Here is a 57671-nt window from a genome sequence, read left to right as displayed (position 1 = left end):
TGGGGCAGGTAGGCCTCGCGGCGACGCATAAGCTGACACAGGGGCGCATCAGCTGGATCGAGGGTACGCACTTGTTCCCCTTCGAGAAGCCCGAGGAAACCACGGCGGCCGTGCTCGACTGGATCGCGCGGCTCGATCGAGCGGCAGCGGCCGCCTGAGGCGACGGCGCGGGCACGGCCCCGACCCCGCATGCATCTGTCCCCGCGCCTGGTGCTCCTGCTGATCCTGCCGCCGCTGCTGTGGGCGGGCAATGCCGTGTTCGCCCGGCTGGCGATCAACAGCATCGGCCCGCTCTGGCTCAACGCCCTGCGCTGGGGGCTGGCGCTGCTGATCCTGCTGCCGCTGGGCTGGAAGGTATTGGCGACCGCCGAGGCGCGCGCCAGGATCGGCGCACGCTGGGTCCATCTCGGCACCCTCGGCCTGATCGGCGTCGGCGCCTACAACGGCCTGCAATACGTGGCCCTGCGCACCAGCACGCCGCTCAACGTGACGCTGATCGCCGCCAGCCTGCCGCTGTGGTCGATGATTGTCGGCGCGCTCTTCTACCGCGTGCATCCGACGCGGCCGCAATCGTTCGGTGCCATGCTCTCGCTGGCCGGCGTGCTGACGGTGTTGTCGCGTGGCGACCCGGATGTCCTGCTGCGCATCCAGCCGGTCGAGGGTGACCTGCTGATGGTGCTGGCCATCATCGGCTGGGCGGTCTACAGCTGGATGCTGGCGCGGCCGCCGGCGCACATGAGCGGCGCCGCGCGGCCGGACTGGAACTGGGCCGAGTTCCTGTTCGCGCAATGCCTGTTCGGCGTGGTCATCGGCTTCGCCGCCGCCGGCATCGGCGAAGCCGTCGCACCCTCGATGACGCCCGACTGGAACTGGCGATTGGTCGCCACCATCGTCTTCATCGCCGTCGGTCCATCGGTCATCGCCTACCGCTCATGGGGACTGGCGGTAGCGGAGGCAGGGCCGGCGATGGCGGCGATCTTCTACAACCTGACACCGCTGATCGCCGCCGTGCTCTCGGTTCTGGTCATCGGCGAATGGCCCGAGGCTTACCACGGGCTGGCCTTCCTGCTGATCGTCGCCGGCATCTTCGTCGCCTCGCGGCGGAGCTGAGCAGTACAAGAGTCGGCGCTGGCGACACGGCGAAAAAAAGCCCCGGCCGCATTGCGGCTCCGGGGCTTCGGTGAAACGAAAGCGCTCCGGGTCGCTCAGCCGCAACTTCCCACCGCGCCGCAGGCGGAGCAGAAATCGCAGCCGTCCTTGCGGATGACGGTGTAATTGCCGCACTCGCTGCACAGCGAGCCCTGCATCACCTTGACGCCGCCGCTCTTCTGCTCGGGGACTTCGAGGATGCCCATTTCGCGCGTCGGGTAGCCGTTCTCGTCGAGGATGCCGAGCATGGCGTAGCGGTGCATGATCAGGCGCGCGATGTAGGCCACGGTCGAGGGCCAGTTTTGTTGCTTGCTGGAGCCGGGGACGCGGGCCATGAAATCGCCCAGCGGTTCGGCGTAGTTCAGCAGCTTGCGGAGCTTCATGCCGATCCAGGCCGGATCGAGCACGCGCATGTCGAGCGAGAGCAGGCGCGTCAGGCCATCCAGCGCGCGCGGATAATGGCCGGAGAGCCACACCGAGTAGGGCCGCGTGACGCCGTCGGGCAGGGTGATTTCCTTGAGGCCGAGCACGAATTCCTCGCTGGCCGCCGGATTCACCACGTCCACCGTCCATGACAGCGTGCCGTCGGTGCCGGTCTTGGGTTCGTCGCGGCTGAACATGCAGTCGATCACGGGCGTGGCTTCGGTGCCTTCCAGCGCGCCGAGTTTCTCGCAGCGGTAGCGCACCACCTGGGCTAGCGCGGACACCACGCCGGGGACCAGCTTGCGCTCGCCGTTGGGCGGCATCGGCAGTTCGAAGGAATCGTCGTCAGGGGTGCGGGCCAGCGCGTCGAGCTTGAGCTTGAGCCAGGCCTTGTCGTTGGCGCGCATGTCCATCGACAGGGTCTTGGCCACGGCGCCGATGCCGCGCGGCTGCTCGGCGCCATTGACCCAGACTTCGAAGGGTACGTCGCGGCCCAGGTCGTTCTCGATCTGGCCGACGAAGAGGGCGAACTCGCCGTGCGGCGCCTCGATCATGTAGGTCCAGGCGGCATTGCCGTCCGCCATGCGCGGCCGGCCGGGCCAGCGCAGGGAAGCAAGCACCGGGGCCGGCAGGGCACCGATCGACAGGCGCCGGTTGGCGTGGTCGATGGTGACGTCCTGCGGCTGCTTTTGCGCGGTTTCCGAGGCGGTCGGCGTCACCGACAGCACGCTGCCGAGTACGGAGTTGGGACGGTAGGTGGCAAGACCCTTGAGGCCGGATTTCCAGGCCACCATGTAGAGGTCCTCGAAATCCTCGTAGGGATAGTCGGCGGGAACATTCACCGTCTTCGAGATCGAGGTGTCGACGTAGGGGGCGACCGCGGCGACCATGCGCTCGTGCGCCTGGGCCGAGATTTCCAGCGCGGTGACGAAGTAGTCCGGGAGCTTCGAGATATCGCCACCCTGATGCTTGTAAAGGCGCCAGGCGTAGTCCTCGACCGCATACTCCTTGAAGGTGCCGTCGGCCATGCGCTTCTTGCGCGTGTAGGTCCAGGAGAAGGGCGGCTCGATGCCGTTGCTGGCGTTGTCGGCGAAGGCGAGGCTGATGGTGCCGGTGGGGGCGATCGACAGCAGGTGCGAGTTGCGCAGGCCGTGCTTGCGGATCGCGTCCTTGATCTCCTGCGGCAGGCGCGAGGCGAAGTTGCCGCCGGACAGGTACATGTCGGCGTTGAACAGCGGGAAGGCGCCGCGTTCCTTGGCCAGCTCCACCGAATACAGGTAGGAACGGTCGCGCATGTATTCGGAGATCCGGGTCGCCATGGCGCGCGCGGCGTCGCTGTCGTAGCGCAGCTTGAGCATGATCAGCGCGTCGCCGAGGCCGGTGAAGCCGAGCCCGACGCGGCGCTTGTTCTGCGCCTCCTTGAGTTGCTGTTCGAGCGGCCAGTGCGTGGCGTCGAGCACGTTGTCGAGCATGCGCACCGAGGTGTCGATGACGCGGCCGAAGGCGGCGAAGTCGAAGCTGGGCGTCTTGCCGAAGGCTTCCCTGACGAACAGCGTCAGGTTGATCGAGCCGAGGCAGCAGCAGCCGTAGGGCGGCAGCGGCTGTTCGGCGCAGGGGTTGGTGGCCTCGATGGTCTCGCAGTAGTAGAGGTTGTTGTCCTTGTTCATGCGATCGAGGAACAGGATGCCCGGTTCGGCGTGATCGTAGGTGGAGCGCATGATTTGCTCCCACAGGTCGCGCGCGCGCACCTTGCGATAGACCCACTGGCCGTCGCCGCGCTGGTAGGCGCCGGCGGCCTTGATGTCGGCGGAGGGCGTGGCGCGGTGGGTCAGTTCGATGTCGCCGTCGGCTTCCACGGCCTGCATGAAGGGATCGGTGACGCCGACCGAGATGTTGAAGTTGGTCAGGTCGCCGGCGTCCTTGGCGTGGATGAATTCCTCGATGTCCGGATGGTCGCAGCGCAGTACGCCCATTTGCGCGCCGCGGCGGCTGCCGGCCGATTCGACGGTCTCGCAGGAGCGGTCGAAGACGCGCATGTAGGAGACGGGGCCGGAGGCGCGCGACTGGGTGCCCTTGACGTGGGCGCCGATCGGGCGGATCGAGGAGAAGTCGTAGCCGACGCCGCCGCCGCGGCGCATGGTCTCGGCGGCCTGCAGCAGTGCAGTGTAGATGCCGGGACGGCCGTCGACGACCTCGGAGATCGAATCGCCCACCGGCTGCACGAAGCAGTTGATCAGCGTGGCGCAAAGGTCGGTGCCGGCGGCGGAGTTGATGCGACCGGCGGGGACGAAACCGTTTTCCTGGGCTTCGAGGAAGCGCGCTTCCCATTGCGCGCGCTTGTCTTCGGTTTCGATCGAGGCCAGGGCGCGGGCAACGCGGCTGCGGACATCGCGAACGTCGCGTTCAGTGCCCTTGGCGTACTTCTCGACCAGGACTTCGCCTGAAATTTCTTGCGGCAGGGGCAGGTCCATTTGCCCGGTGTACTCGTAGCTTGATGATTCCTCAGTATTATTTATTGTCGTGGTCATGGTCTCTTCCGAATGGCAGTTCCGATTAAGGTTCCAGTGAGCGCCGAAGCATAACCCCGGCTCTCGTTCGTGAAAAGTGGAAAATTTTTTATCAAACAAAAACAATGAATTACGAAAACGCCTAGTGCGACTGCCGGGTGCGCCCTACTAGATATAGTATGTTTTGTTGGTGTGAAATTGGAAGAAAAACAGCGGGATGGCGCTGCTTTTCAAGGCATGGGCTGAAGCCGGTTTGGGCCGCTTATTGCTTGAGGGCCGGCTGGCATCCCATGAAGGGGGTTGACAGACGCCACAGGCCTGGAAAAACGCGAAAGTACCTGCTCAGCCGATGAGGCCCGCCGTGTGGCGCGCGATTATCCATTCCTCGTTGGTGGGTATCACGCAAGCATCAACCCGGCTGCTTGTCGCCGAAATTTTCGCCGCGTTGGCGGCGTTTGCCGGCCCATCCAGTTCGATTCCGAGCCAGCCGAGGCTGGCGCAGACGCGTTCGCGCACCGGCGCACCGTGTTCGCCGATGCCGCCGGTGAACACCAGCGCATCCAGACCGCCCAGCGCCGCGGCCAGCGAACCGATTTCGCGCACGATGCGATAGCAGAACAGGTCCACCGCCTCGCGCGCCTCCGGCGCCGGGGAATCCAGCAGCACGCGCATGTCCTGGCTGATGCCGGAAACGCCGAGCAGGCCGGATTCCTTGTAGAGCAGCCGGGTCAGCGCGGCGACGTCCATCTTGCGGTAATCCATCAGATAGAGCAGCACGCCGGGATCGAGGTTGCCGGTGCGGGTGCCCATCATCAGGCCATCGACGGCGGTGAAGCCCATGGTCGAGGCCTGGCTGCGGCGTCCCCGCATGGCGCACATCGAGGCGCCGTTGCCGAGGTGGGCGACGACCACGCGACCATCGGCGCGTTCGTCGCCGAGGTGTTGCGGCAGCACGTCGGCGATGTATTCGTAGGACAGGCCATGGAAGCCATAGCGCCTCACGCCTTCGGCGGTGATCGCGCGCGGCAGCGCGAAGAGTTGCGCCACCTCCGGCTGGCTGCGGTGGAAGGCGGTATCGAAGCAGGCCACCTGGGGCAGGCCGGGCGATGCCGAACGCATCGCGTCGATGCCTGCCAGGTTGTGCGGCTGGTGCAGAGGCGCCAGCGGGATGAAGCCGCGCAGCGCGGCGATCATCGCGTCGTCGAGCACCACCGGCCTGGAGAACTGCTGCGCGCCATGCACCACGCGGTGGCCGACGCCGGCGATGCGCCAGCCGGCCTCGTGTCGGTGCAGCCAGCCGACGAGGTGGCGCAACGCCGCCTGGTGCGGCGTCAGGGCCGGGCCGTCGAGGTCGAGGTCGGCGTCGTCCAGGGTCCTGCCCGCGGCATCCTTTGCCTTCAGGTGCGCCGCCTGGCCGGCGGCGCCGATGCCGTCGATCTGGCCGACCAGCACCGGCTGCCGCGGAATGGTGGCTTCCCGCGCGAACAGCGCGAACTTGATCGAGGACGATCCGGCGTTGAGGGTCAGGATTCCATCAGCCATGGTGGGTTGCCGCTAGTCGAGGTGAGGGAAACTGATCGGCGCGCCAAGCCATCATCGAGCGCAGCGAGCCGATCAGTAGCCTCCCCGCGAGGGGAGGATGGGAGGGGCGGGCCCATTTTCTAGCCCGCTGCGTGACGGAAGTGCGATTTGTCATGCAGTTGTGTGGCTCGTCGAAACCATGGGCGTCAAGCCTTCTTGCGCTTGGCGTGGGCCATGACCATCGCCACCGCGGTGGAGGCGGTGCGGGTTTCGGCGGAGTCGGCGCGGCTGGTGAGCACGATCGGCACCCGGGCGCCGAGCACGATGCCCGAGGTCAGCGCATCGGCGAGGTATTCCAGTTGCTTGGCCAGCATGTTGCCCGATTCGATGTCCGGCACCAGCAGGATGTCGGCCTGGCCGGCCACCGCCGACTTGATGCCCTTGGTGCGCGCGGCGACCACCGAGATCGCGTTGTCGAAGGCCAACGGGCCGTCAAGCAGGCCGCCGGTGATCTGGCCGCGGTCGGCCATCTTGCACAGCGCGGCGGCGTCGAGCGTGGCCTGCATCTTGAGGTTGACGGTTTCCACCGCGGCGAGGATCGCCACCTTGGGATCGGCGATCTTCAGCATGCGCGCCAGGTCGATGGCGTTCTGCACGATGTCGACCTTGGTTTCCAGGTCGGGCGCGACGTTGACCGCCGCGTCGGTGATGAACAGCAGGCGCGGATAGGTCGGCACGTCCATCAGGAACACATGGCTGATGCGCCGTTCGGTGCGCAGGCCGGTCGCCTTGTCCACCACTTCGCTCATCAGTTCGTCGGTGTGCAGCGAGCCCTTCATCAGCGCTTCGACCTGGCCTTCGCGTGCCAGCGACACCGCCACTTCGGCGGCCGCATGGCTGTGGGCGACGTTGATCAGGGTGCAGCCGTACAGGTCGAGCGCGTTGGCTTCGGCGATCTGGCGGATTTTCTCCTCGGGCCCGACCAGGGTCGGCACGATCAGGCCGCGATCTCGCGCCAGCAGCGCGCCCCGCAGCGACTCGGTATCGCAGGGGTGGGCCACCGCCATCGAGATCGGCGTCAGGCCGCGCATGATTTCCAGCAGGTGCTCGAAGCGCGCCTTGCGCGTTTCCGACAGCTTGAAATCGGGCAGGTTGGCCTTGAGGCGCTTGACCTTCTCGGTCGGCGCCAGCACTTCCGCCGTGCCGGTGATGACCTTCTGTCCGTCCTGATTGACGCAGAGGCAGTCGAACACCATGTGGTGGTTGCGCGGGAATTTCTTCTCGCAGGTGACGGTCACCGTCAGCGTATCGCCGACCCGCACCGGCTGCGCGAAGTGCAGCGTCTGATCCTTGTAGACCGTGCCCGGGCCGGGAAACTGGGTTCCCAGCACGTTGGAAATCAGCGCGCCACCCCACATGCCGTGGGCGATCACCTCGCGCAGCATCGACGAATTCGCGTATTCCGGATCGACGTGCGAGGGATTGATGTCCCCCGACATGATGGCGTACATCTGGATGTCCTCGTGGCGCAGCGTGCGCACCAGGGTCGCGCTGTCGCCGACGCTGATCTCGTCGAAGGTGCGATTCTCGATGTACTCCGAATTGGCGGGCTGGAACGCGTTCATGGGGGTGCTCCAAAAGCAAACATGAACATCATAGCGCTTGCTTGCTGCGATGCAATAAGTAGTTCTACGGGGGGCGTTCGTGGGTGGGCGTGGCTGCTGGCGGCGAATCCGGCGCTGCGGAATTTGCAACCACGTCCTGCCGCAGGGCGGGCAAGTAGCGGCCGCACTCATACTTGATCCTGCCGAAACAGGGCGAATAGCGCCGTGTCGCCAGCGACCGAAGGAAGTCCCTGTGGGGCGCCGACTATTGAGGGCGGCGGTGCGTCGATGACTTGCGGGTTGGTGGGGTTGAAGCGGAGTCGTGGGTGCTTATGCGGAAGCGGCATTAGCGGACCTCGCCGACGGGCGGGGCGTAGCGTCGAGAAGTAAGCAATGCAGCGCGAGCGGTCATTCAGCTTCGAAGTCCCGCCGAGTACAGTCGGCAAGGACCAGCTGGTGGCGCCGTTTCTCCATTGGTCACTCGTTTGGCTCAATTAATCGGAACCGGTCATCGAATCGGCGGTGCTGAATTCGTTAGCCCGTCGCTCAAATCGACACCACATTCATCGCCTCCAATGGCTCTCCAGATATGGGTTTCCAGGTCGCGGAGTTCGTTTTGACGGGCCACTCCTGAATTAAACTCCGGTGCCATCTCCATATAAACATTTGATGCCGGAATGCTGCATTGCGGTGCTTTCCGCTCAATGCGCCAGAGTACCCGTTCGGCCGTGCATGCTGCTTCGCACAACGAATATCGCTTCTGTCATAGTGTAGTTCTGGGTTCAAGCAGGTCAGCTATTGCTTCGGATTGATCGTGGGCGTACGGTGCGGTTCTGTCGCAAAGTTTACGCGTCGGCGAAAATGACGTATGCACCAGGGTGGAAGGTACTGCCACATGTGGCTTGAATTTCCTATCCTTTGATCTCATGAACAAAGCTTGCCGGCAAGCCATCCTGAGCCCGCTGTGCTTTCCTGTGTTCCTGACGGCCGTGACCATTTCCGGCGCGCTCGGGCAGCAACTGGAACGCGTTATCCCTCGAGAGCACGCACAGGAGCGGGGGCAGAGGGCCCCGGCGGGTCAGATCGATGCCGCCTTCACCTGGCGCCGTCCCGCGCGCTACGGACTCGATCTGAACAACAACGGGATCATCGATCTGCCGAACAGTTTCGAGTACACGCACAACCTGCCCTCGTGGAACCCGCAGGGCTGTTCCTGCGTCGCGGACGACTGCGAGAACGGCGCCCCACAGTTCCGCGTCATTCTGGATACCTCGGCAACCAGCTATCCACCGATCGTGCCGTTGCGTCCCGAGCAGCCCGCCCCTGCCATGCCGGCCTCAGGCGCTTTTGAGCCCGTCACCGACCCGGCGATCGAATATGCTCGGATGCGCGTGCGGATGCGCCAGACCAGCTGGAAGATCGAAGGGGCTGCGCTTGTTCCGCCGCTGGAGCTGCCCCCTACCCTTCACGGGGCGCCCTACACAACGGACGTGTGCCTGCCCGAGGGGGACTACTCGATCACGCTGACCGCCGTGGATAACTACACCGGACAGTCGGATGTCGTACGACGCGTCATATCGGTTGAGGATCTGTTCATTGTGCAGCTCGGCGATTCGTACGGTTCTGGCGAAGGCACACCGGAGCGACGGATCGTTTCGAATCTGGAACTTGTCGCAGGTCGTCAGAATACACATGCCAACCGCGAATGGGCACGCACTCAACTTCGCGACGAACATAGAAGGGGATTCTCGTTCACCCTCTGGGCTGATGACGGTCGACACTACCCAGAGGTCGTGGTCGAAAACAACACGGCGGTCGTCCTCGCCGGTGTTGGCACACCTGTCAAGATGACTGCGCGGCTACCGGACTTCAGTCAGTTCTCGTCGACACATAAGCAGCACTATCGCTCGCATCGGTCGAGTTTCACGGCCAGTTCGCAACTTGCGCTGGAGCTTGAGCAGAGCAGCGACAAGTCCTCCGTCACCTACGTCAACCTCGCGATGTCCGGCGCAAGGCTCAGCAGCGGCCTTCTCGGGCCCTACGGTGGCGTCAAGACCGCTCGCTTCCATGACGCCGCCGACCCCTTGCCCGGCCAGTTGAAGCAGTTGAAGGACATCGCGGGTAAGCGTCGGATCGATGCGCTCATCATCACGGCGGGCGGCAACGATGCAGGGTTCGCCAACGCTGCGGCAGGCCTAGTCATGCGGGACGGGTTCTATCGGTACATTGTGAATTTTGAAAAGATCGAGCATGGCGTGAAGACCGGAGACTGGGCCGAGGTCGAAAACTCGATTTCATTCTTTTCTTGGATAGCCGACTGGAGCGACCTGCTCGGCGGTCTCAACGGCATCGGGAACTCGTACGCCTTGGTCAAGGCCGATCTGGTGGCCAGGCAAATCCAGGCGCCCAACGTCTATCTTGTCGAGTACCCAAACTTCGGCATGATGGACCATCCACCGAGAACGCTGTTGGGTATGACCTTGGGAGGCGGGCTGGCCGAGTGCGAGCAGATCCTCAACTCGATTGCGCCCAACCTCGCGCCGGGCGGCCTGGAGGCGAATGCGGAGGAGTTGCGGTGGGCCGCGCGGAACGTGCTGACGCCGTTGAACAATGCCGTGCAGCAGGCTGCCGCGGCCAACGGCTGGGCCTATATCGGGGGCATCCGCGATGCAATGGAGCCGCATGGAGCCTGTGCCTGGGAGCCCTACGACGCCGATGATTTCGCGCCGGGGCACCCCGTCGCCGAGCGACTGCATGAGCCCAGGATGCGCTGGTTCCGCCGGGAACGGGAAGCTGCGACCATCGAAAACACCGGACCGGACAAGGCGACGGGCACAATCCACCCCAACGAGTTCGGACACAAGGCCGTCAAGAACATCATGGCGATGAATATCGCGTGGCCAGTCGTCAAGGACCACGCGTCACTGGTGGTGCCGCCTCGCCGCGCGGACGAGAGGATGGAGGGCCAACGGCCGCGCTAGCTAACTGAGCGTGCAGCCCCTGCATTTGGTCCCGGGCCACGGGCCGTGTCTTCATCACTGCCTGGGCCGCACTGGCAGGCATCGCCATCGTTGCCGCCGTTCCTCCAGTGGGTGCCTATGCGGGTGTGCAGGGGTGAACGGCAGCTCTACGGCAATGAGATCAGGATGGCGGATGTATCCTCGGGGCACCTAGGCGTCAGTCACCCCGAAATTCTGAGTGTCTCTTCCCAGCCTGAGGGGGAGCGCGACCAGGATCGACGAGTATCGCCCGGGGCGGTTAGCCCGCCATCGCCGCCTCCCGCCGCCATCCCCGCTACCAATCGCCGTATTGCCAGCGCCGACTTTCAAGGGCGCCGTGCCCATGTACCCCGCACGCGTCCCGTAGCTCCTCCGGCCTTGCGGGACAGCTCCCACCCGCAGCCGGCGACCCGGCCGACGCCGCCCGGACCGGCCCCGCCGAAATAATACTTGAAGCTGTAAGGATTCCATTTCCTGCCCGACTCACGGAGCAGCAGGGCGGCTTTCGCGCCTGCACGGAGCAATCCGCATCCCCCAGTCCATCAAGGAGATCATCATGAACAAAACCCTTTCCGCCGCTTCCCTCGCGCTTGCCTTCGGTGCCGCCATGGGCATCGCCGCCGCGCCCGCCATTGCCGCTTCGCATGGCGGCGCCATGAAGGCGGAGACCGAAAAGTGCTACGGCGTGGCATTGAAGGGCAAGAACGACTGCAAGGCGGGCGCCGGCACCACCTGCGCCGGAACCTCGAAGACCGACTATCAGGGCAATGCCTGGTCGATGGTACCCAAGGGTACTTGCGAGAAGACCATGTCCAAGACCTCGCCGACCGGCAACGGGCAACTGGCGGAGTTCAAGGAAAAGAAGGCCTGACCGGTTGCCTCGGGACGCATGCCGTGCGGTCCGCAACGAGCCGTTTGCCGGCGCGCAAGCACCGATCCCTGCCCGCAAGGGCGGGGATCGGGCTCAAGCCCGAGCACTTCCGCGACATCCTCGACACGTTGCCGGACATCGGCTTCTTTGAAATCCATGCCGAGAACTACATGGTGGACGGCGGCCCCTTCCACCATTACCTGACGCGCATCCGCGAGCGCTATCCGTTGTCGATCCACGGCGTCGGGCTTTCGATCGGTGGCGAGGGGCCGCTTGACGAGGCCCACCTCGAACGACTCGCGGCCTTGCTCGATCGCTACCAGCCCGAATCCTTTTCCGAGCACCTGGCCTGGTCCAGCCATGGCGGCAACTTCTACAGCGACCTGCTGCCGGTGGCCTACGACGCCGCCACGCTGGATCGCGTCTGCGCGCACATCGGCCGCGTCCAGGATCGCCTCAAGCGCCACATGCTGCTGGAAAACCCCGCCACCTATGTCGAATTCGCCGCGTCGACGCTGGCCGAAACGGATTTCATCGGCGAGGTGGTGCGCCGCAGCGGCTGCGGCCTGCTGCTCGATGTGAACAATGTCCATATTTCCTGCACCAACCATGGCCGCAATGCGCGCGACTACATCGGCGCCCTGCCGCTAGCTGCGGTGGCGCAGATCCACCTCGCCGGCTTTGCCGAGGACACCGATGCCGCCGGTGCGCCGCTCTTGATCGACAGCCATGGCGCGCCGGTGGCCGAAGTCGTGTGGGCGCTGTATTGCCATGCCCTGGACCTGACCGGGCCGCTGCCGACCCTGATCGAGCGCGACAACGACATACCGGCGCTGCCGGTGCTGCTGGCCGAGGCGCGCCAAGCGGAACGCATCCTGGAGCGGCTGCTTCCTGCCGCGCGCGGGGTCGCGGCGTGAGCGGCCCGGCCGTATTTGCTGAAGCCCTGCTGGCGCCCGCTGCGGCGTGCCCGCCTGGCCTGACGACCTGGAACGGGTCGGCGCCGGACAAGCGCTTCGCGGTGTATCGCAACAATGTCATCGTCGGCCTGGTCGATGCGCTGGCGGACAGTTTCCCGGTGACGCAGGCGATGGTCGGCGAGGACTTCTTCCGTGCCATGGCGCGCGAGTTCGTGCGCGCACAGCCGCCGCGCTCGCCGGTGCTGGCGCTGTATGGCGACGGATTCCCCGGCTTCATCGGGAATTTTCCGCCGGCCGCCGGGCTGCCCTACCTGGCCGACCTCGCGCGCCTCGAATACCTGCGTGTAAGGTCCTGGCACGCGGCCGACGTCGACGCCGTCACCTCGGAACGCATCGCCGCCGTGCTGGCCGAGCCGGAAGGCCTGCCGGATTCGCTGCTTTCGCTGCATCCGGCGCTGTTCGCGCTGCCGTCGGAGCATGCCGTGGTTTCACTGTGGGCCGCGCACCAGGCGGAGTCGCCGGCGCTGGCGCTGGCTGCCGTCGATCCGGCGCGGGCCGAGTCGGCGCTGCTTTGTCGCATCGGACTGGAAGTCGAAATCCGGCGCGTCGGGCACGGCACGGCGCTTTTCATCGGCCTGCTGCAACAGGCCGCCACCTTTGCCGCGGCGACCGCCGAGTCGATGGCTGCGGATGCGGATTTCGACCCGGTGACGACGCTGGCCCTGCTGATCCGCTGCGGCGCGATCACCGGCATCACCACCCCGAGGAGGACCGACGCATGAACACGCTAGCTACAGCCAGCGCCGCCGGAGGCGCCTGCCCCTTGCCGGTCCGCCTGCTACGCGCCGGCATCGCCGCGCTGCAACGCATTCCGGACGACGCGATCGCCTTGCTCGGCCGCTTTTCGATTGCCGCGGTCTTCTGGAAATCCGGCCAGACCAAGGTGCAGGGCTTTGCCATCGACATTGTCAATGGCGAGTTCCAGCTCGGCCTGCCCCAGCTTTCGGATTCCGTGGTGGCGCTGTTCCGCGAGGAATACAAGCTGCCACTGCTGCCGCCCGAACTCGCCGCGCCCATGGCGGCCTTTGCCGAACACCTGTTTCCGCTGCTGATCCTGATCGGCCTGGCCACGCGCTTTTCGGCGCTGGCGCTGCTGGTGATGACGGCGACGATACAACTGCTGGTGTATCCGGATGCCTACCCGACCCATGGCGTCTGGGCGGCGGTGCTGCTGTTCCTCGTCGCCCGGGGGCCGGGGGCCGTATCGATCGACCACCTGATAGCGCGCCGCGACAATGGACATAGAATGCAGTGATCCAGGCGCGATGCCTGCCATGGCGCGCGAGACCGGAGTCCGAATGTCGCTGCTGCGAAAATACCAAAGGCTGCTAGCGGTGCTCCTGTTCCTGGCGATCCTGTACGCGGTCTTCGCGCTGACGGGCCTCAAGGAGCATTTCACCGTGGGCTTCCTGCAGCAGTTGATCCGCGACCACCCGCTGGGTGGCCTGCTGGTTTTCGTCCTGCTGTTTTCGCTGGGCAACCTGATCCAGATACCCGGCTGGCTGTTCCTCGCGGCGGCGGTGCTGGCCCTGGGGCGCGGCTCGGGCGGCCTGGCGACCTACGTCGCCGCCAGCGTTTCCTGCGTGATGACCTTCCTCGTCATCCGCTTGGTCGGCGGCGACGCGCTGCGCCGCATGGACAACCGGGTCGCCAATTACCTGCTGGGCCGGCTCGATCAACGCCCGGTTACCAGCATCGTCGTGCTGCGCATGCTGTTCCAGACGGTGCCGGCGCTCAACTACACGCTGGCGATGTCGGGGGTCCGCTTGCGGCCCTACCTGACGGGCACCTTGCTCGGCTTGCCGCTGCCGATCCTGCTGTATTGTCTGTTCTTCGACTATCTGGCCAAGGTGCTGAAGCTGCTTTAGCCCGGGAAACTCCATGTCACTGCGCAAACTCTCCTTCCTTGCCGCCGTTGCCGCGTTCATCGTGCTGTATTTCGCGCTCGACCTCGGCCGCTTTTTCAGCCTCGACGCGCTGAAGGCGCAGCAGGCGGCGCTGGATGCCTATCGCCAGGCCCATCCCTGGCTGACGGCGGCGATCTTCTTCGTCGTGTATGTCGCCGTCACTGCGCTGTCGCTGCCCGGCGCGGCGATCATGACGCTCGCCGGCGGTGCAGTATTCGGCCTGCTCTGGGGCACGGTGCTGGTGTCCTTCGCCTCCAGCCTGGGCGCGACGCTGGCCTTCCTAGCCGCGCGCTTCCTGTTGCGCGACTGGGTCAAGGCGCGCTTCGGCCCGCGGCTGGCGGCCATCGATCGCGGCGTGGAGAAGGATGGCGGCTTCTACCTGTTCACCCTCCGCCTGGTGCCGGCCTTCCCCTTCTTCATGATCAACCTGGTGATGGGCCTGACGCCGATGCGCACCTGGACCTTCTACTGGGTCAGCCAGGTCGGCATGTTCGCCGGCACCATCGTGTACGTGAACGCCGGCACGCAACTGGCCGGCATCGACAGCCTGCGCGGCATCCTCTCGCCTGCGTTGATCGGCTCCTTCGCCCTGCTCGGCATCTTCCCGCTGATCGCGAAGAAGATCGTCGACGGCGTCAAGGCAAAGAAGGTCTATGCGCGCTGGACCAAGCCGTCCAGGTTCGATCGCAACGTCGTCGTCATCGGCGGCGGCAGCGCCGGTCTTGTCACCGCCTACATCGCCGCGGCGGTCAGGGCCAAGGTGACGCTGATCGAGAAGCACAAGCTGGGCGGCGACTGCCTCAACACCGGCTGCGTGCCCTCGAAGGCGCTGATCCGCTCGGCGAAGTTCCTCTCGCATGTCGCGCGCGCCGAGGAGTTCGGATTTCGCCGTACCGCCAGCGCCGACTTTCAATTCAGCGAGGTAATGGAGCGCGTGCAGCGCGTGGTCAAGACCGTCGAGCCGCACGACTCGGTCGAACGCTACACCGGGCTCGGCGTGGACGTCATCGAAGGCAGCGCGAGAATCGTTTCGCCCTGGGAAGTCGAGTTCGTGCGCCACAACGGCGCCACCGGGAAACTCAGCACGCGCAGCATCGTCATCGCCGCCGGCGCACGCCCCTTCGTGCCGCCGATTCCCGGCATCGAGGAAGTCGGCTACCTGACCTCGGACAATGTCTGGAACCTGCGCGAACTGCCCAAACGCCTGGTGGTGCTGGGCGGCGGGCCGATCGGCTGCGAGCTGACGCAATCCTTCGCCCGCTTCGGAGCCAGGGTGACCCAGGTCGAGATGCTGCCGCGGCTGATGATCCGCGAAGACCCGGAAGTCTCCGAGCTCGTCGCCGCGCGCTTCCGCGAGGAAGGCGTCGATGTGCTGCTCAACCACAAGGCGATGCGCTTCACCACCGAGAACGGCGAGAAGACGCTGATCGCCGAACATGAAGGCAGGGAAGTGCGCATCCCCTTCGATGCCGTGCTGGTCGCGGTGGGGCGCGTCGCCAACCTCAAGGGCTACGGCCTGGAAGAGATCGGCGTGGCGGCGACGCGCACCGTCGACACCAACGAATTCCTGCAGACCACCTACCCCAACATCTACGCCTGCGGCGACGTCGCCGGGCCCTACCAGTTCACCCACACCGCCGCGCACCAGGCCTGGTATGCCGCCGTCAACGCGCTGTTCGACCCCTTCAAGAAATTCCGTACCGACTACTCGGTGATCCCCTGGGCCACCTTCACCGAGCCCGAGGTGGCGCGTGTCGGCCTCAACGAAACCGAAGCCAAGGAGAAGGGAATCGCCTACGAAGTCAGCCGCTACGATATCGACGACCTCGACCGCGCCATCGCCGACAGCGAGGCCCACGGCTTCATCAAGGTGCTGACCGTGCCGGGCAAGGACCGCATCCTCGGCGTGACCATCGTCGGTGAGCACGCCGGTGACCTCATCGCCGAGTACGTGCTGGCCATGAAGCACGGCATCGGCCTCAACAAGATCCTCGGCACCATCCACATCTACCCGACGCTCGCCGAGGCCAACAAGTACGTCGCCGGCGTCTGGAAAAAGGCGCACGCGCCGGAAGGGCTGCTCGCCTGGGTGGCGCGCTTCCATGCCTGGCGGCGGGGAGAATGAGCATGAAACTCGCACGAAACCTGTTTACCATCGCGCTGTCCGTGATGCTTCTCGCCGGCGCCTCGCTGGCGCGCGCGCAAGGCTTCGACCACTCGCACGCGGCCTGGAACGCGCTGCTGGCGAAGCACGTCAAGACTTTCGCCAGCGGCAATGCCAGCGCCGTCGATTACGCCGCGATCAAGGCCGAGCACACGGCGCTCAAGGGCTACCTCGCCGCGCTCTCGGCGGTCGGCGAAGCCGACTACGGCAAGTGGAACAAGGCCCAGCGCCTGGCCTTCCTGATCAATGCCTACAACGCTTTCACCGTCGAGCTGATCCTGAGCAAATACCCGGATATCGAATCGATCAAGGACCTCGGCTCGGTGTTCTCGTCGCCGTGGAAGAAAAAGTTCTTCACCCTGCTGGGGCAGGAGCGACATCTCGACGACATCGAGCACGGCATCATCCGCGCGCCTGGTGCCTTCGACGACCCGCGCATCCACGTCGGCGTGGTCTGCGCTTCGATCGGTTGCCCGATGCTGCGGCCTGACGCCTTCACACCGGAAAAGCTCGATGCCCAACTCGACGACGGCATGAAACGCTTCCTCGCCGACGGCACGCGCAATCGCTTCGATGCCGCCGCGGGCCGCCTGCAGGTGTCGAAGATCTTCGACTGGTACGGCAAGGATTTCGAGAAGGGCCACAAGGGCTATGACTCGCTGAAGACCACCTTCGCCCGCCACGCCGCGCAGCTCGCGGCCACACCCGAGGCGCAGGCAAGGGTGCGCAATGGCGACTACAAGCTGGAGTTCCTCGACTACGACTGGCGCCTCAACGACATCCGGAGGTAGGGAAGCGCCGATCCAGTATCCACCGTTCGGGCTGAGCTTGTCGAAGCCCCTGATCTGGCAGACTTGCGTTTCGACAGGCTCAACGCGAACGGACCAAATCAGGGTTTCCACGGTTTGCTTCGCCGCCGCCGCACGCGCGGCTTCGCGTATGATCGGCGGCCCATCCGGAGAGCATTGAATGCAGGCCAAGGCATCACCTGTTTTGCGCGACATCGTCCTGATCGGCGGCGGCCACAGCCATGTCGGCGTGCTGCACATGTTCGCCATGAAGCCGCTGCCCGGCGTGCGCCTGACGGTGATCTGCACCGATACCGATACGCCATATTCGGGCATGCTGCCGGGCTACATCGCCGGGCATTACGGCTTCGACGAAGTCCACATCGACCTGCGCCGCCTGGCCGAATTCGCCGGTGCGCGCTACTATCGCGACGAGGTGACAGGCATCGACCGCCGCGAACGCAAGGTGATCTGCCGCAATCGACCGCCCGTCGCCTACGACGCGCTGTCGATCAACATCGGCTCGACGCCCAGGCTCGACCGGGTGCCAGGCGCCGCCGACCATGCGGTGCCGGTGAAGCCGATCCGCCGCTTCAACGAACGCTGGCTGGCACTGTTCGAGCGCGTGCGCGCCCATGCCGGGACGACCACCATCGCCGTGGTCGGCGCCGGCGCCGCGGGGGTCGAGCTTACGCTGGCGATGCAATACCGGCTGCGCAACGAACTCGTCGCGCTCGGGCGCAATCCCGACGAACTGCGCTTCCACCTGTTTTCCGCCGAGGCGGCCATCCTGCCCACTCACAACACCTCGGTGCGCCGCGCCTTCGAGTCGGTGCTGGCGACACGGGGCGTGGTGACGCACCGCGCCGCGGAAGTGGTGCGAGTCGATGCCGGGCGCCTGCAAACGCAGGCCGGCGAGACGCTCGAAGCCGACGAGATTGTCTGGGTCACCCAGGCCGGCGGCGCCGGCTGGCTGGCCGACACCGGGCTGGCGCTGGACGAGTCGGGTTTCATTCGCGTCAATGATTTCCTGCAGAGCGAGACCGATCCGCAGATCTTCGCCGCCGGCGATTGCGCTTCGATGCGCGGTCAGCGGCTGGAAAAGGCTGGCGTCTTCGCCGTGCGCATGGGCCGCCCGCTGGCGGAAAACCTGCGCCGCACACTGACCCGCCAGGAACTCGCGCGCTATCGACCGCAACTGCGCTGGCTGGCCCTGATCAGCACCGGCGACCGCCACGCCGTCGCCTCGCGCGGCGCGCTCTACGCGCGCGGCGACTGGATCTGGCGCTGGAAGGACTGGATCGACCGCCGCTTCATGCGCAAGTTCACCGAGTTGACGCCGATGGCAGCCGAGCGCCAGTTCGATCGCGACGACGTGCCGCTGGCGGCCGAGGAGCAGTCGCAGGCCATCTCGGCGGTCGCCATGCGCTGCGGCGGTTGCGGTGCCAAGGTCGGCGCCAGCGTGCTGTCGCGTGCCCTGGCCAGCGTGCAGCCGATCGAACGCGACGACGTATTGATCGGCCTGCACGCGCCGGACGACGCCGCCGTGGTGAAGGTGCCGGTGGGAAAGGCCATGGTGCATACGGTCGATTTCTTCCGCGCCTTCATCGACGACCCCTGGACTTTCGGCCGCATCGCGGCCAACCATGCCCTCGGCGACATCTTCGCCATGGGCGCCGAGGCGCAGTCGGCCACCGCCATCGCCACCGTGCCCCCGGGGCTGGAAGCCAAGGTCGAGGACATCGTGTTCCAGATGATGGCGGGCGCGGTCTCGGTGCTCAACGAGGCCGGCTGCGCGCTGGTCGGCGGCCACACCGGGGAGGGCGGCGAACTGGCGCTGGGCTTCGCCATCAACGGCCTGATCGACGAGCGCCTGGCCGGGGTGCTGACCAAGGGCGGCATGCGCCCCGGCGATGCGCTGATCCTGACCAAACCGATCGGCACCGGCACCCTGTTCGCCGCGCACAAGCTGCTGAAAGCGCGCGGCCGGTGGATCGATGCCGCACTGGAATCGATGCAGGTGTCGAACCGCGCCGCGATGCCGGTGCTGCTGGCCCACGGCGCGACGGCCTGCACCGACCTCACTGGCTTCGGCCTGCTCGGCCACTTGGTCGAGATGACCAAGCCTTCGGGAGTCGATGCGGAACTCGACCTCGCCGCGCTGCCGCTGCTGGCCGGCGCCGCCGAATGCGTCGCAGCGGGTGTCCTCAGTTCGCTGCAGCCAGCCAACCTGCGCCTGCGCCGCGCGCTGAAGAACCAGGAAGAGGCCCTGGGCCACGCCAGCTATCCGCTGCTGTTCGACCCGCAGACTGCCGGCGGCCTGCTGGCCAGCCTGCCGGCGGAGCGCGCCGAGGCCTGCCTCGCGGCACTGCGAGCCGCCGGGTATCCGCAGGCCGTCCGCATCGGCCGTGTCCTGGCGCAGGGCAGGGCGCTGGAGCCGATTTCCTTGCTGGCTTGAGAGTCGGCACCCCGCAGGGGCTTCCTTCGGTCGCTGGCGACACGGTGAGCTGGCGGGGCTGGATCTGGCGGGGCATTTCGGCAACGATGGCATCACGGGCATTCGCGTCGCGGGTGCGCTGAACGAGTGAGGATCGGGGTATATACGGATGGCGCCGGGTTTTCATTCCCGGTACGCTGTCGCATACAATTCAACACACTGCCCACGACTGATTCTATCCATGGACGCCAAGTACCATACCGGCATCGACGAAATCGACGCGCAGCATCTGGAGATCGAACAGGTGGCCACTGCCGTGATCGAGGCGGTCGCGACGAAGGAAGCCTGGCATAGCGTGCACTACCTCATGGTGCGGCTTTACGAATTGCTGCGCTTTCATTTCGCCGTCGAGGAGTCGCTGATGCGCATCATTGCCTTTCCCGAGGTGATCGAGCACAAGCGCGTGCATGACGAAATCCTGCAAACCATCGAACGCATGAAGGTAGCCACGCTCGATCCCAACGGCGACGCGGCGCGGGGACACCCGGCGCTGGATTTTTCCTTCCTGCCGCACGTCGTCGACCACGATCGCAAGCTGGCCGATTTCGTTGTCGGCTTTGGCGGACTTGCGCGCCAGCAAGGCGGCGGCTGAGGCAATACCTCGCGCTCCCGGCTGAAGAACCGACAGCCCATGGACCAGAAACACGCGGCGCCGCCGCTCACCGTTTCCGGCGATTCGCTGGAACTCGACCTGACTCGCGCCATGATCACCCGGGGGACGCTGTTCTGCGCCGTCTCGGCGCTGCTGTTCGCGGCGATCTACGGCCTGCGCGGCCCGGTCGAGTTCGCCATGCCGCATGTGCTTGCGGCCTTGGTGCTGGGTTTGATCGCCGTGGTGCCGGGTCGCGATCCTGGCTTTTCCCTGCTTCTCGCCATCACGCTCGGTATGCTGCTGTTCGGCTACCAGTTGCTGCTGCTGGCCTCGATCAACAACGGCATCGTGATCTGGCTGCTGGTGCCCTTCGTTGCTGTGGTGATGCTCGGCCGTTTCCGCCTGGCGGCGTATTGCATGCTCGTGGCGATCATCGAAACCGTCGGCGTGGTGGTCGCGGCCCGCCAGGGCTGGTTGCAGCCCAAAGTGGTGGTGCCCGAGGCCGAACTGGTCATGGCCATGTCGGTCATCGCGGTCCTGACCATCAGCGGATTCTTTGCCTACATCGCGCTCGATGCGCGTCGCAGGCTGACGCGGGAGTTGGCGCTACGCAACGAGGCCTTGCGCCGCGCCCTCGAGGAAACTTCGCAAGCGCGGAACGTGGCGGTCGAGGCGTCGCAGGCCAAGGAGCGGTTCTTCGCCAACCTGACGCACGAAATACGCACGCCATTGACCGGCATCGCCGGCACCGTGGAACTGATGCGCCAGTCCACGCTTTCCCCCGAGCAGGCACCGCTGGTCAAGGCCCTGTGGAGCAGCACCAGCAATCTCGTCGACCTGGTGAATGCCATCCTCGACCATGCCCGGATGCGCGCTGGACATGTCAGCGTCGAACCGGCGCCCTTCGATCTGAACGCCATGGCCAGCGACCTGCGTGCGCTGTTCGGTGCGCGCGCCGGCGACAAGGGACTGGCGTTCGAGGTCGACCTGGCGCCGGACCTGCCGCAATGGATCGAGACCGATGGCGTCAAGCTGCGGCAGATCGCCGCCAACCTGATTTCCAATGCGCTCAAGTTCACCGCCAGCGGTACGGTCGGCGTTCGCCTGTCGGCCGCCGATGGCGGCCGCAAGCTGCACCTCGCGGTGAGCGACAGCGGCATCGGCATCGGCGCCGACAAATTGCGCGCCGTGTTCGAGCCCTTCGTCCAGGCCGACGAATCCATCGCCCGCAGCTATGGCGGCACGGGTCTCGGCCTGGCGATTGCGCGTCAGCTGGCGCAACTTCTTGGCGGCACGCTGGAAGCCACTAGCCGCCCCGGCAGCGGATCTATCTTCAGCCTCGTGATGCCGCTGCGCGTGGCGCAGGCGCCGATCGCCCCCGCGCCTGTCGCCGTTGCAGTCGCTGCGCCGGCCGGTGCCGGCCTGCGCGTGCTGCTGGCGGAAGACAACCCGGTCAACCAGTTGGTGGCCTGCGCGATGCTCCAGAGGCTGCAGGCGGTTGTCGATGTCGCCGCCGATGGTGAGCAGGCGGTGGCGATGGCCGAGGCGGGCGGCTACCACGCGATCCTGATGGACCTGCAGATGCCGGGCATGGACGGCATCTCCGCGACGCGCGCGATCCGCGCCCGCGAACGCGACCGCGGCAGGCCGCCGCTGCCCATCATCGCCATGACCGGAAATTCGGCCGAGGATTACGGCGTGGCCTGCACTGCGGCCGGCATGAACGGATTCATCACCAAGCCGGTCAAGCTGGAGCAGCTGCGCGAAGCGCTGGCGGTGCTGCTTGCGCCGCAGACGGCGCCCGTTCAACGCGCGCCGTAGCGGATGCGATAGATCGCGCCGGCCTGGTCGTCGGCCACCAGCAGCGATCCGTCAGGCAGCACCAGCACGTCGGCCGGCCGGCCCCAGGCCGATTCGCCCTGCAGCCAGCCGCTCGCGAAAGTTTCATAACTCACGGCGCGGCCATCCTTCACGCGCACCAGCGAAACCCTGTAGCCGATCTTCTTCGAGCGGTTCCACGAGCCGTGCTCGGCGATGAAGATCTGGTTGCGGTACTCAGCGGGGAACATCGTGCCGGAGTAGAAGCGCATGCCGAGTCCCGCCACGTGCGGGTCGAGTTTCCGCGCCGGCGGTTCGAAGTCGGCGCACTTGCGCCGCACGCCGTATTCGGGGTCGGCGATCTCGCCGCCGTGGCAATACGGGTAGCCGAAATGCATGCCGGCGCGTGGTGCGCGATTCAGTTCATCGGGCGGGACATCGTCGCCCATCAGGTCGCGGCCGTTGTCGGTGAACCACAGCGTGCCGTCGACAGGGCTCCAGTCGAAGCCGACGCTGTTGCGCACGCCGCGCGCGAATACCTCGCGCCCCGAGCCGTCGGCGTTCATGCGCAATATGGATGCGTAGGGCTCGCCGGGTTCGCAGATGTTGCAGGGCGCGCCGACTGGCACGTAAAGCTTGCCGTCGGGGCCGAAGGCAATGAACTTCCAGCCGTGGTGGGTGTCATGCGGCAGGCTGTCGGTGACCACCACCGGCGCTGGCGGATTGTCGAGGCGATTGTCGATGTCATCGTAGCGCAGGACGCGGTTCACCGCGCCGACATACAGCGCGCCATTGCGCCAGGCCAGGCCGCTGGGCATGTTCAGTCCGGCGGCGACGCGGATCGCGGCGCCGGCGCGATAGGCGGCGTCGAAGCGCACCGCGTGCACGGTGCCGGCCCGGCGCGAGCCGACGTAGAGCACGCCACCCCGGGTGTCGGTCGCGCCCAGCGCCATCTGGCGCGCGTTGTCTACCTTCGCCCAATGCTCGATCGAAAAGCCGGGAGGCAGCTTGATGCTGCCCAGCGATTGCGCGACGGTGAGCGGCGGAAAGATCATCAAGGCAAGCATGATGAGTTGGCGCATGGCGTTGTCTCCGGGACGGGGGTGCTGCAATTCAGGTCGAGGGTGGTGCGTGGCGGGCACGCCAAGCGGACGGCGTGGTGTCGAACCAGTGGCGGAAGGCGCGGGTGAACGAGCTTTGCTCGGCATAGCCCAGCAGCAGGGCGACATCCAGAGCCGACAAGGCGGCATCGCGCAGATACACCTGCGCCAGTTCGCGGCGCGTGTCGTCGAGCAGCCCCTGAAACGAACAGTCGGCGCTGGCGAGACGGCGTTGCAGGGTGCGCGGCGTGATGCCCATGGCGCCGGCGACGTGCGCCAGGGTCGCCTCGCACTTCGGCATCAGCGGTGCCAGCACCCGGCGGACCTGGGCGGCGATGCCGGTGTCGCCGTGGCGGCGCTCGATGAAACGGCGCGCTTCGTCGCACATTGCCAGGTTGAGTTCGGCATCGGCCTGGACCAGCGGTTGCTCCAGCAGTTCGGCGGCGAACAGCAGCGCGTTCTCGCCAGCGTCAAAGCGCACGGGGCAGGCAAAAAAATTGGCGAAGGGCAGGCTGTCTTCCGGCGCGGCATGGCGGAACCGTGCTTCGCGCAGGGGCAGATCGGCGCCGGCGATCCAGCGCCCGAGGCCATACCAGCTGGCGATCAGGGATTCCGCCAGGACGTCGCTGTAGGGCAGGCCGGCTTCGCTGGCCTCGGGCAGGATGACCCAGGAGAACTTGAGGGCATCGCCTTCGCGGGCAAGTCGGGTTTCGCTGTAGCCGGCGTCGAAAACGACGTGGCGATAGCGGGGTACCAGGCTGATGGCCTCGCCGAGGTTGCGGCAAGTCATCAGCGCGTAGCCGAGTACCTCGAAGGTGTCCGGCCGGGCGTGGCGGCCGAATTCGAGGCCGAGGTCGCGCCGGCCGGTGAGGACCAGCGCCGAACGAAACAGCGCGAGCAGTGCCGGGAGCGGGATGCGCGCCTGCGCCGGATCCCAACCGGCGAGATCGGCGCCGGCGTGGCGCAGCAGCCCCTGACGCGGCAGGCCGAAGCGCTCGACCAGTTCGCACAGGCGGCGCGCATAGCCGGCGCCGACGCCGGGCGCGGCGGCCGGGTCGGGCTCGGGCTGGGGATCGGTTCGTCGCATGCTGTCGTGAAATGACAAAGTGGGTGGCATTCTGCGACAAGCGATGTTTTGCGGCAAGCGACTAATCTTGCGCAAAAGCGTCGCTCGCGGGCGATGACAAGAATTCTTTGCAAGGAGGCAATCATGGCTGAAATCAGTGGCGGCGAAATCCTCGCCCGCATGTTGCAGAAGGAAGGCGTCGAGAAGGTCTTCGGCATCATCGACGGCACCTATTTCGGTTTCTATTCGGCGCTGCACCGGCTCGGCATCGAGATCGTCACGCCGCGCCACGAAACCTGCGCCGCGCACATGGCCGGCACCTATGCCCGGCTGACCGGCAAGCTCGGCGTCTGCATGGCCAGCAACGGCCCCGGCGTCGCCAACCTGCTGCCCGGCCTGGTGGTCGAGCAGGCCGACGGCAACCGCGTGCTGGCGATCACCAGCGCGCGCCGGCCGACCATCATGTATCCCGATCGCGGCGGCAGCTACCAGTGCTTCGACCAGAGCGGGGTCATCGGCAAGATCGGCAAGTGGAGCGCGGCCGTGTCCTCCTTCGACCGGGTGCCGGAACTGATGCGCAAGGCCTTGCGCAAGAGCTGGGAAGGCCGGCCCGGCGTGGTGCATCTGGACGTGCCGGAAACCATCATGAACGGCAAGGTCAAGGCCGAGGTGGCGTTCTGGGCGCCGCACCAGTACCGCAACGCCGTGCCGTCAGCGCCGACTCTTGAACAGGTGAAGCAGGCGGCCGACTGGCTGATCGCGGCGGGCGCTCCGATGATCCACGCCGGCAGCGGCATCATCCATTGCCACGCCTACGACGCCCTGCGCCGCGTCGCCGAACTGCTGCACGCGCCGGTGACCACGAGCTGGGCGGCGCGTGGCATGTTGAGCGAGGATTCGCCGCTGGCCATCACCATGCCCCACGTCAAGCTCAACCACAAGGTGCGCAACGACGCCGACGTGGTGCTGATCCTCGGTTCGCGCATCGGCGAGACCGACTGGTGGGGCAAGCCGCCCTACTGGCGCCATCCATCCGAGCAGAAGACCATACAGGTCGACATCGATGCCGACATCATCGGGCTGAACAAGCCCGCCGACCTCGGTGTGGTGGCCGATGCCAAACGCTTCCTCGAAAGCCTGGGCGACGAACTGGAGAAGCGCCAGGGCGAGATCAAGCTTGATGCCCGCCGCGCCCGCGTCGCCGGCTACGCGAAGACCATGCAGGAGGATCGCGCCGGCTGGGACAAGGCGCTTTCCGACATGGCGGTGCCGATGCATCCGGCGCACATCGGCGCTGTCTGCCAGGAAGTATTCCCCGCGGATTCGGTGCTGGTCGCCGACGGCGGCAACGCGACGATCTGGGCCATGTTCTACCACCGCGTCACGGTGCCCAACACGGTGGTCTCCACTTTCAAGTTCGGCATGCTCGGCGCCGGCACCTCGCAGGCCGTGGCCGCCGCGCTGGCGCGGCCGGGCAAGCCGGTGTGCTGCATCATCGGCGACGGCGCCATGGGCTTCCATTCGCAGGAAGTCGAGACGGCGGTGCGCAACAAGGCGCAGGTGATCTACATCGTTCTTGCCGACAAGCAGTGGGGCATGGTCAAGATGAACCAGCAGTTCATGCTGCGGCCGATCAAGACCATGATCTTCAAGCACCTCGATCCCGACGAAACGATCAAGGCCGACCTCGGCGAAATCAAGTTCGACAAGCTGGGCGAGAGCATGGGCGCCTACGGCGAGCGCGTCTCCGATCCGGCGGCTTTGAAACCCGCGCTGCAACGCGCGCTGGCGACCGGCGGCTGCGCCGTGATCCACGTCGATGTCGATCCGGTGAAGCACATGTGGGCGCCGGGTTTGATACATTTCAAGAAGATGCACGAGGAACCGAAGGCTTAATCCAGACGCGGGCGGAGGCGATGCCATGAACGAGATGGACCTGGTCCGGCTGAATTTCAATCCGGGTTCGCTGTGGCTGCTCAACGCCATCATCGGCCTGGTGATGTTCGGCGTCGCGCTCGACCTCAAGGTGGCGGACTTCAAGGCCGTGCTGACCATGCCCAAGCCGGTGATCATCGGCATAGTCGGGCAGTTCCTGCTGCTGCCCGCCTTCACCTTCCTGCTGATCATGGTGATCAAGCCCTCGGCCAGCATCGCGCTGGGCATGATGCTGGTGGCCGCCTGTCCGGGCGGCAACATCTCGAACTTCCTGACGCACTACGCCAAGGGGAACACCGCGCTGTCGATCACCATGACGGCCTTGTCCACCGCCGTGGCCATCGTCATGACGCCGCTCAACCTGTCGCTGTGGGGCGGGCTGAACCCGGAAACGGCAAAGATCCTCAAGGTGGTTGCCCTCGATCCGCTGGACATGCTGCTCGCCGTGTTCCTCCTGCTGGGTCTGCCGATGATCGTCGGTATGTGGGCCGGCCATCGCTTTCCCGTGTTCGTCGAACGCGCCCACAAGCCGGTGAAGATTTTTTCCATCGGCGTCTTCGGGCTCTTCGTCATCGGCGCGCTGGCGGCCAACTGGCGCTACTTCCTCGACTATGTCGGATTCGTGGTGATCGCGGTATTCCTCCACAATGCACTCGCACTGAGCACCGGCTATTTCGCGGCGAAGTTCAGCGGCCTGCCCGAGCGCGACCGGCGCGCGGTGTCGATTGAAGTCGGCATCCAGAACTCGGCGCTGGGCCTGATCCTGATTTTCAATTTCTTCGACGGCCTCGGCGGCATGGCCATCGTCACCGCCTGGTGGGGCATCTGGCACATCGTTTCCGGCCTCACGGTGTCGACCTACTGGAGCCGCCGGCCGCCGCCATGAACCCGGCCTGCGTCCTCGTCACCGGCAGTTCCGGCTACCTCGGCAGCCAGGTGGTGGCGGCGCTGGCGGCGCGCGGCGACATCGAGGTGATCGCGCTCGACCTGCGCGACCCGGCGCAACGCCTGCCGGGCGTGATCTACGAAAGTGCCGACATCCGCGCCGCCGAGGTCGATGCCATCGTCGGCCGCCACCGGCCGCGCGTCGTGGTGCATCTGGCCTCGATCGTAACGCCGGGGAAAAAGAGCAATCGCGAGTTCGAGTTCAGCGTCGATGTCGGCGGCACCCGCAATCTGCTCGAAGCCTGCCTGGCGCATGGCGTCAGGCGCATCATCGTTTCGTCCAGCGGCGCCGCCTACGGCTACCACGCCGACAACCCGGAGTGGCTGAGCGAGGCCGACCCGGTGCGCGGCAACCAGAGCTTCGCCTATTCCTGGCACAAGCGCCTGGTCGAGGAAATGCTTGCCGAGTACCGCGCCAGCCAGCCGCAACTGGAGCAGATCGTGTTCCGCATCGGCACCATCCTCGGCGCGACGGTGCATAACCAGATCACCGACCTCTTCGAAAAGCCGCGCCTGATCGCGATCAAAGGCTCCGATAGCCCCTTCGTCTTCATCCACGACCAGGACGTGGTCGGCGCCATCGTGCAAGGTGTCGATTCGACCGTGACCGGCATTTTCAACGTCGCCGGCGACGGCAAGCTTTCGATTTTCGAGATCGCCGAGCGCCTCGGCAAGCGTTGCGTAGTGCTTCAGCCCGGCCTGCTGCAGGCGGCATTGTGGCTGCTGAAGAAGCTGGGCATGACCCGGTACGGCCCCGAGCAGATCGATTTCCTGCGCTACCGCCCGGTGCTGGCCAACCGGTGCCTCAAGGAGGAGTTCGGCTACGTGCCGAAACTGACCTCCGCCGAGGTCTTCGACCTGTGGCGCCGCTCGCGTCAAGGCAAGGCCCGATGACAATTGAGCCGGTGAAACCACCGTTCGGGCTGAGCCTGTCGAAGCCCCGTGTGCAATGACTAGCCGCGAATTCAAGGGCAAGGTCGTTCTCATCACCGGCGCCGCCGGCGGCCTTGGCGCCGCCCTGTGCCGGACTTATGCCGCCGCCGGCGCACGCATCGCCGCCCTGGATTTCGATGCGCGGAAACTCGATGCCCTGGTTTCCGAATTGCGCGCCGGCGGAGCAGAGGCCCTGGGCATCCCCGGCGACATCACCGAATCCTCCGCCTGCGTCTCGGCGGTGGCCGCCACGCTGGCGCATTTCGGCGCGCTCGACGGCCTGATCAACAACGCCGGCATCAGCGCCCGCAGCCTCTTGCAGGACACCGATCCGGCGGTGATCCGCCGCGTCATGGAAGTGAATTTCTTCGGCGCGGCGAACCTGACGCGCGCGGCGCTGGGATCCATCGTCGCACGCCGCGGCTTCGTCGTCGCCATCTCCAGCGTCGCCGGCTTCGCGCCGCTGACCGGCCGCACCGGTTATGCCGCCAGCAAGCATGCGCTGCATGGCTTTTTCGACAGCCTGCGCAGTGAAGTGGAAGGCGCCGGTGTAGGCGTCACCGTGGTCTGCCCGTCGTTCATCCGCACCGGCATCGGCGCCGCCGCCACCGACGGCAGCGGCGCGCCGGTCAGCGGTCCGCGCATCACCACCGGCGGCGAATCCTCGCCCGAGGAAATCGCCGGGCGCATTTTCTCGGCCGTGGCGGAAGGCCGCGCGCTACTGCTGCCCGACAGCACCTCGCGCATGGCCTGGTGGCTTTCCCGGCTGGCGCCGGGGCTCTACGCCCGAATCATGAAGCGCCGGGTGGGTGGCGAATTCGCCAGTCGTTCGCGGCCGGCGTGACCGGCATCGCTCGGAGGTGGATCGCCGCCCCGCCAGCGACCGAAGGAAGTCCCTGTGGGGCGCCGACTTTTCGTGGCGTCCCGCCAAGGACGTCGCGTCATCGCGCCCGGTGATCCAGCCACTCGGCCACCAGCGGCCATAACGCGGCCTCGCTCGGCGGCTTGAAGAAGCCGAAGTGGCCGATGCGCGCGAGGCCATGCTGCGCGGGTTCGACCAGGCGGAAATCGACGGCGCGCCGCCGGTAGGCGCCGTGCAGCAGGCGCGAGCCCTCTTCGAGCAGCAGTTCGTCGTCGGCGAAGGTCAGGGCCAGTACCGGGTAGTCGGCCGTGGCATAGGCTTCGCGGGCGCCGGGTTCGCCCGTGAGCAGGTAGTCCGGCGTCAGGCACCAGCGCCGCCACTGGTACAAGGCACCGGTGGGCAGGTCGCCGACGACGCCGATGCGGGAGCCGGGAAAGTAGCCGAACAGCGGGCACAGTGCGGGCGCCAGCACGTGCCACAGCAGGGGCGCGGAACGTTTCAGGCGCGGCGTCAGGTGGCGCGTCGCGCCGCTGCCGACGGCGATGTTGACCAGCCCCGCGAGGCGCTCGCGTGAAGGCAGCAGCGGCGCCACCTGGCCGCCGAAGCTGTGACCGACGACGAACAGCGGATCGTCGGGCGTGGCGGCGACGATCGTCCGCAGCAGGGCGTCGTAATCCTTGCGCAGCCAGTCGTTGAGGTCGGCCTTCAGCTTGCGGCGCGGACCGCTCAGCGAGTCGCCGATGCCGCGATAGTCGAAGGTCCAGGTGGTATAGCCGCGTCGCGCCAGGAAGCGCGCGAAGTTGGCATAGAAGGCCTGCGGCACGGCCATCGCCGCCGCGATGACGACCTGGCCGCGGACGGGGCCGTGCGGATCGAAGCGGCAGGCCGCGAGGCGGTGGCCGTCGCTGGCGGGGAAATGGATGGGTGTCATGCTCGCCCGACGCGAACCGATGCCTGGAACGGGTGGCTCAAGCCATCTGCCGCCGCGGTTTGCCGGTTCGCCCGTGCGCGTCGCCCGGCTTGTTCTTGACCACGGGCATGGGCGATTTCCAGTAGCAGGCGACGTCGAATCTGCAGGCTCCGGAATCGAGGTGAAGAAGGCTGATCGTGACCATCGTCGAGTCTCCTGGGGTTGGCCGGCATCGGTGCCGTGGTTTCGCGACCGCCGTGTCGCCGCCGAATGACTATATACCCGACGACGTCGACACTGCTCGGGACGTGGCGTCGCAATAGTCGGCGCCGGTGGTACGGCGATGGTGGTGCCGAATCGTCGCCACCCGCGCGACCAGGCCGACGCAGTTGCAGCATGCCCAAGCTGGCGAAGCGCCGTGACGTGGCGCAGGTCGGGATGGACGGCCGCGTGGATCGCGAACGATGCGTGACTCCGCTGATGGGGCAAGGCCGGGTGACGTCCTGCGGCGCGCCGGTCGGGCCGCGCCACACCCAGCGCACGCAGGCAACGAAGGCCAGCGCCGAAGCGCCGAAGACCAGCAACTGCATGGCGTCCGAGCAGGAAGGCCAGCGCCGCACCGACGATCCAGCCCGACAGCAGCATGCCCGCCGTCCACCACGGACCCCAGGCCAGCACGGTTGCCGGCACCAGGGGCAAGTTGCCGAGCAGCGGCAGCAGCGCCGCCATTACCGAACTGGCGAGGAATATGCCGATTCCCACGGCCGCGTAGCCGGCCAGCACTTGCTCGATCTGCGCCGCGTATTGCCGCGCGACGAAAACTCCGGCGGCAAACAGCGCCATGACCCAAAGGCCGTTGCCAACCGATGGCCGGGCTTCCGGCCAGGTCAGCGCGTGGCGCAGCGGAATGGTCGGGATTTTCATGGGAGGAGATGGCCGGGGTCGGTAGGCGGCACTTTACGTCTTTGGCGTGCAACGGAGCAGGAGGCTGTGGTCGATCGCAGCCTCCGACCTGATTCAGCACAACTATTTCGCTACTTGGATTCCGGTAGTTGGACTACCGAGAACCCTGTATTGACCAGTTATCGTGGGTTGGTATATTAGGCATATGTCATCGTTGTCGGGCGTGTTTGGCCGATTTTGAGTTAGTTTTTCTTGGAGAAATCATGTCAATAAGAGTCTTGGTATCGGCATCAGTGTTTGCAGTGTTCTTGTCGAGTTCTGGTGCTGCGTGGGCTGAGAAAGAGGCCCAGATATCTGGCGGCGTCTGCTCCTTCAGCGAGTTTGCGACGGGGGGGTTATTGATGCTTTATAGATGCAAGAACACGAGGGGTGTCATAGCTACCGATCTGCACCTGGAAATCTCGTACCTGGGCGATGACGGCAAGCCAATCGCAAGACTGACCAAGGGACGGGATTTCCCACCGCCTGACGGTACTTTCCCGGTCAAAGATGGCGATCTCTATACGCCAAATGGAGTTATCGGCGCAACGATCTGGAAAAACGGTGAGTTAATGAATGGCGGCGTGGCCGATCCGGAGTGGAAGAACGTCAGAGTGACGGGACACTGGACTCCGACCGCCATCCCCGAGCCCGAAACCTACGCGATGCTGCTCGTAGGCCTCGGAGTGCTCGGCGTGATCCGGCGTCGCCGGACGCGCCTCGGTTGATCGCGGCCTCGGCAACGACGAAAAGCGGGAGGCGTCGCTCCCGCTTTTCTGTTTCGAAACGCGCCGCTCGCCCTGCCGCGACGACGAATCAATGCATTTTTCGCGACCCCCTTGCCGCTTAAGGCAGTACCGCCAGCTTGCCGTGAACGCCGCCCGTCTCCGAAATGCGCAACGCTTCCGGCGCCTGCGCCAGCGGCAACTCCCGGTCGATCTTGACCCGCAGTTCGCCGCGCGCGATCTTGTCCAGGAGCAGCGCCAGCTGCGCGCCGTCCTCGCGCATGAACCAGTAGCGATAGGCCACTCCCTGCGCACGAGCCGCCGCCCGCGGCTTGCGCGAGAGCAGCCAGAACACCGGCGCCAGCCAGGGCTTGGCAAACTCGGCGGCGATTTCCGGCGTTGGCAGGTCACCGATGCTGACCACGCGGCCGCCGCGCCTCGTGTGGGTGATCGAGCGCAGCAGGGTTTCGCCTCCCATCGTGTCGAGCACCGCGTCGAAGGGCGCGCACTCGTTCCTGAAGTCGGCTTGGCGGTAATCCACGCACACATCGGCACCGAGTTCTCGCAGCCAGTCGTGGCTGGCCGCCGAGGCGGTGGTAGTGACTTGCGCGCCCAGGCCCTTCGCCAACTGGATCGCCAGGTGGCCGACGCCACCACCACCGGCGTGGATCAGCACGCGCTCGCCGGGGGCGACCTGCAATACCTCGGTCAGGCATTGCCAGGCCGTCAGCCCGGCCAATGCCACCGCCGCGGCGGGCGCGAAATCCACGCCCGCGGGAATCTTCGCCAGGTCTTGCTGGCGTGCCGGCACGAACTCGGCAAACGCCCCCATGCGCGCCTTGTCCAGCCGCGCCGCGACGCGGTCGCCAACTGCGAAGCCCTCTACCCCGGGACCAAGTGCAGTCACCACGCCGGCCGCATCGTTGCCGAGGATCGCCGGCATGCGGTAGGACTGCAGCGCGCGCAGCATGCCGTTGCGTGTCTTGAAGTCGACCGGGTTCACGCTCGCCGCTTCCATGCGGAATACCAGTTCGCCGGCGCCGGGAGTCGGCGCCGGCAGCACGCCGACCTGAACTACCTCCGGGCCGCCGTAGCGTTGGATGTAACAGGCTTGCATTTCCTCTCCTTTCAACCCGTCATCAGCGACACCAGCAAGGGCAGCAGCAGCGCCGTGGCCAGGCCATTCAAACCCATCGCCAGCGCGGCGAAGGCGCCGGCCTGTTCACTTTCCTGGAAGGCACGCGCCGTGCCGATGCCGTGCGAGGCGATCCCCAGTGCGAAGCCGCGCACCGCCTCGTCCTTGATGGCCAGCAGGCGATACACGTAGCGCGCGCCGATGGCGCCGAGGATGCCGGTCATGATCACCAGCACCGCAGTGAGCGAGGGCAGGCCGCCGATGCGCTCGGCGATGCCCATGGCGATCGGCGTCGTCACCGACTTCGGCGCCAATGACAACTGCGTCACCCGGCTGCCGCCCAGGGCCGCCGCCACCGCCACCGCCGACACTGCCGCCGTGACCGAGCCCGCCACCAGCGTCAGCAGCAGCGGCAGCGCCAGGCGCCTGAGGCGCGCCAGTTGGGCGTAGAGCGGGATCGCCAGGGCCACCGTGGCCGGGCCGAGCAGGAAATGCACGAACTGCGCGCCCTCGAAATACGTGGCATAGGGCGTGCCCGTCGCCCACAGGATCGCCACCAGCGCCAGCACCGAAAGCAGCACCGGGTTGGCCGCCGGGTGGCCGTTGCAGCGCTTGTGTAGCCAGAAGGCCGCCTGGTAGGCCAACAGCGTCAGCGTCAGGCCCAGCAGCGGCGAGGCCGAGAGATAGACCCAAATCTCGCCCAGGCGCGGCGTCACCGGGTTCATGATTCCCGCCCTGCGTCGGCGCCGCCACGCGCCATCAGTGCGCGCATGAGTGCACGCAAAAGCAGCGCACTCACCGCGATGGTGACCACCGTGCTGATCAGCAATGACGCCACGAGCGCCAGCCATTCGTCCGCCAGTCGGCCGAAATGCAGCATAACCCCGGTCCCCGCCGGAACGAACAGCAGCGACAGGTGCTGCAGCAACCCGTTGGCCGTGCCGCGCAATTCGTCCGATACCGCCCCACGCACCGCCAGCGTGGCGAACAGCAGGCCCATGCCGATCACTGGCCCGGGCACGGGCAGGGCGAAGAACTGGGCGATGACTTCACCGAGCAGTTGGTAGACGAGGAGCAGGGTGAGGGCGAGGAGCATGGGCGTTCGGCAGATGTAGACGCCCTGGATGATATCGCCAGAGCCGTCCCGCCAGCGCCGACTTTTCCGGTGTTCAGCGATTCCGCGATAGCCGACGCCTCGCCGATCTGTGCGATGATTCGCCCCTAGTCGAACGGCATTTGGCGGGCACCCTGAACCGCTTGCCGCTGGCCCTTCTCTCCGGACTGCGCACCATGGACGACAAGCAGCAACAATTCCTCAACGACCTCGACAAGCGCCTGTGGACCGCCGCCGACAAGCTGCGCGCCAACCTCAACCCCGGCGACTACATGCACGTCGTCCTCGGCCTGGTCTTCCTCAAGTACGTCTCCGACGCCTTCAAGGAACGCCGCGAGGAACTCAAGGCCGCCTTCGCCGACCCGGCCAACGATTACTATCTCGGCGAAGACGGCACCGAGCTGATCGAGCAGGAACTCGAAGCCCGCGACTACTACACCGAGAAGAACGTGTTCTGGGTGCCGTCCCTGGCCCGCTGGGATTTCCTCAAGGCCAGCGCCAAGGTCGCCATCGGCACGAAGCTCGAAGTCAGGAATGGCAAGACCTTCGAATACAAATTCACCGGCATCGGCCGCCTTCTCGACGACGCCCTCGAAGCCGTCGAGAAGGAGAACCCCAGGCTCAAGAACGTACTCGACAAGAGCTACGCCCGCTGGCGTATCGACAGCGCGCTGCCCGGCCTGATCGACCTGCTGGCCACCGTGCCCTTCAAGCACGAAAGCCTGCACGCCAAGGACATCCTTGGCCACGTTTACGAATACTTCCTCGGCGAATTCTCGATTGCCGCCGGCAAGCGCGGCGGCGAGTTCTACACGCCCAAGAGCATCGTCGGCCTGATCGTCGAAATGCTCGAACCCTTCCAGGGCCGGGTGTACGACCCCTGCTGCGGCTCCGGCGGCTTCTTCGTCCAGAGCGAGCGCTTCGTGCTGGAGCACGGCGGGCGCATCGGCCAGCTCTCCATCTACGGCCAGGAAGCCAACCCCACCACCTGGCGCCTAGCCTCGATGAACATGGCCATCCGCGGCATGGACTTCGACTTCGGCAAGGAGCCGGCCAGCACCTACAACAAACCCCAGCACCCGGATTTGCGCGCCGACTTCATCATGGCCAATCCGCCCTTCAACATGAAGGAGTGGAACGAAGGCGTGAAGGACGACGACGTGCGCTGGAAGTACGGCGTGCCGCCGCCCAACAACGCCAACTTCGCCTGGATGCAGCACATGATTCACCACCTGGCGCCGCACGGCAGCATGGCGCTGCTGTTGGCCAATGGCTCGATGAGCAGCAACACCAACAACGAAGGCGAAATTCGCAAGGCCCTGATCGAAGCCGACCTGGTCGAATGCATGGTCGCGCTGCCCGGCCAGCTCTTCACCAACACCCAGATACCCGCCTGCATCTGGTTCCTCACCCGCAGCAAGGCCGAACGCAATGGGGTGCGCGCTCGCCGTGGCGAAACCCTGTTCATCGACGCCCGCAACCTCGGCTACATGAAAGACCGTGTCCTGCGCGACTTCAAGCCCGAGGACATCGCCAAGGTGGCCGACACATTCCACGCCTGGAAATCCATCCCGCGTCATTCCCGCGAAAGCGGGAATCCAGCGGCATATCAAGACATCCCCGGCTTCTGCAAGGCGGCCGAACTCATCGACATCCGCAAGAGCGACTACGTCCTCACCCCCGGCCGCTACGTAGGCGCCGCCGCGCAAGTGGCGGACGGCGAAGCCTTCGAAGACAAGATGGCCCGCCTCACCGCCACGCTGCGCGATCAATTCGCCGAGAGCGCCCGACTGGAGGCTGAAATCCGCAAGAACCTGGCGGGGCTGGGTTATGAGCTTTGATGCTCGCACTTGTGCAATGACCCCTTGCACAAGCTCGACGCGGTCCCGGCCATGAGTTCCAAGACCCTCAATTTCGCCGGCCTCGTCACCGCCATCCGCGAGGCGGATGCCGCCCTGGCCGAGCAGGCCAGCCGCGCTGTCAACGTCAGCCTTACCCTGCGCAACTGGTTCATCGGCTACCACATCGCCGAATTCGAACTGCAAGGCGCCGACCGCGCCACCTACGGCGACAAACTGCTGCCCGAACTATCCAAGGCCCTGCGCGACCAGTCGGTCAGCAACAGCGGCCGGCGCCAGCTCTACGGCTACCTGGCCTTCTACCGCGCCTATCCCCAGATAGTGCGGACAGCGTCCGCACTATCTGCCCAGGTTGTATCCCGCCCGCTGCTGGAAGAAAAAGTGCGGACACTGTCCGCACAATCGCCGACCGCTCCCGCGCCAGACCCGGAAACCCTCATCGGCCGTCTTTCCTACAGCCATTTCGAGCAACTGGTGGAGCTGCAAGACCCGCTCCAGCGCCGCTTCTACGAAGTCGAAGCCCTGCGCGGCAACTGGTCGGTGCGCGAACTCAAGCGCCAGATCGCCAGCCAGTATTTCCAGCGCAGCGGCCTTTCCACCGACAAGGAGGCCCTGGCCCGCCTCGCCCACGCGCAGGCCGAGCCGCAGCACAGCCGCCAGGTGATCCGCGATCCCTACGTCTTCGAATTCCTCGGCCTCAAGCCGCAAGAGGTCATGGGCGAAAGCCAGCTCGAAGACGCTCTGCTCGACAAGCTGCAAGAATTTCTGCTCGAACTCGGCCACGGCTTCTGCTTCGAAGCCCGGCAGAAGCGTTTGCTGATCGGCGGCGAACACTTCTTCGTAGACCTGGTCTTCTACCACCGCATCCTCAAGTGCCATGTGCTGATCGAGCTGAAGAACGACGCCTTCAAGCACGAACACCTGGGCCAGCTCAACAGCTACGTCGGCTACTACGCCAAGAACGAAGTGGCCGAAGGCGACCAGCCGCCCGTCGGCATCCTGCTATGCACGCGCAAGAACGAGGAGCTCGTCGAATACGCCCTGGCCGGCATGAGCAACCAACTATTTGTTTCACGCTACCAGGTGCAATTACCAGGCAAGGAGGAGATCGCAGCCTTCCTGCATAAGGCGGCGGCGGAGTTGGGGGGCGGGAATGGCACTTGACCTTCGTCCATTCGGGCAATTATTTGCCGAACCAACACGGAATGGACTGACACGGCCCAAAGCAGTACGAGGCGCCGGTACGAAGATGGTCAACATGGGTGAGCTGTTTGCGAATCCTCGAATCCAAAACATCGAAATGGATCGTGTCCCGCTGAGCGAGGATGAGTCGCACCGTTATCTATTGGAGGCTGGAGATCTATTGTTCGCGAGGCAATCCCTTGTTCTGGAAGGTGCCGGGAAATGCTCCATTTTCTTGGGAGACCACGAGCCAGTTACGTTTGAGTCGCATGTAACTCGTGTTCGGCTGAACAAGGAAGAAGCGGACCCACGCTTCTACTACTACTGGCTTCAGTCGCATGACGGCCGTGCTGCCATCAAGAGCATTGTTGAGCAGGGAGCAGGAGCAGCAGGTATTCGAGGCAGTGATTTACAAACACTGGATGTAGCTTGGTGTCCTGTTAAGCGACAGACTTCCATAGCCGACATCCTCGGCACCCTCGATGACAAGATCGAACTGAACCGCCGCATGAACGAAACCCTCGAGGCCATGGCGCGGGCAATCTTCAAGTCATGGTTCGTCGACTTCGACCCCGTTCGCGCCAAGGCCAGCGAATTGATCGCAGAAGGCACTCTGCAAATCGGCGACGGTTATCGCGCGAAGAACGAAGAACTTGGAACCTATGGTGTTCCATTCATTCGCGCCGGTGAACTCAACAACGGATTTGACACTGTCAATGCCGAGCGATTGAAACCGGACCGCCTGCTGGCAGCCAAGGGCAAGCTCTCAATCGTCGGTGATGTTGCGTTTACGTCGAAAGGCACGATCGGTCGTTTCGCACGAGTTGCCGAGCATACCGAGCCATTTGTTTATTCTCCACAAGTCTGTTTCTGGCGCAGCCTTCGTCCGGAAATCATTCATCCGGCAGTTCTTTATTGCTGGATGCAGTCAGGCGAGTTCGTGTCCCAGATCGATGGTGTTGCAGGACAAACGGATATGGCCCCGTATGTTTCGCTGCGCGACCAGAAAGCAATGGAAGTTCCTAGATTCCATGAATCACAAGGACAAGTGGGTGAAAGCATCGTGCCTTTGCTTCGCCTGATCTCTGAAAAACAGGCCGAGAGCCTTAACTTGGCCAACCTGCGAGACACGATGCTCCCCAAGTTGCTTTCCGGCGGGTTGCCTACGAAAACCAACAGGAGTCACTGATGGCCGAGATACATTTGACCCAATCCGAAGCCGAAGCGTTGATCGCAATGGAGAAACACAGGCTCGACGAAGAACGCCATAACTACCCCACGTCGGGATCGCTGGTCGTTCCGCTGCAATCGCCAGACAAGCGAGAACAATTCATGCTCGACATCCGTCGTGGGCGCATCGATCTGCTCAAGGGGAAATACCAGACGCGGGCACGGCAAGTCGTGGCGCTGGTACGGCTGGATTTCGGCGGCGCGCCGCACCGGAACCCGGATGGGCAGGAGGTCGGATCGCCCCATCTCCATATCTACCGCGAGGGCTTTGGCGACAAGTGGGCGGCACCAATTCCCATAGAGCACTTCCCCCGCATCGATGACTTGTGGGGCACGCTGGATGACTTCATGAAATACTGCCGAGTAACGATTCCGCCCCATATCGAACGAGGGCTGTTCACATGATCCAGGACATCCAGAAACTTCTCGACGACTACACCGCCTGGCTGAGGGACAAGACCTCGCTGCGGGAAGTCGCGGATTGGGTCGAGATCACGACGCCGTATCTCGACCGTCACAACGACTACATCCAGATTTACGCAAAGCGAGCCAACGGATCATTCGTGCTGACCGACGACGGTTACACCATCGGCGATCTGGAGCAGAGCGGCTGCAAGTTGAATAGCCCGAAGCGACAAGACCTGCTGAAGATGACGCTGAATGGTTTCGGCGTCCAACTGCACGGCGAAGCTCTCGAAGTGCATGCAACACCCGACAACTTCGCCCTGCGCAAGCACAATCTGGTGCAGGCGATGCTGGCCGTGAACGACATGTTCTATTTGGCCGTACCTATGGTGGCGAGCCTGTTTTACGAGGACGTCGTGTCGTGGCTCGACCTGCACGACGTGCGCTACACGCCGAAAGTGAAGTTCTCCGGCAAGACTGGCTACGACCATCTGTTTGATTTCGTGATTCCGAAGTCCCGGCAACAACCGGAGCGGATCATCCAGACGATCAATCGCCCCAACCGCGATACCGCACAGGCTGTGGCATTTTCATGGATCGACACCAAAGAAGTTCGCCCGCCGGAGTCGAAAGCCTTTGCGTTGCTTAACGATGCGGACATCGTAATTTCCTCCGCTGTTACTGACGCGCTTCAGAATTACGACGTGCGTCCGATCCCTTGGAGCAAACGTGAGGAGGTTTGGCAGGAGTTGGCGGCGTGACCGAGGGCGACCTCGAACAGCTCGCCCTCACCTGGTTCCAGGACTCCGGCTGGGATTACCTCCACGGCCCGGACATCGCCCCCGACAGCGACACGCCCGAACGCGGCGACTACCGCCAGGTGCTGCTGCCCGGCCATCTCCACGCCGCGCTCCATCGCCTTAATCCGACTATCCCCGAAGCCGTCCTCGACGAGGTCGCCCACCAACTCGCCAAGCCCGACCATCCATCGCTGATTCTCTCCAACCGCGCCTTCCACGAAGCCCTGATCGCCGGGGTGCCGGTCGAGGTGGAAATTGCCGGCGAGAAGCGCGGCGACCGGGTGCAGGTGATCGACTTCGAGCACCCGGAGCGCAACCGCTTCGTGGTCGTCAATCAATTCACCATTCAAGGCAGCAAGCAGCCGCGCCGGCCCGATCTGGTCTGCTTCATCAACGGCCTGCCGGTGGCGGTGATCGAGCTCAAGAACCCGGCCAACCAGCAGGCGGACATCTGGGCCGCCTACAACCAGTTGCAGACCTACAAGGAGGAGATCGCCGACCTCTTCGTCAGCAACGAGGCGCTGGTGATTTCCGACGGCCTGCATGCGCGCATCGGTTCGCTGACTGCCAGCCGCGAACGCTTCCTGCCTTGGCGCACGGTGAAGAACGAGAACGACCGGCCGCTCTTGGAATTCGAACTGGAAAAAGTGGTGCGCGGCTTTTTTGCGCCGGAACTGCTGCTCGATTACCTGCGCTACTTCGTGCTGTTCGAGACGGCGGACGGTCAGGTGGTGAAGAAGATCGCCGGCTACCACCAGTTCCACGCGGTGCGCGCGGCCGTCAAGGCGGCGGTGATCGCGGCGATGCAGCCGGCGCCGAATACGGCACAGGACCAATGGGCCACCTACGCCGAGCGGGTGAAGCCCGGCTCGCGCATGGGAGGCATCGTCTGGCACACCCAGGGCTCGGGCAAGAGCATTTCCATGGTCTGCTTTGCCGCCAAGCTGATGCAGCAGAAGGAAATGCAGAACCCGACACTGGTGGTGGTCACTGACCGCAACGACCTCGACGGCCAGTTGTTCCAGACTTTCGTCGGCGCCCGCTCGCTGCTGCGCGAGACGCCGCAGCAGGCCACCAATCGCGACGAACTGCGCGCGCTGCTGGCGGATCGCCCTTCCGGCGGCATCATTTTCACCACAGTGCAGAAGTTTACGCCGGAGCCGGGCGAGGCGGTGTTCCCGCTGCTGTCGGCGCGCACCAACATCGTCGTCATCGCCGACGAGGCGCATCGCTCGCAATACGGCTTTCGCGCCGTGCTAGACAAGAAGACCGGCCGCTACAAATACGGTTTCGCCAAGCACCTGCGCGACGCGCTGAAGAACGCCACCTTTGTCGGTTTCACCGGCACGCCGGTGGAAGGCGCGGACAAGGACACCCGCGCCGTCTTTGGTGACTACGTCAGCATCTACGACATCCAGGACGCGGTGGACGACGGCGCCACGGTGCCGATCTTCTACGAGAGCCGCCTGGCCAAGCTGGACCTCAACCCGGCCGAGATGGAGCAGCTCAACGCCGACGTGGAAGAGGTGTTCGAGGACGAGGAAGACGCGGCGCTCAAGGAGGCGGCCAAGACCCGATGGGCGGCGCTGGAAAAGCTGGTCGGTGCCCAGCCACGCATCGATCAGGTGGCGGCGGACATCGTGCAGCACTTCGAGGCGCGCAACGGCGCGGTGGAAGGCAAGGCGATGATCGTCGCCATGAGCCGCGAAATCTGCGCCAGGCTCTACGCGGCCATCGTCGCCCTGCGGCCGGCCTGGCACAGCGACGACCCGGCGCAGGGCGCGATCAAGGTGGTGATGACCGGCTCGGCGGCGGACAGTGCGCTGTTGCAGCCCCACATCTACAACGCCACGACCAGGAAGCTGCTGGAGAAGCGCTTCAAGGACGCCGCCGATCCGCTGAAAATCGTGATCGTGCGCGACATGTGGCTCACCGGCTTCGACGTGCCCTGCCTGCACACCATGTACGTGGACAAACCGATGCGCGACCACAACCTGATGCAGGCCATCGCCCGGGTGAACCGCGTCTTCCACGACAAGGAAGGCGGCCTGGTGGTGGATTACATCGGCATTGCCGCCGAACTGCGCAGCGCCTTGCGCACCTACACCGAGAGCAAGGGCAAGGGCCAGCCGGCGCTGGATGCCGCCGAGGCACTGGCCAAGCTCAAGGAATTGATGGATGTGGCGCGCGGCCTGCTGCACGGCTTCGACTTCGGCGCATACCGGACGACGGCCGCGGCCCTGCTGCTGCCGGCAGCCAACTTCGTGCTCGGGCTGGAAGAGGGCAAGAAGCGCTGGGCCGACGCGGTGCTGGCTATCACCAAGGCCTTCTCGCTGTGCGGCACGCTGGATGAGGCGATTGTCCTGCGCGAGGAAATCGCCTTCTTCCAGGCTATCAAGGCGGTGATTGCCAAGGCCACCGAGTCGGACAAGAAGCTCTCGGAAGATCGCCAGAATGCGGTGCTCAAGCAAATCCTCGACAACGCCGTGGTGGCCCAGGGCGTGGAAGACATCTTCAAGCTGGCGGGGCTGGACCGGCCGGACATCGGCATTTTGTCGGATGCCTTCCTCGAAGAAGTGCGCCAGTTGCCGCAGCGCAACTTTGCCATCGAGTTGCTACAGAAACTGCTCAACGATCAGGTCAAGTCCCGCGCCCGGACCAACGTGGTGCTGGAGCGCAAGTTCAGCGAACGCCTGCTGGCGGCGCTGAACCGCTACCGCAGTCGCGCCATCGAAAGCGCCCAGGTGATCGAAGAACTGATCGAGATGGCCAAGGAGTTCCGCGCCGCTGCCCAGCGTGGCGATGCGCTGGGCCTCAACGAATCGGAGTTGGCCTTCTATGACGCGCTGACCGACAACGAAAGTGCGGTGCGCGAGCTGGGCGATCAGACCCTGAAGCAGATCGCCGTCGAAATCACCGAGAAGCTGCGCAACAGCACCACAGTGGATTGGCAGAAGCGCGACAGCATCCGCGCCCGGCTGCGCAATCTGGTGCGCATTACGCTGCGCCGCTACAAGTACCCGCCGGACCAGCAGGAGGAAGCGATTCGCCTTGTGCTGGATCAGGCTGAGCGCCTGTCGGACCAGTGGTCAACGGGCTGAGTCGCCGTCCCCCCAGCGCCGACTCTTGAGCCTCCGCTACCTCAATACGTTTCCACGTGATACCGCCCCTGCTGCAGCATCTGCGGGCGCAGTCCGTTCCAGTCCAGTCCGTTGGCCTGGCATAGCGCGGTGAAGGCTTCCTCGACGCCTTTTTCCATGCCCTTCAGGCCGCAGATATAGACGTAGGTGTTCTCGTCCTTCAGCAGGCGCGCAACGTCCTCGCCGCGCTCGCGAAGCAGGTCCTGCACGTAGCGCTTGGGTTCGCCGGGAACGCGCGAGAAGCCGAAATTGATGTCGATGAACTCCTTGGGCAACTTGGTCAAGGGCCCGAAGTAAGGCAGTTCGCCGGAGCTGCGGGCGCCGAAGAAGAGCATCTGCTTGCCCAGGCTCTCGCCGGAGCTGAACTTGCGGCGGCGTCTCTCGGTCATCGCGCGCATGGGCGCCGAGCCGGTGCCGGTGCAGATCATCAGCAGGTGGCTGCCGGGGTGGTTGGGCATCAGGAAGCTGGTGCCGTAGGGGCCGACGACATTGACCTTGTCGCCCTTCTTCAGGTCGCACAGGTAGTTCGAGCCGATGCCGTGCGCGGCCTTGCCTTCGTGGTCCTCGGTGACGCGCTTCACGGTCAGCGAGAGGTTGTTGTACTTGGGGCGCTCGCCTTCGCGCGGGCTGGCCACCGAATACAGGCGCACGTGGTGGGGTTTGCCATTCGCGTCGAGGCCGGGCGGCAGGATGCCAATGGTCTGGCCTTCGAGCACGGGGAAGGAGGCGTTGCCGAAGTCGAGGACGATGTGGCGGATGTCGCTCGATGCGTCCTCGGCGGTGAGGCGGAAGTTGCCGCTGACGGTGGCCACGGCCGGCTGGTGGATGCCGTAGAGGTTCACGTAAGGGTGGGCGGCGGACCACGGCGGCGGCGCCGTGCCGCCCTGGCCGGCGGTGGAGGCCGCGGCGATCTGTGCGACATCCTCTGGCGTTTCGCCCGCCGTGTTGCCAGCGCCGACTTCCGTGCCCGCGCCGGCCGTGCCGCCTTGGTCGAGGGCGATCTGTCCGGGCAGGCTGTCCCACAGCAACTGTTCCGCGATCGGGTAGGCCCGGTCGGCCGGCATGTTGCGCCAACTGTCGATGGCGCCGGTGGGGCAGGGCGAGATGCAGTTGTAGCAGAGCTTGCACTTGGCCGCGTCGATCACGTAGTTGCGCGAGTCGTGGCTGATCGCATCGACCGGGCAGGTCTCCTCGCAGGTGTTGCAGCGGATGCAGATCTCGGGGTCGATCAGGTGTTGGCGCAGGATGGTCGCTGGGGCGGCGGTCATGTTGTTTTCCTTGGCTTTATGGGCGTGCCAATGGTAGCGGAGAATCAGGCCGATGCAGCCCCGTCATTCCGGCGAACGCCGGAATCCAGCGATATTCCACTGGATTCCGGGTCAAGCCCGGAATGACGGGGCTGATGCTTAGTTGAATCGCACGTAGGCGAAGTCCACCGGCTGGTTGTTGATGCCGCGCGCCGGCGGGGCGATCCAGTTGGCGAACTTGCCCGGCTCGGCAACACGGCCCATCAGCGAGGCGACGAAGGCGCGGTCCTCGGCCGAGGGCAGCCAGTGCAGGTGCTGGTGCGTCCATTCGCCTTCCGAGACCACTTGCCCGGTGGGCGAGATCCTGGCGGCGGAGAGCGGCCCGATCTTGCGGTTGAAGGCCTTGTGCGGCGCGGAGAGCGTGAAGGGGATGCCCGCCTTCTGGATGATCTTGTTCCAGCGCTCGATGCCGGCCTTGGCATCGACCACGTAGTCGTCGCGCAGCTTTTCGTTGATGGCGTTGAGATACGGTGCCTGGATGGTGACCAGCTTGCCGTCGTCGACTTCCAGCACGCCGTAGCTGGCGTCGTTGAGCAGGTGGTCGTCGGTCTGCTTGGTCTCTTCGTAGCGGCCCTTGAGGCCGGTGGTGTAGAAGGTCGCCGCATTCGACGAGACATCGGCGCCGAACAGATCCATGGTCACGCTGAAATGGAAGTTCAGGTAGCGCTGGATGGTGGGCAGGTCGATCACGCCGGCGGCGCGGATCTTCGCCACGTCGTCGGTCTTGAGCTGGTTCATCACGTCGCAGGTGCGCTGGATGACGCGGCCGACGCCGGATTCGCCGACGAACATGTGGTGCGCCTCTTCGGTCAGCATGAACTTGCAGGTGCGCGCCAGCGGGTCGAAGCCGGATTCGGCCAGCGAGCAGAGCTGGTACTTGCCGTCGCGGTCGGTGAAGTAGGTGAACATGAAGAAGCTGAGCCAGTCCGGCGTGCGCTCGTTGAAGGCGCCGAGGATGCGGGGATTGTCGGCATCGCCCGAGCGACGCTCGAGCAGGGCCTCGGCTTCCTCGCGGCCGTCGCGGCCGAAGTAGGCGTGCAGCAGGTAGACCATGGCCCAGAGGTGGCGGCCTTCCTCGACGTTGACCTGGAACAGGTTGCGCATGTCGTAGAGCGAAGGGCAGGTCAGGCCCAGGTGGCGCTGCTGCTCGACCGAGGCGGGCTCGGTGTCGCCTTGCGTCACGATCAGGCGGCGCAGGTTGCTGCGGTATTCGCCGGGGACTTCCTGCCAGGCGGCTTCGCCCTTGTGCGCGCCGAAGTTCACCTTGCGGTCGGCTTCGGCCGGGTTGAGGAAAATGCCCCAGCGGTAGTCGGGCATCTTGACGTAGTCGAAGTGCGCCCAGCCGGACGGGTCGACGCTGACCGCCGTACGCAGGTAGACGTCGAAGTTCTGCGAGCCGTCGGGGCCCATGTCCTTCCACCAGTTGATGAACTCGGGCTGCCAGTGCTCGAGCGCGCGTTGCAGGGTCTTGTTGTCGTTGAGGTGGACGTTGTTGGGGATCTTCTGGCTGTAATCGATGCTCATTTTCTGCTCCTGTTTGGGATTGGGGTGTTGTTCTTGTCATTCCGGCGCAAGCCGGAATGACGGTTGTCTTGCGTCAGACGCGGTTCCAGTCGAACTTGGCCTTGTTGCCGCTGCCGAAGACTTTCAGCGCGCCGCCTTCGCCGACGGCGTTGGGGCGGATGAAAATCCAGTTCTGCCAGGCCGACAGCCGCCCGAAGACGCGGGTCTCCATGGTCTCGCCGGGGCCGAAGCGCAGGTTGGCTTCCATGCCGGTCAGGGCATCGGGCGAAAGGCTGGCGCGTTCTTCGAGCACGATGCGGATTTCATCTTCCCAGTCCAGGTCGTCCGGCGTGGCGGTGACCAGGCCCAGCGCCAGCGCGGCATCGGCACCTTGCGGCTGACCGATGGCGGCCCTCACGGCGCCGAGCGGACCTTCTTCGCCGTAGAAACGTGCCTGAAGGCGGTACTGCGCGTTGACCATCGGGTAGTCGCCGAAATTCATCGCCGAGAGCGTGACCTTGCCTTCCTCGGCCGGCGCGTCGGGCAGGGCCAGCATGTAGCCGCGGTCGGCGGCGAACAGCAGCTCGGCCAGGGTGCCGGCGAAGCAGGAGCCGCGCTCGACCAGGGCGATCAGGGTGCGCGAGGTGACGTCCAGGCGCGCCAGGGTCCGCCGCAGCATGCCGATGGTTTCGCGCACGAACCAGTGTTTGCGGTTGGCGTCGAGCACGGCATCGGCGCCCAGGGCCAGGGTGGCGTCGCCCGTGGTCTTGAGCACCCAGGTGCCGATGTCGAGGTCGTTGGTGCGCAGCATCAGGATGGCGTCGTCGAGTTCGCGCGCCATTTGCAGCGGCCACCAGGCGGCGCCGGCGGCGACGATGTCGTCGATCTTCGATTGCACGGCGGCGGCGGGGGCCTTGACGGTCAGCGTGGCGCGGCGCGCAGCGCGGTCGATCGTCACATCCACCGTCTCGTAGTGGTAGCCGGCTTCGTCGATCGTGCGCTTGAGCGGTGTCAGGGCGATGCCCTTGGCGTCTGACGGGCGGTCGCTTTGCGCGGCGAGTTCGGTGGCGCGGGCCTTGACCTTCTCGGCGAAGGCCTGCGGCTTGGCGTAGTCGTCGATCAGGCGCCATTCCTTGGCACGCTGGGAGCGGATGCCTTCGGTCAGGGTGCAGAAGATGTCGGCGTGGTCGCGACGCACGCGGCGCTTGTCGATGACGCGGGTGAGGCCGCCGGTGCCGGGCAGCACGCCGAGCAGCGGCACTTCGGGCAGGCTGACGGCGGAGGAGCGGTCATCGACCAGGATGATCTCGTCGCAGGCCAGGGCCAGCTCGTAGCCGCCGCCGGCGGTGGTGCCGTTGCAGGCGGCGAGGAACTTGAGGCCGGAGTAACGGCTGGAATCCTCGATGCCGTTCCTTGTCTCGTTGGTGAATTTGCAGAAGTTGACCTTCCAGGCGTGGGTCGACAGGCCGAGCATGAAGATGTTGGCGCCGGAACAGAAGATGCGGTCCTTGCCGCTGGTGACGACCACGGTTTTCACTTCGGGATGCTCGAAGCGCACGCGCTGCAGGGCGTCGTGCAGCTCCATGTCCACGCCGAGGTCGTAGGAGTTGAGCTTGAGCTTGTAGCCGGGCTTGATGCCGCCGTCTTCGTTGATGTTCAGCGTCAGCGTGGCGATGGCGCCATCGCAGGCGAGGCTCCAGTGCTTGTACTGCGCGGGGCTGGTGTCGTAGGTGATCACGGGCTTGACGGCTTCGGGGCTGTTCATGGGGTTCTCCGTTGTGGTTGCTCTGTAGGTGTTAGGTTGGATTTGCATCATTGGTTGCTGGTGATATCGAGCGCAGCGAGCTGTTTGGTAACCCCCCGTGAGGGGGGCGAAGAGGGGTGGGCCGAGTTTGCTGGCCCATGGTCAGGGAAAGGTTCGAGCGTTTCATGATTTGCGGGTGCTAATCGAAGCCATGGATGTTCGGCTGTTTCAGGGGTGGGCGGTGACGGTTTGACGCAATTGGGTGAGGCATTCCTCCGGCGTGCGGCCGGTGGTATCCAGCGTGAAATCGGCCTTGCTGTAAAGCGATTCGCGGGCGACGAGGATGCGGCGCATGTCCTCCATGGCCTCGGCGCTGCCTTCCATCGGCCGCAGGTCGCCCTGGGCGACGACGCGCGCCATGTGTTCTTCGGGGCTGGCCTTGACCCAGACCGTGTAGCAGTTCATCAGCAGCAGGTTGAAGGTCTCGGCTTCGGAGACGATGCCGCCGCCGACGGTGATCACCGCCGCTTCGTGCCGGGCGACGATGTTCTCCAGGCAACGGCGTTCGAGGCGGCGGAAGCCGGGCTGGCCGTAGAGCATGAAGATTTCGTTGAGGCTGACGCCGGCCTCGGCCTCGATCGCGCCGTTGAGTTCGACGAAGGGTATTGCCAGTTCGGCGGCAAGCGAGCGGCCCAGCGTGGACTTGCCGGCCCCGCGCAGGCCGACCAGGGCAATGCGGCGACGGCGCGCTGCATCCTCGCTGCCGAAGTCGCGCATCAGGCGCAGCATGGCGTCTTCCAGTCGGCTGGGCGAAAGCTGCTCGAGGAAGTGCGCGATCAGGCGGTATTCGTTGGAGCCCTGTTGCGGCTCGATCAGTTCCAGCAGGGAAATGCCGAGTGCATGGGTGACATGGCGCAGCACCATGATGGAAGGATTGGTCTCGCCGCTTTCGACCTGGGCCAGATAGCGTTCGGACACCGCCGAACTGAGGGCCAGCGCCTTGCGCGACATGCCGCGCCGAGCGCGCGCTTCGCGCACGCGATTCCCCACCGCCCGGATGAATTCGGCATCGGCGGCCTCGTCGTGGAAGGCCTGGTTGGCAGTGATAGAGTCTTTAGTCGTGGTGTCCATTTGTTTTTCCTTCCCTGATCGTGCAGGGACGGTACAGGTACTATAGTGCATGTTTTTGATAAATGTCAACTGTTTTTAACGTTAGCAAATGCTTATTTAGTATAAAAAGATAGTAAAAACACAATAAAACAAAGTGCTAGCGTGTTTGCGGCACTGCGGCACAATAATTCATGATGGTATTGACAGGGTGGTTTTTGATCTCCATACTTCGCCGCAGTTGTGCAGTATGGTTCAGACAAGGAACAATAGTTCCGCTCTTATCAGGAAGCACCGATTCGCAGCGACCCTCGCGGCGAATGGACAACAAAGGAGGCAGCAATGGCTGATGGATTGTTCGACCAGTTCAAGGACTGGTATGAGAAGCGCCACGACTACGCCCGCGACTGGAAGGCCCGCACCGGCGGCCAGGTGGTGGCGACCATGTGTACCTACACCGCGGAAGAACTGCTGATCGCCGCCGGCATGCTGCCGGTGCGCGTGCTCGGCGCCCACGAACCGCAGAACGTCACCGAGCCGCACATCTTCGGCATGTTCTGTCCCTTCTGCCGCGATTCGCTGGCGCAAGGCCTGCTCGGCCGCTTCGACTATGCCGAGGGCGTGACCCTGACCCAGTCCTGCATCCAGTATCGGCAGACCTTCAGCTCCTGGCGCAGCAACGTCCCCAGCGTCAAGTGGGACTACTACGTGCCGATGCCCAACGACGTGCAGAGCCCGCACGCGAGGAAGGCGCACTACGCCGAAATCCAGTCCTTCCGCACCTTTCTTTCCGCGCTGACCGGCAAGGAACTGACGGATGCGATGTTGCACGAGGCCACCGACGTGGTCGACGAGAACCGTCGCCTGTTGCGCCAGCTCTTCGACTATCGCAAGGAAGCCAATCCCAAGGTCACCGGCGTCGAAGCCCTCTACGCCTCGCTCACCGCCCAGTTCATCGACAAGCGCGAGCACAACGAGATGCTGAAAAAGGTGCTCGCCGCCCTGCCGTCGCGCCAGATGGACCGCAAGGAAGGCGTGCGCTTCATGACCATCGGCTCCGAAAACGACGACATCGCCTTCATGGCCATGGTCGAGTCGGTGGGTTCCACCATCGTCATCGACGACCAGTGCTCCGGCACCCGTTACTTCTGGAACGAGTCGAAGAAGGACGCCGACCCGATCAAGCGCATCGCCGAGCGCTACTGCGATCGTCCGGCCTGCCCGACCAAGGATTACCCCAGCCACACGCGCTTCGACCACGTGCTGGGCCTGGCCAAGGAATACAACGCGCGCGCCGCGATCTTCCTGCAGCAGAAGTTCTGCGATCCGCACGAGGGCGATTATCCGGACCTCAAGGAGCACCTGGAGAAGAACGGCATCCCGACGCTGTTCCTCGAATTCGACATCACCAACCCCATCGGCCCCTTCCGCATCCGTATCGAAGCCATGCTCGAGACGCTGAGCGAAGAAGAGCTGTTCTGACCAGAAGGGAGAGCAAGATGAATGCACCTAACAAGTATCCGACCGAGTCCCTCAAGCTGTGGGGCAAGGCCAAGCAGCTGCGCGAGCAGTACTACCAGAACTACGCCAAGGCCAAGGAGAACGGCGGCCTGCGCTGGTCCGGCTCGGCCTGGGCGCTGGATGCCCTGCCGGCCGGCCTCGGCGACGACGTCTATTCGCTGACCGGCGAGCCGTATGCCGCTGCTGTCGCACACGACAAGAAGTTCGCCAAGGAATGCATGGACGCCGCCGAGTCGGTCGGCTTCGCCCGTGATCTGTGCTCCTATATGCGCATTTATTGGGGTGGCATGCACCTCGACAAGTACCTCTACGGCGGAAAGTTTCCCAAGCCCGACTTCATCTTCCAGACGCAGATCTGCTGCTCGCATTCGAAGTGGTACCAGCACGTCGCCAAGGTCGAGCAGGTGCCGCAGTTCTATGTCGACGTCGGCGTCGGTCCCTACAAGGACATGAATGCCGCGCGCCTCGACTATGTTACCGACCAGTTGCTCGACGGCATCGAGTTCCTCGAGAAGACCACCGGCCGCAAGTTCGACGACGAGAAGTTCCTCAAGGCGGTAAAGAACGAAATGCGCTCGACCAGCCGCTGGGCCGACATCTGCGCCCTGAACAAGGTCAAGCCGGCGCCGCTGGACGAGAAGACAATGTACTCGCTCTATGTGCTGGCCACGCTGTCGAAGTCCTCGCAATGGTGCGCCGACTTCTACGACGAGCTCTACGACGAGGTCAAGGATCGCGTCGCGCGCGGCATCGCCGCCGTGCCGAACGAGAAGTGCCGCATGATGTCCGACACGCAACCGCCCTGGTCCTTCCTCAAGATCTTCCGCTACCTCGAAACCTACGGTGCGGTGTCGATCGGCTCGCTCTACACCTTCGCCCTCGAGGGCATCTGGGAAGACAAGCCGGACGGTTCCTGGGGCGGTCGTTCCCTGCCCTGGGAGAAGGGTATCGAGATGAACACCCGCGAGCAGATCGCCCGTCTCTACGCCGACTGGAACCTCTCCAAGCCGCAGTGGCAGCACTTCTTCGATCCGCGCCTGAAGACCGAAATGATGCTGCGCATCGTCAAGGAATGGCAGGTCGACGGCGTCATGCTGCACCTGAATCGCGGCTGCGAAGGGCTCAGTCTCGGCATCATGGAAAACCGTGGCGGCATCGCCAAGGCCGGCGTGCCGATCATGACTTTCGAAGGCAACATGGGCGATGAGCGCGAGTTCGACGAAGTGCGCACCCAGGCCCGCGTCGATGCCTTCATGGAACAGCTCGGTCTGCGTCGCCAGGCCGCCTGACAACAGAACCAACAGGAGGAATCACGAATGATTACCGCTGGAATAGACATGGGTTCACGCAGCATCAAGGTGGTGCTGATCGAGGAACTGAAGGTGGATGGCGCGCCGCAGCTGAAGTATGGCGTCAAGAAGTCGCACATCATGATGCCGGGCGACCTCGACCAGGACGTCGCCGCCGACAAGGCCTACAAAGAAGCCCTCGAGGCCGCCGGCCTCAAGCGCGAGGACGTCAAGGCGGTGTTCGCCACCGGCGCCGGGCGCAAGCAGGTGGCCTTCGCCGCCGAGGGCATCACAGAGATGACCGCCGGCGCCAAGGGCGCGAACTTCATGTACCCGATGGCGCGCACGGTGGTCGATGTCGGTGCCGAGGAAGGTCGCGGCATGAAGACAGACGCCGAAGGCAAGGCCATCGACTTTGCCGGCAACGAGAAGTGCGCCGCCGGTGCAGGATCGTTTGCCGAGGCGATGAGCCGCGCGCTGCAGATGACGCTGAAGGAATTCGGCGAAGCCAGCCTCAAGTCGGACAAGTCGATCCCGATGAACGCGCAATGCACGGTGTTCGCCGAGTCGGAAGTGGTCTCCCTGATCCACTCCTCGACGCCGAAGAACGACATCGCCAAGGCGGTGCTCGATGCCGTCGCCAGCCGCGTCTGCGCCATGGTGCGCCGCGTCGGCATCGAAGGTGAAGTGGTGCTGATCGGCGGCATGGTGCACAACGCCGGCTTCGTCCAGTCATTGAAGACCGCGATGGGCGTCGATGCCGTGTCCCTGCCCGACATGCCCGAGTACATCAGCGCGCTGGGTTGCGCCCTGATCGCCGCCGAACGTCAGCACTGATACCAGGAGAGAGAAAACATGAATGCAGAAGTGAAAGCCGATACGCTCCCCGAGAAGAAGGAATTCTGGCGCTGGCAGGAAAACGTCTGGATCGACGAGACCAAGGACTGGAAGACGGCCAAGATCATCACCTGCGGCATCGACGTCGGTTCCGTGTCGTCGCAAGCCGTGCTGGTGGTTGATGGCGAGCTCTATGGCTTCAACAGCATGCGCACCGGCAACAATTCGCCGGACTCAGCGAAGAACGCCCTGCAAGGCGTGATGGATAAGTGCGGCATGAAGCTGGAAGACATCCACTTCGTGGTCGGCACCGGCTACGGCCGCGTCAATGTGCCCTTCGCCCACAAGGCCATCACCGAGATCGCCTGCCATGCCCGCGGCGCCAACTACATGGGCGGCAACGGCGTGCGCACCATCCTCGACATGGGCGGCCAGGACTGCAAGGCCATCCACTGCGACGACAAGGGCAAGGTCACCAACTTCCTGATGAACGACAAGTGCGCTGCCGGCACCGGCCGCGGCATGGAAGTCATCTCCGATCTGATGCAGATTCCGATCGCCGAGCTGGGGCCGCGTTCCTTCGACATCGACAGCGATGTCGAGGCCGTGTCCTCGGTCTGCGTGGTGTTCGCCAAATCCGAGGCGCTGGGCCTGCTCAAGGCCGGCTACACCAAGAACAAGGTGATCGCGGCCTACTGCCAGGCGATGGCCGAGCGCGTGGTTTCGCTGCTCGAGCGCATCGGCGTCGAGGAAGGCTTCTTCATCACCGGCGGCATCGCCAAGAATCCGGGCGTGGTCAAGCGCATCGAGAAGCTGCTGGGTATCAAGGCGATGGACACCAAGATCGACAGCCAGATCGCCGGTGCCCTGGGTGCGGCGCTGTTCGGCTATACCCTGCAATCGAAGAAAGCCGCGGCCTGATAGCCTGACGGGGTGGCCGGCAACCGCCGGCCACCGATGCGACCTACCAGAAGGGAACCGAAATGATCGCCAACTACGGATACAAGGACGGCTCGGGCGAGTACTACATCAGCATCGACACCGACAAGTGCATCTCGTGCTCAGCCGGTCACGCCTGCCTGACGGCCTGCCCGAAGTCGATGTTCGAGACCATCACCGACGACTACGATGACGAGGTGACCTGGGTGAAGAAGCCGAATTGCCGCACCCTGGCCTACGATTGTGCCGACTGCAAGCCGTCGGGCGGCTACACCAGCCTGCCCTGCATGACCGCCTGCACGCCGGGCGCGATCAAGCATTCGTGGTGAGCGGGGTGATTCCCGTGGCAACGACCAAGCGCGTGATTCCGATCGCCCAGGCCAAGACGGTCAGTCCGGAGGATGCCCTGCTCCGCAATGGCTGGAAGCGCCAGACCACGATCGGCGAGCCGAGGCTCTCGGAGATCGTCAAGAACTACCAGGGGATGGGTTTCGAGGTGCATGTCGAGGAGTACAAGGTCGAGGGGGATGGTTGCAACACCTGTTTCGACGCCGGCCAGGAAATGGGGATGAGTTACGGCACGGTCTATGTGCGCAAGTCGGCGGATGCTGCCCCCGACGATGAATTGTTCGAGGATTAGGCGCGCCGCTGGCGTCGCCTTTACAAACTAGGTTAAAGGAGGAAAGAAATGCCTGATCAGAAACGAGTGCTGCGCGTGCTGCGCCAGAGCGACCTGGATGCCATCGTCGCCATCGATGCCTTCGCCACTGGCGAGGCGCGCCAGGAATACTACGAGCGCAAGATCGCCGGGATTCTCAACCGCGCGGCCAACATCAACACTTCCATCGTCTGCGAAGTCGACGGCAAGGTGGCCGGCTTCATCATGGGTTACGTGTTCTTCGGCGAGTTCGGCATTGCCGACAGCACGGCGACCATCGACACCCTGGGCGTGCATCCGGACTTCCGCAACTTCGGCGTCGCCGCCGAGATGCTGGACCAGTTCATGATGAACATGAAGGCCGCCGGCGTGAAGAAGGTCTACACCCTGGTGAACTGGAGCGACTTCGCGCTGGAGAAGTTCTTCTCGCGCAACAAGTTCGTGCCGTCCAAGCGCATCAACCTAGAGTACGAGTTGCCCTGATTCACCGGCGCGGCGCGGGCCCATGTGGATCGATACCCATTGTCATACGAAGTATTCGTACGACAACTGGCTCGAACCGCTGGACCTGATACGCCGCGCCAAGGCGCTGGGCCTCGACGGATCGGTGATCACCGAACACTATTCCTACGAGGCTTCGGCGCCGGTGGAGCAGGTCGGTCGCGATGAGGGCTACCTGATCCTGCGCGGGGTGGAGATTGCGACGGACAGGGGGCACCTGTTGGCCTACGGGGTGGAAGACGACGGCTGGAACCTCTGGGGGCGCGACAGCTACCTGCCACTGGAAGAGGTCATCGAGCGCATCAACGACCTCGGCGGCATCTGCGCTCCGGCCCATCCCTTCCGCAACGTGGGGCTGGCCAGCTTGATGGAAGGACTGCTGGACTTGAAGGACATTGCCGCCGTGGAGTCGCACAACGGCGTCAATGCGGATAGCGACAACGATCTGGCGATCAGCGCCTCGTCCCACTTGGGCCTGCCGACGCTGGGGGGCAGCGATTGCCACAAGACGGTGGCCGTGGGGCGTTGCGCGACGGAGTTTTCGCAACCGGTGCATGACATGGCGAGTTTCATCGCCGCGGTGAAGGCCGGAGCCTGTCGCGGCGCGTATTACCCGGGTTATCGGGCCGGCACTTAGAAGAGTCGGCGCTGGCGGTACGGCGACGAGAAAGCCAGAAAACGGCAGGAGGAGCGGACATGAACGCGGTGCAGGAAATCAAGTGGTGGAAGGCTGCCCGGCCCAAGGACATGGGCCAATTCGGCGAGACCGTTTGCATCCATATCGACTGCAACAAGATCGAGGTGCCGGCCGGTGCCTCGGTGCTCAATGCCGCGACCAATGCCGGCATTTACATCCCGGCCCTGTGCGCCCATCCTGACCTGCCGCCGGCCATGCAGCGCGGCGCCGGTGGTGCGGGTTGCAACCTGTGCATGATCGAGCTCGAAGGCGAGCCAGGCATGCGCAAGGCCTGCTCGACCACCGTGGCCGATGGCATGCGCGTGACCACAAAGTCCGAGAAGATCTTCAAGTCACGCCAGGAAAGCCTGGCCAAGACCCTCGGCCCGCATCCGCACGTTTGCCTCACCTGCCCGCAGCGCGACGGCTGCAGCCGCACCACCTGTTCCTTCGGCAATCCGCCGGAGACGCGCTGCTGCGACATCTTCCCCACCTGCGAGTTGCGCAAGATCGCCGATTTCGTCGGCATCCCCGGCACCACGCCGGGCTACAAGCCGGCCAGCCTGCCGGTGATCAAGGACGAGCCCTTCTTTGATCGCGACTACAACCTGTGCATCGACTGCCGCCGCTGCCTGACGGCCTGCAACGACATTCGCGGCGTCGGCTGCCTGGAAGTCAAGGAAGTCGAAACACCGCAGGGCAAGCGGACTTACGTTGGCACCATCGCCGAAACGCTGGTGGATTCCGGCTGCAAGTTCTGCCAGGCCTGCGTCACCGTCTGCCCGACCGGTGCCCTGACCGACCGCACGCTCGACCCCGCCAGGCGCGAGGAGTCGATGGTGCCCTGCAAGAGCGCCTGTCCGGCCGGCATCGACGTGCCGCGCTACGTGCAGCTCGCCGCCGAAGGCAAGTACGGCGAGGCGATTGCCGTGGTGCGCGAGAAGCTGCCCTTCCCGGGCATCGTCGGCCGCGCCTGCTTCGCCATGTGCGAAGCGGCCTGCCGTCGCGGCAAGCTCGATGATCCGCTGTCGATCCGCACGCTGAAGCGCGTTGCGGATGACAACGACACCGGCATCTGGCGCCAGTTCTCCAAACAGCTCCCGCCCAGCGGGCGCAAGGCGGCCGTGATCGGCGCCGGCCCGGCCGGCCTGACCGTGGCCTGGTACCTGGCGAAGAAGGGCCATGCCGTCACCGTATTCGACGCCCAGCCGTCTTCCGGCGGCATGGCGCGCTACGGCATTCCCTCGTATCGCGTCCCCGGCGAAGTCATTGATCGCGAAGTCGGCGAGGTGGAAAAGCTGGGCGTCAAGTTCCAGTACGACACGCGCATCGACAACATGGACGACCTGTTCGGCCAGGGCTTTGAGGCCGTGTTCATCGGCATCGGCTGCCAGGGCGGCGACACGCTCGGCATTCCCGGCGATGACCTGGCCGGCGTGATCGACAGCCCGACCTACCTGCGCGCCGCGACCATGGGCCTGGTGAATACACCGGACGGCATCCAGGTCGGCAAGAAGGTGGCGGTGATCGGCGGTGGCAACGTCGCCACCGACAATGCCCGTTCCTCGCTGCGTTACGGCGCGGCGGTGGACATGGTGTATCGCCGCACGCGCGAGGAAATGCCGGCGCGCGACGAGGAATTCGACGGCTGCGTCGAGGAGGGCGTGAACATCCGCTACCTGCTGGCGCCGAAGAAAATCGCGCCGGGTAGCAACGGCTCGAAGCTGGAAATCACTTACTCGAAAATGGAGCTGGGCGAGCCCGATGCCTCCGGCCGCCGCCGCCCGGTCGATACCGGTGTGGAAGTCACCGAGGGTGTGGACCTGGTGGTCGCCGCCGTCGGCCAGCATCCGGACAAATTCGCGGGCTTCGGCGTCGAGACCGACAAGAAGGGCCGCATCATCGTGCGCGCCGATTCCATGCTGACCAGCCGGCCCAAGGTATATGCCGGCGGCGATGCCGTGCTCGGGCCTTCGACCCTGATCGAATCCATTGCCCAGGGCCGCGTCGCGGCCGGCGCCATGGACAGGTTGCTGGGCGGCGATGGCGACATCGAAGAGAAACTCCTGCCCGATGGATGGGAAACCGATCCGAAAATCGGCCGTCACGAGGGTTTCAACAAGATTCGCAAGTTCCACCCGATCATGCTGGCGCCCGAGAAGCGCGCCAACTGGGACGAGGTGGAACTCGGCTTCGACGATGCCACGGCACGTGCCGAAGCGGCGCGCTGCTTCAAGTGCAACCTGGCGCCGACCATTGTCAACGCGCCCTTGCCGCCCGAGTCCTGGCTGGCGCTGGATGCCGCGACCGTGGCCGGCGTAACCACCGAGTCAGGCGTGTACCAATTGCTCGACGGCGACAAAAAGGTGCTGGCGATCAAGGGCGTCGAGAACCTGCGCGAAGGGCTGGAAGCCATGCTCGACAAGGCCGAGATCGCGCCCTACTTCACCGTCGAGGACGCACCCTTCTTCAGCCAGCGCGAGAACCAGTTGGTGCAGGCCTACATGCAGCAGCACGGCAGCATGCCGCCGGGCGTCGGTGCCGACGAAATGGATGACCTCTTCTGATGGGCACCGTGATCGACTTCTACACCGCGCGCCCGCTGCCGCAGGTCGCCAAGGCCGAGGCACGCTGCCGCTGCACGCTGTGCGGCGCCGACCTGTGGCACATCAGCGCGTCGGGCGAAGTCTGCTGCGCCGACTGCGAAACCGTTTGTCCCTACCGCCTTGAAGCTACACCCGGAGGGCGTCGCGCCGAGTGCGCGCTGGCCGCCAACGAACAGGAGAAGCACTGAACATGGCTGATTTCAAATTCGTAACCTGCGAAGAGCAGGGCGATGTGCTGCGCATCGCGATCAACCGCCCGCCGTACAACGTGCTCGACATCGCCACCATGGAGGAGATGAACACGGCGCTGGACATGGCGATGGCGAACAAGACCGCCAAGGTGCTGGTGATCACCGGTAACGGCGACAAGACTTTCTCCTCGGGCGTGGACGTGATGGACCACACGCCGGACAAGGTGGTGAAGATGATCGATGTCTTTCACGGCCTGCTGAAGCGCCTGATGTTGGTGCCGATCCCGACCATCGCGGTGGTCAACGGTCCGGCGCTGGGCGGCGGCTGCGAGCTGGCGATCGCCTGCGACATGGTGGTCGCCTCGGAGAAGGCCAAGTTCGGCCAGCCCGAGATCAAGCTCGGCGTCTTTCCGCCGATCGCCGCGATACTCTTGCCGCGCCAGGTGCCGATGACCAAGGTGATGGAACTGCTGCTCGGCGGCGGCATCATCGACGCCAAGGAAGCGCACCGCATCGGCATGGTGAATGCCGTGTTCCCGGCGGAGAACTTCGCCGCCGATGCGGGCAAGTACCTCGAACAATTCACCACGCTGTCGCGCGTGGCGCTGCTGCACACCAAAAAGGCCGTCAAGGAAGCCGCCAACCGGCCCTTCTACGAAGCCCTGCACCACGTCGAGCACCACTACCTGCAC

At 64.9% G+C, this 57671-nt stretch carries 48 protein-coding genes (1 of these 48 running past the window's edge); 35 read left to right on the top strand and 13 right to left on the bottom strand.

The genetic code is table 11. The features are described from left to right. A protein-coding gene (locus J0M27_RS10730) for an alpha/beta hydrolase (protein WP_294991103.1) crosses the window boundary here: on the top strand, nucleotides 1-158 show its 3' portion. The gene continues 661 nt to the left of window position 1, outside the view; only the last 158 of its 819 coding nucleotides appear in the window; the start codon falls outside the window, past its left edge; the stop codon is at nucleotides 156-158. 31 nt (nucleotides 159-189) lie between these two features. Further along, the gene (locus J0M27_RS10725; protein WP_294991100.1) at nucleotides 190-1110 is read left to right on the top strand and encodes a DMT family transporter; all 921 of its coding nucleotides are present in this window, start codon (nucleotides 190-192) and stop codon (nucleotides 1108-1110) included. A gap of 95 nt (nucleotides 1111-1205) precedes the next feature. Here the strand turns inward: J0M27_RS10725 and J0M27_RS10720 are convergent, their stop codons facing one another. From J0M27_RS10720 to J0M27_RS10710, 3 genes are all read right to left on the bottom strand, one after another. Continuing rightward, entirely contained in the window at nucleotides 1206-4043 is a 2838-nt protein-coding gene (locus tag J0M27_RS10720) for an adenosylcobalamin-dependent ribonucleoside-diphosphate reductase (RefSeq protein WP_365962590.1), read from the bottom strand. 378 nt (nucleotides 4044-4421) lie between these two features. After that, nucleotides 4422-5621: an acetate/propionate family kinase gene (locus J0M27_RS10715; RefSeq protein WP_294991094.1), complete on the bottom strand. Its 1200-nt coding sequence runs from the start codon at nucleotides 5619-5621 to the stop codon at nucleotides 4422-4424. Between the two features lie 185 nt (nucleotides 5622-5806). Continuing rightward, nucleotides 5807-7225 (bottom strand): bifunctional enoyl-CoA hydratase/phosphate acetyltransferase, encoded by a 1419-nt coding sequence (locus J0M27_RS10710; protein ID WP_294991091.1) that lies wholly within the window; start codon nucleotides 7223-7225, stop codon nucleotides 5807-5809. A gap of 881 nt (nucleotides 7226-8106) precedes the next feature. Here J0M27_RS10710 and J0M27_RS10705 point away from each other — a divergent pair. From J0M27_RS10705 to J0M27_RS10655, 11 genes are all read left to right on the top strand, one after another. Further along, the gene (locus tag J0M27_RS10705; RefSeq protein WP_294991088.1) at nucleotides 8107-10185 is read left to right on the top strand and encodes a hypothetical protein; all 2079 of its coding nucleotides are present in this window, start codon (nucleotides 8107-8109) and stop codon (nucleotides 10183-10185) included. Nucleotides 10186-10759: 574 nt separating this feature from the next. After that, a complete protein-coding gene (locus tag J0M27_RS10700) occupies nucleotides 10760-11074 on the top strand; it encodes a DUF2282 domain-containing protein (RefSeq protein ID WP_294991086.1) in 315 nt (104 codons plus the stop codon). Between the two features lie 23 nt (nucleotides 11075-11097). Continuing rightward, nucleotides 11098-11991 (top strand): DUF692 domain-containing protein, encoded by an 894-nt coding sequence (locus J0M27_RS10695; protein ID WP_294991083.1) that lies wholly within the window; start codon nucleotides 11098-11100, stop codon nucleotides 11989-11991. Further along, a complete protein-coding gene (locus tag J0M27_RS10690) occupies nucleotides 11988-12773 on the top strand; it encodes a DNA-binding domain-containing protein (protein ID WP_294991081.1) in 786 nt (261 codons plus the stop codon). The genes J0M27_RS10695 and J0M27_RS10690 overlap by 4 nt, the downstream gene beginning before the upstream one ends. Beyond that, complete coding sequence (locus J0M27_RS10685; RefSeq protein WP_294991078.1) at nucleotides 12770-13306, top strand: DoxX family protein; 537 nt, start codon at nucleotides 12770-12772, stop codon at nucleotides 13304-13306. Before J0M27_RS10690 ends, J0M27_RS10685 begins: the two co-directional genes overlap by 4 nt. 43 nt (nucleotides 13307-13349) lie before the next feature. Next, nucleotides 13350-13919 (top strand): VTT domain-containing protein, encoded by a 570-nt coding sequence (locus J0M27_RS10680; protein WP_294991076.1) that lies wholly within the window; start codon nucleotides 13350-13352, stop codon nucleotides 13917-13919. Between the two features lie 13 nt (nucleotides 13920-13932). After that, a complete protein-coding gene (locus J0M27_RS10675; RefSeq protein WP_294991073.1) occupies nucleotides 13933-16083 on the top strand; it encodes a bifunctional TVP38/TMEM64 family protein/FAD-dependent oxidoreductase in 2151 nt (716 codons plus the stop codon). 2 nt (nucleotides 16084-16085) lie between these two features. Next, nucleotides 16086-16913, top strand: coding sequence for a DUF547 domain-containing protein (locus tag J0M27_RS10670; protein WP_294991070.1), 828 nt, complete (start codon nucleotides 16086-16088; stop codon nucleotides 16911-16913). A 178-nt stretch (nucleotides 16914-17091) separates the two neighbouring features. After that, nucleotides 17092-19368: a selenide, water dikinase SelD gene (selD, locus tag J0M27_RS10665; RefSeq protein WP_294991067.1), complete on the top strand. Its 2277-nt coding sequence runs from the start codon at nucleotides 17092-17094 to the stop codon at nucleotides 19366-19368. 220 nt (nucleotides 19369-19588) lie between these two features. After that, the gene (locus tag J0M27_RS10660) at nucleotides 19589-19999 is read left to right on the top strand and encodes a hemerythrin family protein (protein ID WP_294991064.1); all 411 of its coding nucleotides are present in this window, start codon (nucleotides 19589-19591) and stop codon (nucleotides 19997-19999) included. 39 nt (nucleotides 20000-20038) lie between these two features. Then, on the top strand, nucleotides 20039-21820 hold the full coding sequence (locus J0M27_RS10655; protein ID WP_294991061.1) for an ATP-binding protein: 1782 nt from the start codon (nucleotides 20039-20041) through the stop codon (nucleotides 21818-21820). Here the strand turns inward: J0M27_RS10655 and J0M27_RS10650 are convergent. Beyond that, nucleotides 21805-22899, bottom strand: a complete 1095-nt coding sequence (locus J0M27_RS10650) for a PQQ-dependent sugar dehydrogenase (protein WP_294991058.1) — start codon at nucleotides 22897-22899, stop codon at nucleotides 21805-21807. The two genes, J0M27_RS10655 and J0M27_RS10650, sit on opposite strands and share 16 nt — an antisense overlap. 31 nt (nucleotides 22900-22930) lie before the next feature. Next, nucleotides 22931-24004, bottom strand: a complete 1074-nt coding sequence (locus tag J0M27_RS10645; protein WP_294991055.1) for an AraC family transcriptional regulator — start codon at nucleotides 24002-24004, stop codon at nucleotides 22931-22933. A 123-nt stretch (nucleotides 24005-24127) separates the two neighbouring features. On the opposite strand from J0M27_RS10645, the gene J0M27_RS10640 reads away from it, so the two are divergent. From J0M27_RS10640 to J0M27_RS10625, 4 genes are read left to right on the top strand one after another with little or no spacing between them, the layout of a single operon-like run. Continuing rightward, the gene (locus tag J0M27_RS10640) at nucleotides 24128-25879 is read left to right on the top strand and encodes a thiamine pyrophosphate-binding protein (RefSeq protein WP_294991052.1); all 1752 of its coding nucleotides are present in this window, start codon (nucleotides 24128-24130) and stop codon (nucleotides 25877-25879) included. A gap of 25 nt (nucleotides 25880-25904) precedes the next feature. Beyond that, nucleotides 25905-26804 (top strand): bile acid:sodium symporter family protein, encoded by a 900-nt coding sequence (locus J0M27_RS10635; protein ID WP_294991050.1) that lies wholly within the window; start codon nucleotides 25905-25907, stop codon nucleotides 26802-26804. Beyond that, nucleotides 26801-27757, top strand: a complete 957-nt coding sequence (locus J0M27_RS10630; protein ID WP_294991047.1) for an SDR family oxidoreductase — start codon at nucleotides 26801-26803, stop codon at nucleotides 27755-27757. The genes J0M27_RS10635 and J0M27_RS10630 overlap by 4 nt, the downstream gene beginning before the upstream one ends. Nucleotides 27758-27812: 55 nt before the next feature. Beyond that, entirely contained in the window at nucleotides 27813-28640 is an 828-nt protein-coding gene (locus J0M27_RS10625) for an SDR family oxidoreductase (protein ID WP_294991045.1), read from the top strand. A gap of 97 nt (nucleotides 28641-28737) precedes the next feature. Here J0M27_RS10625 and J0M27_RS10620 read toward each other — a convergent pair whose 3' ends face one another. Further along, nucleotides 28738-30492: an alpha/beta fold hydrolase gene (locus J0M27_RS10620; protein WP_294991042.1), complete on the bottom strand. Its 1755-nt coding sequence runs from the start codon at nucleotides 30490-30492 to the stop codon at nucleotides 28738-28740. 242 nt (nucleotides 30493-30734) lie between these two features. Between J0M27_RS10620 and J0M27_RS10615 the strand changes: the two genes are divergently transcribed. Next, nucleotides 30735-31238: a PEP-CTERM sorting domain-containing protein gene (locus tag J0M27_RS10615; RefSeq protein WP_294991039.1), complete on the top strand. Its 504-nt coding sequence runs from the start codon at nucleotides 30735-30737 to the stop codon at nucleotides 31236-31238. A gap of 118 nt (nucleotides 31239-31356) precedes the next feature. Here J0M27_RS10615 and J0M27_RS10610 read toward each other — a convergent pair whose 3' ends face one another. From J0M27_RS10610 to J0M27_RS10600, 3 genes are read right to left on the bottom strand one after another with little or no spacing between them, the layout of a single operon-like run. After that, nucleotides 31357-32352, bottom strand: coding sequence for an NADP-dependent oxidoreductase (locus J0M27_RS10610; RefSeq protein ID WP_294991036.1), 996 nt, complete (start codon nucleotides 32350-32352; stop codon nucleotides 31357-31359). 11 nt (nucleotides 32353-32363) lie between these two features. After that, nucleotides 32364-33095, bottom strand: a complete 732-nt coding sequence (locus J0M27_RS10605) for an LrgB family protein (protein ID WP_294991033.1) — start codon at nucleotides 33093-33095, stop codon at nucleotides 32364-32366. Further along, nucleotides 33092-33466: a CidA/LrgA family protein gene (locus J0M27_RS10600; protein WP_294991029.1), complete on the bottom strand. Its 375-nt coding sequence runs from the start codon at nucleotides 33464-33466 to the stop codon at nucleotides 33092-33094. The genes J0M27_RS10605 and J0M27_RS10600 overlap by 4 nt, the downstream gene beginning before the upstream one ends. 140 nt (nucleotides 33467-33606) lie before the next feature. Between J0M27_RS10600 and J0M27_RS10595 the strand changes: the two genes are divergently transcribed. Genes J0M27_RS10595 through J0M27_RS10570 form a run of 6 tightly spaced genes read left to right on the top strand, consistent with a single transcriptional unit; the run spans nucleotide 33607 to nucleotide 42061 of the window. Further along, nucleotides 33607-35325, top strand: coding sequence for a class I SAM-dependent DNA methyltransferase (locus J0M27_RS10595; RefSeq protein WP_294991026.1), 1719 nt, complete (start codon nucleotides 33607-33609; stop codon nucleotides 35323-35325). 51 nt (nucleotides 35326-35376) lie between these two features. Beyond that, nucleotides 35377-36507, top strand: a complete 1131-nt coding sequence (locus J0M27_RS10590; RefSeq protein ID WP_294991023.1) for a PDDEXK nuclease domain-containing protein — start codon at nucleotides 35377-35379, stop codon at nucleotides 36505-36507. Then, complete coding sequence (locus J0M27_RS10585; RefSeq protein WP_294991020.1) at nucleotides 36497-37714, top strand: restriction endonuclease subunit S; 1218 nt, start codon at nucleotides 36497-36499, stop codon at nucleotides 37712-37714. Before J0M27_RS10590 ends, J0M27_RS10585 begins: the two co-directional genes overlap by 11 nt. After that, complete coding sequence (locus J0M27_RS10580; RefSeq protein ID WP_294991017.1) at nucleotides 37714-38160, top strand: hypothetical protein; 447 nt, start codon at nucleotides 37714-37716, stop codon at nucleotides 38158-38160. Before J0M27_RS10585 ends, J0M27_RS10580 begins: the two co-directional genes overlap by 1 nt. Next, on the top strand, nucleotides 38157-38921 hold the full coding sequence (locus J0M27_RS10575; protein WP_294991014.1) for a DUF1829 domain-containing protein: 765 nt from the start codon (nucleotides 38157-38159) through the stop codon (nucleotides 38919-38921). Before J0M27_RS10580 ends, J0M27_RS10575 begins: the two co-directional genes overlap by 4 nt. Beyond that, nucleotides 38918-42061, top strand: a complete 3144-nt coding sequence (locus J0M27_RS10570; RefSeq protein WP_294991011.1) for a type I restriction endonuclease subunit R — start codon at nucleotides 38918-38920, stop codon at nucleotides 42059-42061. The genes J0M27_RS10575 and J0M27_RS10570 overlap by 4 nt, the downstream gene beginning before the upstream one ends. Nucleotides 42062-42102: 41 nt before the next feature. Here J0M27_RS10570 and boxA read toward each other — a convergent pair whose 3' ends face one another. The 4 genes from boxA to J0M27_RS10550 form a co-directional block, all read right to left on the bottom strand. After that, the gene (gene boxA, locus J0M27_RS10565) at nucleotides 42103-43368 is read right to left on the bottom strand and encodes a benzoyl-CoA 2,3-epoxidase subunit BoxA (protein ID WP_294991009.1); all 1266 of its coding nucleotides are present in this window, start codon (nucleotides 43366-43368) and stop codon (nucleotides 42103-42105) included. Nucleotides 43369-43506: 138 nt separating this feature from the next. Further along, nucleotides 43507-44931, bottom strand: a complete 1425-nt coding sequence (gene boxB, locus J0M27_RS10560; protein WP_294991007.1) for a benzoyl-CoA 2,3-epoxidase subunit BoxB — start codon at nucleotides 44929-44931, stop codon at nucleotides 43507-43509. A gap of 73 nt (nucleotides 44932-45004) precedes the next feature. Further along, on the bottom strand, nucleotides 45005-46675 hold the full coding sequence (gene boxC / locus J0M27_RS10555) for a 2,3-epoxybenzoyl-CoA dihydrolase (protein ID WP_294991005.1): 1671 nt from the start codon (nucleotides 46673-46675) through the stop codon (nucleotides 45005-45007). Between the two features lie 207 nt (nucleotides 46676-46882). Next, nucleotides 46883-47785 carry a helix-turn-helix transcriptional regulator gene (locus J0M27_RS10550; RefSeq protein ID WP_294991003.1) on the bottom strand — a complete coding sequence of 301 codons (903 nt, stop codon included), beginning with the start codon at nucleotides 47783-47785 and terminating at the stop codon, nucleotides 46883-46885. A gap of 318 nt (nucleotides 47786-48103) precedes the next feature. Between J0M27_RS10550 and bzdN the strand changes: the two genes are divergently transcribed. The 11 genes from bzdN to J0M27_RS10495 form a co-directional block, all read left to right on the top strand. Then, on the top strand, nucleotides 48104-49243 hold the full coding sequence (gene bzdN, locus J0M27_RS10545; protein WP_294991000.1) for a benzoyl-CoA reductase, bzd-type, subunit N: 1140 nt from the start codon (nucleotides 48104-48106) through the stop codon (nucleotides 49241-49243). A 17-nt stretch (nucleotides 49244-49260) separates the two neighbouring features. Further along, entirely contained in the window at nucleotides 49261-50571 is a 1311-nt protein-coding gene (gene bzdO, locus J0M27_RS10540; protein WP_294990997.1) for a benzoyl-CoA reductase, bzd-type, subunit O, read from the top strand. A 27-nt stretch (nucleotides 50572-50598) separates the two neighbouring features. Further along, entirely contained in the window at nucleotides 50599-51408 is an 810-nt protein-coding gene (locus tag J0M27_RS10535) for an acyl-CoA dehydratase activase (protein WP_294990994.1), read from the top strand. Between the two features lie 18 nt (nucleotides 51409-51426). Continuing rightward, nucleotides 51427-52329, top strand: coding sequence for a benzoyl-CoA reductase, bzd-type, subunit Q (gene bzdQ, locus J0M27_RS10530; protein WP_294990991.1), 903 nt, complete (start codon nucleotides 51427-51429; stop codon nucleotides 52327-52329). Nucleotides 52330-52391: 62 nt separating this feature from the next. Next, on the top strand, nucleotides 52392-52676 hold the full coding sequence (locus J0M27_RS10525; RefSeq protein ID WP_294990988.1) for a hypothetical protein: 285 nt from the start codon (nucleotides 52392-52394) through the stop codon (nucleotides 52674-52676). Nucleotides 52677-52690: 14 nt separating this feature from the next. Further along, the gene (locus J0M27_RS10520; protein ID WP_294990986.1) at nucleotides 52691-52987 is read left to right on the top strand and encodes a hypothetical protein; all 297 of its coding nucleotides are present in this window, start codon (nucleotides 52691-52693) and stop codon (nucleotides 52985-52987) included. Nucleotides 52988-53035: 48 nt separating this feature from the next. Continuing rightward, a complete protein-coding gene (locus tag J0M27_RS10515) occupies nucleotides 53036-53488 on the top strand; it encodes a GNAT family N-acetyltransferase (RefSeq protein ID WP_294990984.1) in 453 nt (150 codons plus the stop codon). A 22-nt stretch (nucleotides 53489-53510) separates the two neighbouring features. Then, nucleotides 53511-54143 (top strand): PHP domain-containing protein, encoded by a 633-nt coding sequence (locus J0M27_RS10510; protein WP_294990981.1) that lies wholly within the window; start codon nucleotides 53511-53513, stop codon nucleotides 54141-54143. A 59-nt stretch (nucleotides 54144-54202) separates the two neighbouring features. Beyond that, entirely contained in the window at nucleotides 54203-56749 is a 2547-nt protein-coding gene (locus tag J0M27_RS10505; protein WP_294990978.1) for an FAD-dependent oxidoreductase, read from the top strand. Then, nucleotides 56749-56976, top strand: a complete 228-nt coding sequence (locus J0M27_RS10500) for a hypothetical protein (protein ID WP_294990975.1) — start codon at nucleotides 56749-56751, stop codon at nucleotides 56974-56976. The genes J0M27_RS10505 and J0M27_RS10500 overlap by 1 nt, the downstream gene beginning before the upstream one ends. Nucleotides 56977-56978: 2 nt before the next feature. Next, nucleotides 56979-57671: enoyl-CoA hydratase/isomerase family protein (locus J0M27_RS10495; RefSeq protein ID WP_294990973.1), on the top strand; the 693-nt coding region annotated here is incomplete at its 3' end.

The sequence above is a fragment of the Sulfuritalea sp. genome (genome assembly GCF_017302275.1).
Lineage (GTDB): Bacteria > Pseudomonadota > Gammaproteobacteria > Burkholderiales > Rhodocyclaceae > Sulfuritalea.
Note: the sequence above shows the minus strand (reverse complement) of the source record. Positions and strands in the feature narration are given on the sequence as shown.

Coding starts and splice junctions, on each gene's coding strand:
- J0M27_RS10725 (WP_294991100.1), top strand. CDS start 190: ATGCATCTGTCCCCGCGCCTGGTGCTCCTGCTGATCCTGCCGCCGCTG.
- J0M27_RS10720 (WP_365962590.1), bottom strand. CDS start 4,043: ATGGACCTGCCCCTGCCGCAAGAAATTTCAGGCGAAGTCCTGGTCGAG.
- J0M27_RS10715 (WP_294991094.1), bottom strand. CDS start 5,621: ATGGCTGATGGAATCCTGACCCTCAACGCCGGATCGTCCTCGATCAAG.
- J0M27_RS10710 (WP_294991091.1), bottom strand. CDS start 7,225: ATGAACGCGTTCCAGCCCGCCAATTCGGAGTACATCGAGAATCGCACC.
- J0M27_RS10700 (WP_294991086.1), top strand. CDS start 10,760: ATGAACAAAACCCTTTCCGCCGCTTCCCTCGCGCTTGCCTTCGGTGCC.
- J0M27_RS10685 (WP_294991078.1), top strand. CDS start 12,770: ATGAACACGCTAGCTACAGCCAGCGCCGCCGGAGGCGCCTGCCCCTTG.
- J0M27_RS10680 (WP_294991076.1), top strand. CDS start 13,350: ATGTCGCTGCTGCGAAAATACCAAAGGCTGCTAGCGGTGCTCCTGTTC.
- J0M27_RS10675 (WP_294991073.1), top strand. CDS start 13,933: ATGTCACTGCGCAAACTCTCCTTCCTTGCCGCCGTTGCCGCGTTCATC.
- J0M27_RS10670 (WP_294991070.1), top strand. CDS start 16,086: ATGAAACTCGCACGAAACCTGTTTACCATCGCGCTGTCCGTGATGCTT.
- selD (WP_294991067.1), top strand. CDS start 17,092: ATGCAGGCCAAGGCATCACCTGTTTTGCGCGACATCGTCCTGATCGGC.
- J0M27_RS10660 (WP_294991064.1), top strand. CDS start 19,589: ATGGACGCCAAGTACCATACCGGCATCGACGAAATCGACGCGCAGCAT.
- J0M27_RS10655 (WP_294991061.1), top strand. CDS start 20,039: ATGGACCAGAAACACGCGGCGCCGCCGCTCACCGTTTCCGGCGATTCG.
- J0M27_RS10650 (WP_294991058.1), bottom strand. CDS start 22,899: ATGCGCCAACTCATCATGCTTGCCTTGATGATCTTTCCGCCGCTCACC.
- J0M27_RS10645 (WP_294991055.1), bottom strand. CDS start 24,004: ATGCGACGAACCGATCCCCAGCCCGAGCCCGACCCGGCCGCCGCGCCC.
- J0M27_RS10640 (WP_294991052.1), top strand. CDS start 24,128: ATGGCTGAAATCAGTGGCGGCGAAATCCTCGCCCGCATGTTGCAGAAG.
- J0M27_RS10635 (WP_294991050.1), top strand. CDS start 25,905: ATGAACGAGATGGACCTGGTCCGGCTGAATTTCAATCCGGGTTCGCTG.
- J0M27_RS10630 (WP_294991047.1), top strand. CDS start 26,801: ATGAACCCGGCCTGCGTCCTCGTCACCGGCAGTTCCGGCTACCTCGGC.
- J0M27_RS10625 (WP_294991045.1), top strand. CDS start 27,813: ATGACTAGCCGCGAATTCAAGGGCAAGGTCGTTCTCATCACCGGCGCC.
- J0M27_RS10620 (WP_294991042.1), bottom strand. CDS start 30,492: ATGAAAATCCCGACCATTCCGCTGCGCCACGCGCTGACCTGGCCGGAA.
- J0M27_RS10615 (WP_294991039.1), top strand. CDS start 30,735: ATGTCAATAAGAGTCTTGGTATCGGCATCAGTGTTTGCAGTGTTCTTG.
- J0M27_RS10610 (WP_294991036.1), bottom strand. CDS start 32,352: ATGCAAGCCTGTTACATCCAACGCTACGGCGGCCCGGAGGTAGTTCAG.
- J0M27_RS10605 (WP_294991033.1), bottom strand. CDS start 33,095: ATGAACCCGGTGACGCCGCGCCTGGGCGAGATTTGGGTCTATCTCTCG.
- J0M27_RS10600 (WP_294991029.1), bottom strand. CDS start 33,466: ATGCTCCTCGCCCTCACCCTGCTCCTCGTCTACCAACTGCTCGGTGAA.
- J0M27_RS10590 (WP_294991023.1), top strand. CDS start 35,377: ATGAGTTCCAAGACCCTCAATTTCGCCGGCCTCGTCACCGCCATCCGC.
- J0M27_RS10585 (WP_294991020.1), top strand. CDS start 36,497: ATGGCACTTGACCTTCGTCCATTCGGGCAATTATTTGCCGAACCAACA.
- J0M27_RS10580 (WP_294991017.1), top strand. CDS start 37,714: ATGGCCGAGATACATTTGACCCAATCCGAAGCCGAAGCGTTGATCGCA.
- J0M27_RS10575 (WP_294991014.1), top strand. CDS start 38,157: ATGATCCAGGACATCCAGAAACTTCTCGACGACTACACCGCCTGGCTG.
- boxA (WP_294991009.1), bottom strand. CDS start 43,368: ATGACCGCCGCCCCAGCGACCATCCTGCGCCAACACCTGATCGACCCC.
- boxB (WP_294991007.1), bottom strand. CDS start 44,931: ATGAGCATCGATTACAGCCAGAAGATCCCCAACAACGTCCACCTCAAC.
- boxC (WP_294991005.1), bottom strand. CDS start 46,675: ATGAACAGCCCCGAAGCCGTCAAGCCCGTGATCACCTACGACACCAGC.
- J0M27_RS10550 (WP_294991003.1), bottom strand. CDS start 47,785: ATGGACACCACGACTAAAGACTCTATCACTGCCAACCAGGCCTTCCAC.
- bzdN (WP_294991000.1), top strand. CDS start 48,104: ATGGCTGATGGATTGTTCGACCAGTTCAAGGACTGGTATGAGAAGCGC.
- bzdO (WP_294990997.1), top strand. CDS start 49,261: ATGAATGCACCTAACAAGTATCCGACCGAGTCCCTCAAGCTGTGGGGC.
- J0M27_RS10535 (WP_294990994.1), top strand. CDS start 50,599: ATGATTACCGCTGGAATAGACATGGGTTCACGCAGCATCAAGGTGGTG.
- bzdQ (WP_294990991.1), top strand. CDS start 51,427: ATGAATGCAGAAGTGAAAGCCGATACGCTCCCCGAGAAGAAGGAATTC.
- J0M27_RS10525 (WP_294990988.1), top strand. CDS start 52,392: ATGATCGCCAACTACGGATACAAGGACGGCTCGGGCGAGTACTACATC.
- J0M27_RS10515 (WP_294990984.1), top strand. CDS start 53,036: ATGCCTGATCAGAAACGAGTGCTGCGCGTGCTGCGCCAGAGCGACCTG.
- J0M27_RS10510 (WP_294990981.1), top strand. CDS start 53,511: ATGTGGATCGATACCCATTGTCATACGAAGTATTCGTACGACAACTGG.
- J0M27_RS10505 (WP_294990978.1), top strand. CDS start 54,203: ATGAACGCGGTGCAGGAAATCAAGTGGTGGAAGGCTGCCCGGCCCAAG.
- J0M27_RS10500 (WP_294990975.1), top strand. CDS start 56,749: ATGGGCACCGTGATCGACTTCTACACCGCGCGCCCGCTGCCGCAGGTC.